At 62.7% G+C, this 57671-nt stretch carries 51 protein-coding genes and 4 pseudogenes (1 of these 55 running past the window's edge); 24 read left to right on the top strand and 31 right to left on the bottom strand.

From position 1 onward, the window contains the following. A pseudogene (locus tag ACFWAY_RS18135) lies at positions 1–390 on the top strand (TIGR03086 family protein); the annotation flags it as partial. 530 nt (positions 391–920) lie between these two features. On the opposite strand, the pseudogene ACFWAY_RS18140 reads toward ACFWAY_RS18135, so the two are convergent. Next, positions 921–1214, bottom strand: a pseudogene (locus tag ACFWAY_RS18140) (hypothetical protein); the annotation flags it as partial. Positions 1215–1528: 314 nt separating this feature from the next. After that, on the bottom strand, positions 1529–1687 hold the full coding sequence (locus ACFWAY_RS18145; RefSeq protein ID WP_378511627.1) for a hypothetical protein: 159 nt from the start codon (positions 1685–1687) through the stop codon (positions 1529–1531). On the opposite strand from ACFWAY_RS18145, the pseudogene ACFWAY_RS18150 reads away from it, so the two are divergent. Beyond that, a pseudogene (locus tag ACFWAY_RS18150) lies at positions 1625–2049 on the top strand (N-formylglutamate amidohydrolase). The gene ACFWAY_RS18145 and the pseudogene ACFWAY_RS18150 sit on opposite strands and share 63 nt — an antisense overlap. A 575-nt stretch (positions 2050–2624) precedes the next feature. Here ACFWAY_RS18150 and ACFWAY_RS18155 read toward each other — a convergent pair. Beyond that, a complete protein-coding gene (locus ACFWAY_RS18155) occupies positions 2625–3326 on the bottom strand; it encodes an RES family NAD+ phosphorylase (RefSeq protein WP_378511525.1) in 702 nt (233 codons plus the stop codon). Then, entirely contained in the window at positions 3320–3934 is a 615-nt protein-coding gene (locus ACFWAY_RS18160) for a helix-turn-helix domain-containing protein (RefSeq protein WP_378511526.1), read from the bottom strand. Before ACFWAY_RS18160 ends, ACFWAY_RS18155 begins: the two co-directional genes overlap by 7 nt. A 221-nt stretch (positions 3935–4155) precedes the next feature. On the opposite strand from ACFWAY_RS18160, the gene ACFWAY_RS18165 reads away from it, so the two are divergent. From ACFWAY_RS18165 to ACFWAY_RS18175, 3 genes are all read left to right on the top strand, one after another. Next, a complete protein-coding gene (locus tag ACFWAY_RS18165; RefSeq protein WP_378511527.1) occupies positions 4156–4383 on the top strand; it encodes a hypothetical protein in 228 nt (75 codons plus the stop codon). A 38-nt stretch (positions 4384–4421) separates the two neighbouring features. Beyond that, the gene (locus ACFWAY_RS18170; protein WP_378511528.1) at positions 4422–5225 is read left to right on the top strand and encodes a hypothetical protein; all 804 of its coding nucleotides are present in this window, start codon (positions 4422–4424) and stop codon (positions 5223–5225) included. 74 nt (positions 5226–5299) lie between these two features. Next, a complete protein-coding gene (locus ACFWAY_RS18175; RefSeq protein WP_378511619.1) occupies positions 5300–5590 on the top strand; it encodes a DUF4193 domain-containing protein in 291 nt (96 codons plus the stop codon). 227 nt (positions 5591–5817) lie between these two features. Here ACFWAY_RS18175 and ACFWAY_RS18180 read toward each other — a convergent pair whose 3' ends face one another. Continuing rightward, positions 5818–6045: a hypothetical protein gene (locus ACFWAY_RS18180; RefSeq protein ID WP_378511529.1), complete on the bottom strand. Its 228-nt coding sequence runs from the start codon at positions 6043–6045 to the stop codon at positions 5818–5820. A 339-nt stretch (positions 6046–6384) separates the two neighbouring features. On the opposite strand from ACFWAY_RS18180, the gene ACFWAY_RS18185 reads away from it, so the two are divergent. Beyond that, positions 6385–6573, top strand: coding sequence for a hypothetical protein (locus tag ACFWAY_RS18185; protein WP_378511628.1), 189 nt, complete (start codon positions 6385–6387; stop codon positions 6571–6573). Between the two features lie 75 nt (positions 6574–6648). On the opposite strand, the gene ACFWAY_RS18190 is transcribed toward ACFWAY_RS18185, so the two are convergent. From ACFWAY_RS18190 to ACFWAY_RS18200, 3 genes are all read right to left on the bottom strand, one after another. Continuing rightward, on the bottom strand, positions 6649–7347 hold the full coding sequence (locus ACFWAY_RS18190) for a response regulator transcription factor (protein ID WP_378511530.1): 699 nt from the start codon (positions 7345–7347) through the stop codon (positions 6649–6651). 283 nt (positions 7348–7630) lie between these two features. Beyond that, the gene (locus ACFWAY_RS18195; RefSeq protein ID WP_378511531.1) at positions 7631–8485 is read right to left on the bottom strand and encodes a patatin-like phospholipase family protein; all 855 of its coding nucleotides are present in this window, start codon (positions 8483–8485) and stop codon (positions 7631–7633) included. 74 nt (positions 8486–8559) lie between these two features. Continuing rightward, positions 8560–9777 (bottom strand): MmgE/PrpD family protein, encoded by a 1218-nt coding sequence (locus ACFWAY_RS18200; protein WP_378511532.1) that lies wholly within the window; start codon positions 9775–9777, stop codon positions 8560–8562. Positions 9778–10119: 342 nt separating this feature from the next. On the opposite strand from ACFWAY_RS18200, the gene ACFWAY_RS18205 reads away from it, so the two are divergent. Beyond that, positions 10120–10413: a hypothetical protein gene (locus ACFWAY_RS18205; RefSeq protein WP_378511533.1), complete on the top strand. Its 294-nt coding sequence runs from the start codon at positions 10120–10122 to the stop codon at positions 10411–10413. Positions 10414–10951: 538 nt separating this feature from the next. Here ACFWAY_RS18205 and ACFWAY_RS18210 read toward each other — a convergent pair. From ACFWAY_RS18210 to ACFWAY_RS18220, 3 genes are all read right to left on the bottom strand, one after another. Then, positions 10952–11992: a GntR family transcriptional regulator gene (locus ACFWAY_RS18210; RefSeq protein WP_378511534.1), complete on the bottom strand. Its 1041-nt coding sequence runs from the start codon at positions 11990–11992 to the stop codon at positions 10952–10954. A gap of 64 nt (positions 11993–12056) precedes the next feature. After that, on the bottom strand, positions 12057–13196 hold the full coding sequence (locus ACFWAY_RS18215) for a CaiB/BaiF CoA transferase family protein (protein ID WP_378511535.1): 1140 nt from the start codon (positions 13194–13196) through the stop codon (positions 12057–12059). Positions 13197–13968: 772 nt separating this feature from the next. Then, positions 13969–15966 (bottom strand): flavin-containing monooxygenase, encoded by a 1998-nt coding sequence (locus tag ACFWAY_RS18220; protein WP_378511536.1) that lies wholly within the window; start codon positions 15964–15966, stop codon positions 13969–13971. A 757-nt stretch (positions 15967–16723) separates the two neighbouring features. Here ACFWAY_RS18220 and ACFWAY_RS18225 point away from each other — a divergent pair. Then, on the top strand, positions 16724–18058 hold the full coding sequence (locus ACFWAY_RS18225; RefSeq protein ID WP_378511537.1) for an MFS transporter: 1335 nt from the start codon (positions 16724–16726) through the stop codon (positions 18056–18058). 1016 nt (positions 18059–19074) lie between these two features. On the opposite strand, the gene ACFWAY_RS18230 is transcribed toward ACFWAY_RS18225, so the two are convergent. Beyond that, positions 19075–19296 (bottom strand): hypothetical protein, encoded by a 222-nt coding sequence (locus tag ACFWAY_RS18230; protein WP_378511538.1) that lies wholly within the window; start codon positions 19294–19296, stop codon positions 19075–19077. A gap of 60 nt (positions 19297–19356) precedes the next feature. On the opposite strand from ACFWAY_RS18230, the gene ACFWAY_RS18235 reads away from it, so the two are divergent. Then, positions 19357–19524 (top strand): hypothetical protein, encoded by a 168-nt coding sequence (locus ACFWAY_RS18235; protein ID WP_378511539.1) that lies wholly within the window; start codon positions 19357–19359, stop codon positions 19522–19524. Positions 19525–19748: 224 nt separating this feature from the next. Here ACFWAY_RS18235 and ACFWAY_RS18240 read toward each other — a convergent pair whose 3' ends face one another. From ACFWAY_RS18240 to ACFWAY_RS18275, 8 genes are all read right to left on the bottom strand, one after another. Further along, complete coding sequence (locus tag ACFWAY_RS18240) at positions 19749–20534, bottom strand: enoyl-CoA hydratase-related protein (RefSeq protein ID WP_378511540.1); 786 nt, start codon at positions 20532–20534, stop codon at positions 19749–19751. Positions 20535–20772: 238 nt separating this feature from the next. Beyond that, positions 20773–22803 (bottom strand): hydantoinase B/oxoprolinase family protein, encoded by a 2031-nt coding sequence (locus tag ACFWAY_RS18245; protein WP_378511541.1) that lies wholly within the window; start codon positions 22801–22803, stop codon positions 20773–20775. Continuing rightward, positions 22800–24893, bottom strand: a complete 2094-nt coding sequence (locus ACFWAY_RS18250; RefSeq protein WP_378511542.1) for a hydantoinase/oxoprolinase family protein — start codon at positions 24891–24893, stop codon at positions 22800–22802. The genes ACFWAY_RS18245 and ACFWAY_RS18250 overlap by 4 nt, the downstream gene beginning before the upstream one ends. A 254-nt stretch (positions 24894–25147) precedes the next feature. Next, on the bottom strand, positions 25148–25906 hold the full coding sequence (locus ACFWAY_RS18255; RefSeq protein ID WP_378511543.1) for an SDR family NAD(P)-dependent oxidoreductase: 759 nt from the start codon (positions 25904–25906) through the stop codon (positions 25148–25150). 96 nt (positions 25907–26002) lie between these two features. Continuing rightward, positions 26003–26740, bottom strand: coding sequence for an SDR family oxidoreductase (locus tag ACFWAY_RS18260; protein ID WP_156046606.1), 738 nt, complete (start codon positions 26738–26740; stop codon positions 26003–26005). Positions 26741–26816: 76 nt separating this feature from the next. Continuing rightward, the gene (locus ACFWAY_RS18265; RefSeq protein ID WP_378511544.1) at positions 26817–27710 is read right to left on the bottom strand and encodes an SMP-30/gluconolactonase/LRE family protein; all 894 of its coding nucleotides are present in this window, start codon (positions 27708–27710) and stop codon (positions 26817–26819) included. 1627 nt (positions 27711–29337) lie between these two features. Continuing rightward, positions 29338–29769, bottom strand: coding sequence for a VOC family protein (locus tag ACFWAY_RS18270; RefSeq protein WP_052033151.1), 432 nt, complete (start codon positions 29767–29769; stop codon positions 29338–29340). Between the two features lie 239 nt (positions 29770–30008). Beyond that, positions 30009–30668, bottom strand: coding sequence for a FadR/GntR family transcriptional regulator (locus ACFWAY_RS18275; RefSeq protein WP_378511545.1), 660 nt, complete (start codon positions 30666–30668; stop codon positions 30009–30011). Between the two features lie 81 nt (positions 30669–30749). On the opposite strand from ACFWAY_RS18275, the gene ACFWAY_RS18280 reads away from it, so the two are divergent. Together ACFWAY_RS18280 and ACFWAY_RS18285 are read left to right on the top strand one after the other, a co-directional pair. Next, on the top strand, positions 30750–31619 hold the full coding sequence (locus ACFWAY_RS18280) for an SMP-30/gluconolactonase/LRE family protein (RefSeq protein WP_378511546.1): 870 nt from the start codon (positions 30750–30752) through the stop codon (positions 31617–31619). A 647-nt stretch (positions 31620–32266) separates the two neighbouring features. Beyond that, positions 32267–33826, top strand: coding sequence for an acyl-CoA synthetase (locus tag ACFWAY_RS18285; RefSeq protein ID WP_378511547.1), 1560 nt, complete (start codon positions 32267–32269; stop codon positions 33824–33826). 1451 nt (positions 33827–35277) lie between these two features. On the opposite strand, the gene ACFWAY_RS18290 is transcribed toward ACFWAY_RS18285, so the two are convergent. The 3 genes from ACFWAY_RS18290 to ACFWAY_RS18300 all read right to left on the bottom strand — a co-directional run bounded on the left by ACFWAY_RS18290 (position 35278) and on the right by ACFWAY_RS18300 (position 39032). Then, entirely contained in the window at positions 35278–36039 is a 762-nt protein-coding gene (locus ACFWAY_RS18290) for an SDR family NAD(P)-dependent oxidoreductase (protein WP_378511548.1), read from the bottom strand. 96 nt (positions 36040–36135) lie between these two features. After that, positions 36136–37455 carry an acyl-CoA dehydrogenase family protein gene (locus tag ACFWAY_RS18295; RefSeq protein WP_378511620.1) on the bottom strand — a complete coding sequence of 440 codons (1320 nt, stop codon included), beginning with the start codon at positions 37453–37455 and terminating at the stop codon, positions 36136–36138. 362 nt (positions 37456–37817) lie between these two features. After that, positions 37818–39032: a cytochrome P450 gene (locus ACFWAY_RS18300; protein WP_378511549.1), complete on the bottom strand. Its 1215-nt coding sequence runs from the start codon at positions 39030–39032 to the stop codon at positions 37818–37820. Positions 39033–39164: 132 nt separating this feature from the next. On the opposite strand from ACFWAY_RS18300, the gene ACFWAY_RS18305 reads away from it, so the two are divergent. The 10 genes and pseudogenes from ACFWAY_RS18305 to ACFWAY_RS18350 all read left to right on the top strand — a co-directional run bounded on the left by ACFWAY_RS18305 (position 39165) and on the right by ACFWAY_RS18350 (position 46196). Next, the gene (locus ACFWAY_RS18305) at positions 39165–39854 is read left to right on the top strand and encodes a TetR/AcrR family transcriptional regulator (RefSeq protein WP_378511550.1); all 690 of its coding nucleotides are present in this window, start codon (positions 39165–39167) and stop codon (positions 39852–39854) included. Between the two features lie 52 nt (positions 39855–39906). Beyond that, the gene (locus tag ACFWAY_RS18310) at positions 39907–40416 is read left to right on the top strand and encodes a Zn-ribbon domain-containing OB-fold protein (RefSeq protein WP_378511551.1); all 510 of its coding nucleotides are present in this window, start codon (positions 39907–39909) and stop codon (positions 40414–40416) included. Between the two features lie 104 nt (positions 40417–40520). After that, a complete protein-coding gene (locus ACFWAY_RS18315) occupies positions 40521–41570 on the top strand; it encodes a thiolase (RefSeq protein WP_378511552.1) in 1050 nt (349 codons plus the stop codon). A gap of 9 nt (positions 41571–41579) precedes the next feature. Further along, a complete protein-coding gene (locus ACFWAY_RS18320; RefSeq protein ID WP_378511553.1) occupies positions 41580–42461 on the top strand; it encodes a MaoC/PaaZ C-terminal domain-containing protein in 882 nt (293 codons plus the stop codon). Positions 42462–42475: 14 nt separating this feature from the next. Beyond that, positions 42476–43396 carry an SDR family NAD(P)-dependent oxidoreductase gene (locus tag ACFWAY_RS18325; RefSeq protein WP_378511554.1) on the top strand — a complete coding sequence of 307 codons (921 nt, stop codon included), beginning with the start codon at positions 42476–42478 and terminating at the stop codon, positions 43394–43396. A gap of 38 nt (positions 43397–43434) precedes the next feature. Next, positions 43435–44430, top strand: coding sequence for a phosphotransferase family protein (locus ACFWAY_RS18330; protein ID WP_378511621.1), 996 nt, complete (start codon positions 43435–43437; stop codon positions 44428–44430). Positions 44431–44518: 88 nt separating this feature from the next. Further along, positions 44519–44989 carry a helix-turn-helix domain-containing protein gene (locus ACFWAY_RS18335; protein ID WP_378511555.1) on the top strand — a complete coding sequence of 157 codons (471 nt, stop codon included), beginning with the start codon at positions 44519–44521 and terminating at the stop codon, positions 44987–44989. A gap of 110 nt (positions 44990–45099) precedes the next feature. Next, positions 45100–45351 (top strand): annotated as a pseudogene (locus tag ACFWAY_RS18340) (IS630 family transposase); the annotation flags it as partial. A gap of 22 nt (positions 45352–45373) precedes the next feature. Continuing rightward, the gene (locus tag ACFWAY_RS18345) at positions 45374–45661 is read left to right on the top strand and encodes a transposase (protein WP_378511622.1); all 288 of its coding nucleotides are present in this window, start codon (positions 45374–45376) and stop codon (positions 45659–45661) included. A 307-nt stretch (positions 45662–45968) separates the two neighbouring features. Beyond that, positions 45969–46196, top strand: coding sequence for a hypothetical protein (locus tag ACFWAY_RS18350; RefSeq protein WP_378511556.1), 228 nt, complete (start codon positions 45969–45971; stop codon positions 46194–46196). Between the two features lie 183 nt (positions 46197–46379). On the opposite strand, the gene ACFWAY_RS18355 is transcribed toward ACFWAY_RS18350, so the two are convergent. Then, positions 46380–46973, bottom strand: a complete 594-nt coding sequence (locus ACFWAY_RS18355) for a TetR/AcrR family transcriptional regulator (protein WP_378511557.1) — start codon at positions 46971–46973, stop codon at positions 46380–46382. Positions 46974–47098: 125 nt separating this feature from the next. Between ACFWAY_RS18355 and ACFWAY_RS18360 the strand changes: the two genes are divergently transcribed. Beyond that, complete coding sequence (locus ACFWAY_RS18360) at positions 47099–47998, top strand: alpha/beta hydrolase family esterase (RefSeq protein WP_378511558.1); 900 nt, start codon at positions 47099–47101, stop codon at positions 47996–47998. A gap of 164 nt (positions 47999–48162) precedes the next feature. Beyond that, on the top strand, positions 48163–48456 hold the full coding sequence (locus tag ACFWAY_RS18365) for a nitroreductase/quinone reductase family protein (RefSeq protein WP_378511559.1): 294 nt from the start codon (positions 48163–48165) through the stop codon (positions 48454–48456). A 191-nt stretch (positions 48457–48647) separates the two neighbouring features. On the opposite strand, the gene ACFWAY_RS18370 is transcribed toward ACFWAY_RS18365, so the two are convergent. Beyond that, on the bottom strand, positions 48648–50228 hold the full coding sequence (locus ACFWAY_RS18370) for a class I adenylate-forming enzyme family protein (RefSeq protein WP_378511560.1): 1581 nt from the start codon (positions 50226–50228) through the stop codon (positions 48648–48650). Between the two features lie 142 nt (positions 50229–50370). Between ACFWAY_RS18370 and ACFWAY_RS18375 the strand changes: the two genes are divergently transcribed. Beyond that, a complete protein-coding gene (locus tag ACFWAY_RS18375) occupies positions 50371–51573 on the top strand; it encodes an acyl-CoA dehydrogenase family protein (protein ID WP_378511561.1) in 1203 nt (400 codons plus the stop codon). 295 nt (positions 51574–51868) lie between these two features. On the opposite strand, the gene ACFWAY_RS18380 is transcribed toward ACFWAY_RS18375, so the two are convergent. The 6 genes from ACFWAY_RS18380 to ACFWAY_RS18405 all read right to left on the bottom strand — a co-directional run. After that, entirely contained in the window at positions 51869–52045 is a 177-nt protein-coding gene (locus ACFWAY_RS18380; RefSeq protein ID WP_378511562.1) for a hypothetical protein, read from the bottom strand. A gap of 288 nt (positions 52046–52333) precedes the next feature. Next, a complete protein-coding gene (locus tag ACFWAY_RS18385) occupies positions 52334–53902 on the bottom strand; it encodes a GMC family oxidoreductase (RefSeq protein ID WP_378511623.1) in 1569 nt (522 codons plus the stop codon). A 57-nt stretch (positions 53903–53959) separates the two neighbouring features. After that, positions 53960–54799 (bottom strand): glucose 1-dehydrogenase, encoded by an 840-nt coding sequence (locus tag ACFWAY_RS18390; RefSeq protein WP_378511563.1) that lies wholly within the window; start codon positions 54797–54799, stop codon positions 53960–53962. Between the two features lie 10 nt (positions 54800–54809). Further along, complete coding sequence (locus ACFWAY_RS18395; RefSeq protein ID WP_378511564.1) at positions 54810–55418, bottom strand: carboxymuconolactone decarboxylase family protein; 609 nt, start codon at positions 55416–55418, stop codon at positions 54810–54812. Between the two features lie 105 nt (positions 55419–55523). Further along, positions 55524–56999 carry a 3-oxoacid CoA-transferase subunit B gene (locus tag ACFWAY_RS18400; protein WP_378511565.1) on the bottom strand — a complete coding sequence of 492 codons (1476 nt, stop codon included), beginning with the start codon at positions 56997–56999 and terminating at the stop codon, positions 55524–55526. A gap of 480 nt (positions 57000–57479) precedes the next feature. Beyond that, a protein-coding gene (locus ACFWAY_RS18405; RefSeq protein WP_378511566.1) for a flavin-containing monooxygenase crosses the window boundary here: on the bottom strand, positions 57480–57671 show its end. The gene runs 1149 nt beyond the window's last position; the window shows 192 of its 1341 coding nt (coding positions 1150–1341); its start codon lies beyond the right edge, outside the window; its stop codon occupies positions 57480–57482.

Genomic DNA, 57671 nt, shown 5'->3' on the forward strand with positions numbered 1-57671 from the left:
GCAGGGCTCAGGGGAAATGACTACCGGGTGCCCACCGCTGGGGAGGACGTGGTGGCCGCATGGCTGGATGCGACGGCCGGGGTACAGGCTGCCCTGAAGTCGGAGGCGACCGCCCAGCAGGTATTGGGTGCCGAGTTCGGCAACCTGCCTTTCGAGCAATTCGTCCGGCGGATGGCGTGCGCCGACACGCTGATTCACACCTGGGATTTCGCGCGCGCCACCGGGCAGGACGAACACCTCGATCCCGAGGCCGTCGAGCTGGCCCGAACCTTGCTGGTCGCAGAAGACGACCGGATCCGGCTCCCCCACGCCTTCGGGGCCAAGGTGGCGCCCACAGACAACGCCGACGCCCAGACCCAGCTGTTGAACTTCTTGGGCCGCACCACCTAACAGAACGAACTGCGTGACGCACAGAGTCCGCCGCACGGCTCTATTGCCGGTGACCAGAATCCGGCAGCCGTCGCACCTTCATCGCCGCGCGGCGAGATCGGCTGCGCTGAGAGAGAACACCGAACCCTCAATCCACGACGAGGAACCGGCGGGCGAGGGGATCGGATGCCGATCACTGCCGCTGCGGGCGATCACCACCGGATCGGTGATCACCACCTCCCCGAGCCCGGTACCCGGCGATCGCACCGTCCCCGGCAGCCCACTCCCGCCCGAACACCGCCACCTGCACCTCCCACACACGCAGGGTGCCATACGAGAACAACTGTCCCCGGCGAACTTCTCGTGCGAGAACTCCCCGACCAGATGACCAGCAATCGGAGATCGAAGAACCGAACTCGAACCCCGCCTCACCAGCCAGTTCGACCATCAGCGCCACACAATTGCGCACCCATGATGTCCGGGTGCGCATGAACACAATCGCGACCGCGCTGCCACACCGGCTCCACAGCGTCGCGCAGCGCGATCTTCGCGCCGCAGACCTGCTCTGCGGCATCGAGTTCGAACGTTCCCACGAAGACCGCCAGACGACCCCACACCAGTTGTTCTCCAGCGGTGCACAACTCGTAGCTCCAGTCGATACACAACCGCAGGGTCTGTTGCCGCGTCGGAGCACCTCGGCTGCCACGGGTCAGCAGAGTGAAGCGATCGGTCAGCCGCCCCAGGATCTGCTCGGGCGACATCGCCCGCAACCTCGCCGCCGCCAACTCGATCGGCAGCGGCAACCCGTCGAGTCGATGGCAGATCTCCGCCACCGCAGGCGTGTTGTCCTGGCGTTTGACCCGTCCGGTGAAGATCGCCCGTTGGGTGCCTCGGCCGACGAGAATCGGAATCCGCTAGCAACTCGCGGATTGCACTCGTAACTCATGAAATCCATCAGCTACGAGGGCAATCATGCGCGAGCCCCAAAGTCCGGCGCCCAACGTTATGACCAGCTGAGATCGGCCGATGCCTCGGGCGGCGCCCCGAATGAACCTGCGCACACTCCGGTACCGGTCCAGTCCTTCCGTTAGGGGACCTGCCGTCTCTGCAGGTCAACGCTTCATTCTGCCGGATCAATAGCCGGTCGGACGAATCGTCATCACTCCGCCGGCCAGGTATCGGTGGCCCGTACCCTTGCCCCATGTCCGCTGATCCCGGCAGCATCCGCGCCGACGGCCACCAGGCGCTGCCGAACCTGGCCGTACAGGATGCATCGGCGGCGGCCCGCACCGGAACGGACATCGAGCTGCGGATCCACACGACCATCGTGCCGTTCGACATCGCGGCAGAGCTGTGGTTCCGGCCGTGGCCGGGTTCGCGGTCACGGCCATCGTGCACACCGTCGACGAACAGACGGGTCGGCCACTGTGTCTGCCGCCCGCGGAGCCTACCGAGTGGGCGCACGCGATCCTCTCGACCGTCGATACTCCGCAGGGGTACTTCCTCGGCGCCGTCGACCCGGACACCGGCACCCATCGACGCGGGCAGCTCGCCTACCGCCTATACCTCGACACCGACCGGCAGGCGATCCCGGTGCCTCCTCGGGTGCTCACCTGCCCGCACTATCTGCTGCCTGCCATCGCCGGCAACGAGCAGATCACCATTCCCACGACGGCCTGACGCTCACCGACGGAGCGGCGCAACCAAATCTGATCTTGACCTGCGTCCCCCAGTAACCAATACACGCGGCCCCAACCGGGTCGGCTGGTACGACGCGGCGATGGCGCACCGCGCGGCCACAACATCCTGGACGTGGTCGTCACAGCCTCCGGAGACCGCGACCCGGTAAGCGCGGGTACCGATTGTTTCGGTGAGGTCGGTGACCGTGGTCGCGATGGCCGCCGCGACGAGGTGGGCGTGGGCCAGACGATCGACGCGAGCTGAGGACTCCACGAGGCCGGCCACGGTCGTCCTCGGCGGCAGCGAGTTCGGCGGACCGGGTCGGCCACAGTCCCCGCTGCCTCACGCAGCGCCCGCACCGCGTCTTCGATCTGGGTTCACGCTCGCCCCGCCGCCCACCGGAGGTCCCAACCCCGAACCCAGCTGCCACCCGACAACGAGATGAGAGGAACCGCCCCTCATCTCGAGTGTCGGTACAACTGGAAACCTCGCCCCGCCACGGCCAGCCCACCGGCGAACGATCAACCAGTCCGGCGGCCCGACGCCCGAACAACAGGCCCCCCTTACGCTCCGAGCTACGGGCAGATGTGACAGCCGGGCACCAGATCCGCGCGCATACCCATGCCGACCGCGGCATCGACGATCCGCGGCCACATCCTCGGATCCGCCAGCGCGAAGTCCTGGACCTCCCCGCGCGCACTGCGGACCACCTCGACCCGAGACTCGGTGTTCCACAACGCCAAAGCGGGACCGTTCGAATGCGCAGCATTGTAATAAACCCCGCGGATCCGCTGCCGAGCCACCGGCTGATCCTCATAGATCGCCCGCGCCCATGCCTGGGTACGCGGACGTGGATAGTCGCCGGTGGCCAACGACGGCAACGCACCGATCCGCATCGCCGCTCCCTGACCCCGCAGATCGAGCACAGCCAGCGGCGCCGTCGGTCGCAGCAACGCCACCCGGTAGCGCGGGCACACCGCGGCAGCCGGGTAGTCGCCGAACACCTCACCGACTGCCGTGGCCACGTTGCCGGCGACATACAGCACCGAGCGGCCTTCCGGGCACTCACGCGGAACGCCACCCGGGCCCGGCAGGTGCGGATCCAGCCGGTGCAACGGCCCGAAGCTGCGGTGCGTGATCCCGTCCGGGGTGTGCGGGGACGGGTGATAGATGCGGCACCACCGCCATGGGTGCCCGGCGCTGGGGTCGCGCCACCGCCACATCCAGCCCTGTCCGCCGTGCAGCGGCCGTGCCGGTGCGGCGAGTGCGGCTACCACGCGGCCGCGGTACCCACCTGGGCCACCCGCACCACGTCGTCGACGTGCCCGGCTGCCAGGGCCTCGGCCGGAGTTGCCTCGTCGAGGTCCCGGTTCGGGGAGAGTGCCCATTCGGTCAACGACACCGCTCCTCCGGCGAACACCGCACTCACCTGCGCGAGTCCGGGCACAAATCCCAGCTCCGAGTCCGCGTGGAATTGCCAGGACGGCAACCTCCACTCCCGCCCCTTCTTCAACCCGACCAGATCCCCCGTCTTGAGGCGGTCGAGGACCGCCTGCTCGGAGACGTCGAGCAGTTCCGCTACCTCCGGGCGGGTCAGCGACGACTCCACCACCGTCCGACGCGCTTGGTACTGCCGGCGCAGGTTCGCCAGAGCGGCCCGTTTACGCTCGGCCGACGACGGTCCCGGACCCCACAATGCGGGATCCAGTCCGTCGCCGTCGTCGCCGACCACCCCGAGCACGAAACCCTCCCGCTCGCTCTCCGGCACACTGGCGAGCGCATCCTCGAGGACTGTCGGAAACCCCGCCGCCCGGCCCGCGCGGCCCTTCCGCCCGGCCGCCGCCGTACGAGGGTTGGTGCGTCCAGCGTGCGCCTTGGTACTCATACCTCAATGCTACGGCACTAACCAAGATAAACAAGTTACGCAACCTGCGGCCTCCGGAGCGATATGAGTCTCCAACACGTCGACCGCGTCCATCCCACTGGCCGAGTTTGCCGGGCACGCCGCTGGGGGGCCGTGAGGACGACCCCGTAGTCGGATCACGCGAGAGGCATGTCGATGAACACTGTCACCACCGGCATCGTCGCCGGTGCAGCGGGACCACAATGCTCAGTGCCTTCACCTACCTGGACATGGCGATCCGGGGCCGCTGCGCGAGCACCGTCCCGGAAAAGACGGTCGAGTCCGTCGCATCCACGCTGAGCGTCGCGATACCGGGACGCGGTGACGCGCTCGCGGCGAGGCGGTCGGCGTTCGGGGCGCTCGGCGGGATCGCCGTCGGCACCGGACTCGGCGTGGCCGCGGCCCTCATCCACAGGCCGGCGCCCGGCTGACCCCGACCGCGGGAACGGTCGGGATCGGTCTCGCCGCGATGGCGGCCACCGACATCCCGATCGCCCTGCGCGGCATCAGCGACCCGCGGCAGTGGACCGCCGAGGACTGGCTCAGCGACCTCGTGCCGCACCTGGTCTGCGGCGCCACCGTCACCACCGTGCTACGGCAACAGGAGAAGGTCGCGGGGCGCCGGGCCGACCCGGCGGCGGAACGGTCGAGCACCGTCCGCTCGGCCGTGATCGGGGTGGCCAGCGGCCTGCGCAGTTCCACCGGCATCGCGGCAGCACTCCTCTCGAGCCGACAGGGCCCGGCACACCGAACCCGGCTCCTCGGCGCGACCGCGCTCGTCGGCGGCGAACTCGTCGCCGACAAACATCCGAACGTGCCGTCGCGCCTCGCCCCACCCGCGCTCGCCGGACGAGTCGCCGCAGGCGGCGCAGGAGCGGCGGCACTGGCCCACCGCGACCGGGCCGACACGGCCTCGGCCCTGATCCTCGGAAACCATCGGCGCTCTCGCCGGCTCCTACGGCGGCGCGCGGTGGCGGCAGTGTGCCAGCCGGCGGATGCCGGACTGGCAAGCCGCGCTCGCAGAAGACGCCGTCGCGCTCACGATGGCCGCGGCCGCACTCCGACATCCCACCCGGTCCTCGCCGGTCGGCGCGTCGAGCTGACGCCGAACCATCGACGCTGCACGATCCGTCCGGCTGGGCCGCCGAGACCGGTGCACCACCCGATGCACCGAAGCGACCCTTACGTGGCCGCCATCGTGCTGGTCGCCCGCGGTACCGGTACTGCTACTGATGCCCTTCGACTGGCGCACACCGACCACAGAACCCCGTGACCCCGGGCGGCGGTCGCGCCGCCGGACCCTCTAATCTGGCGGGTCCGAACACGCAGAGCATGAGGTACACAGCCATGGCCACCGACTACGACGCACCGAGAGTCACCGAATCCGACGAGACGGATACCTCCCTCGAACAGCTGACTGCCAGTAGGAAAGACACCCAGTCCCCCGTCGTGGACGTCGAGGACACCGACACCGCCGAATCCTTCGAGCTGCCCGGCGCCGACCTGTCCGGAGAAGAATTCACCGTCCGCGTCATCCCGAAACAATCGGACGAATTCACCTGCACCAGTTGCTTTCTGGTCCATCACCGCAGTCGACTCGCCAGCGGCGTACAGCTGATCTGCCGGGACTGCGCCTGAGAACAGGCGATACATCCGAGGGACGCATCTGCTGACCCTCGAAACATGGTGCACCCCTCCTGAGGTCACCTACCTGACCGGAATCATCGCCGCCGTAGTGTCACCGCACCGCACACACCCCAAGCACCCGAACACCCATCCGAGGGCACGGGGGCTGAGCACGTTCTTCACCGGGCCGTAGACGGCCCACACCACGGGCCAGTACCATCGGGCTCCGCCCGCCCCGGTCAGCTCCAGGGCCGCCGCGACACCGGCGTGCCGCTCCCGGGGTCGTCGCGGCAGTACTGCTCGGCGATCTCGTCAGCTTCCCGAGCCAGCCAGGTCAGCTCCCCCACCGCCTCATCCCCGAGCAAGATCAGATCCGCCCACCGGCACTGCGGCCCACGTACGCACACCAACTCCAGCCCCGAATCCGACAACGTCTGCCACGGCTGCTCACCCGCGGACGACCCCATGCCACCCATTCAACCGCAGCACAGGACGCCTGCGCGAGAGCCAGACCCGCCCTGTCCGACCGCAGGCACCCACACCACCTTTCGCCGCTGCCGGGCTGAACCTGCACCGCATCCCTACCGACTCATCACTTCTCGATGCGCTCCCGGGGGTGCGTGCTCCTGGGGCAATTTCCTCCTCCAACACGAGCACTCAGGGGCAGCGCAGTCTGCTCTGTGCTGGTTCAGATGCGAGGGCCACACAAAGTTTCGTACGGCGATGTCGAGAATGCGGGACCGCCTCCGTCCCTGCAGTGAACGCGACCACAACGGGGTCGCAAACCTGCACCGAGGAGAAACCCCATGGCCAAGTACCCGCTGCTCAAGCACTACCGCGGCGCCCCGGCCGCCGTCACCGACATCCCCATGGACCAATGTGCCCCGCAGGAGATCGCCGCCCACATCCACTACATACAGGACTTCGCGGCCCGGCTCGAAGGCACCGGCGAGTTCGTCGACGGTCAAGCCGCCAGATTATCTCCTTCGACCTGACCACTCCCCTGGAGGTGTTCGACTGGGGACGGCTCCCTGAGGACGGCCCGGCGATCGCGTTCGTGTCTGCGTGGATCACCCGGTGGGCGCCGGACTGTTCCTCATCGACGCGCCCTGAACGCTCGAGACCTGTAGCGAGAAACCTACTCCTCGGGTCGTGTGGACTGCGTGTGGCGCACCGATCGTCGCCAACTTCCGGCGTAGCGAGAAGATGTACGTATTGAGGACCTTCTTCGTCCTCGATTCAGTAGCGACCCCCCACACGATCAGTAGGAGATGCTGACTGAGTACAACGCGGCCAGCATTCATGGCAAGCACGACCATGAGGTTGAATTCCGTCTGAGTGAGGGTCCTGCGCAATCCATTGCGTTCGACAGTTCTGCACACCCAGTTCAAGGACAGACTCGGCACATTCGGCGGCGAGGTCGGTTGCGGTATGAATTTTGTACGGCGAAGTATCGCGCGAATCCTCGCCACGAGTTCCGCCTCGCCCACCTGCACGTCGAGGACATCATCCGCGCCTGCCTCTAGAGCGGCGATCCGCTGATGACTGGAACGACACTGACTGATCACGACGACTGCGCCCTCGAATCGTGTAGCCCTCAGAGTCCGTACCGCGTTTTGGGCTTGACCTCTCGATCTTAGGTCGAGGACCGCCACATCGACGGTCGCGACACCGGCAGTTCGAACATGGTCGATGAGGAGTTGTTCCACATCCGCATGTATGAGCAACACACACAGCGGGACTGCCGCCGGGATGCTGAATGAGTTCACACGCATTCCTCGGATTGCCTCTTAAGAGCTCCTCGGACCGAGGATCGGCCCACAGAGGGGGCGTCGGCAGCGCGTCGCATGATTTCCCCTCCGCGGAGCCGCCGTCTGCGGGTGATGCGTGACGGGGTGAACCGACAAGCCGCGCGCGCCCAGCGTCTGGAGGACCCGGCCTGCCACGACGATGGCGGCGTAGTGCTGCGGCCCGGTGGTTTCAAGACCAAATCGAATTGGACGAATGAGCCTGGGGCTCAGCGTCGCCGCGCCGATTCTTAAGATCGACGAGCTAGGCAACCCATCGCGCGAGGATCTCGGCGGAAGCCTCGTGGGCCTGGATCAGGCCGGCATACGCGCAAGCTCCCCGTCGGCTGGGGTCAAAGACGTTCGGTCCGATCGCCTCGACAGCTGCCCTGTTGGGTGTGATCACGGTGACTTCCGCAGTTTCGCGCAACTTGGCCGCGACAGCATCGACGGAGTCGAAGCCAGCCGTCGACTCCGGCACCGGCGCGATTACCAAAACGCGGTCGAATCCCGTGCCGAGTTCGGCATTGGCGGCGGAGATCATTCCTCCATCGATCCAGTTTCGTCCGCAAGCACGGACCATAGGCCAGATGCCGGGTACCGCACCGCTGGCGTTGGCCGCTTCGACGAGGCTTAAGCCGGATGAACTATCAAGCACTACAAGCTTTCCGGTGTCGGCATCGATGGCGGTTAGTCGAAGCCTGTCATTTGGCCAGCGGTCCGCGCCGAGGCGGTGTCGGACGACTCTGAGCCGCACATCTGGACTTACGGGGTCCGACGTGCGGGCGATGTGGCCGTATGCCTTTGCCAACGGGATCGCGTTGCCATAGTTGGCTTGGACTGCCTCGCTGTATCGCTGCGCGAGGTCGTCCGGCATCGCGACCGCGATCTCGAAATCGTCAGGTTCGAATTGATCACGATAGCGCTGCGCGATGTCGGCGCCGCTAGCGATCAGGGTCGCAGCGAATGCTCCTGCGGACGTGCCGTATAGCGCGTCGGCGTGATCGGCGAGACTGATCCCGGACTCGCTCAGACCGGCTAGCACGCCAATTTCCCAGGCGATGCCGGTGACTCCGCCGCCGCCCAGGACTACCGCGCGGCGGATTTCACTGTGGCTCATGTTCTTCCTTGTCGTTACGTGCGATACCGCAGGGAGGTCGGAGGCGTCAGTCGACTGTCTCTCATGTGGATACCTCAGGCCGATGCCGTCTCGCGCATCAAAACCGGGAGTTGATCGCGAAGTAGGTGGGCGGCATTCTCCCAAGTCAGGGATGCGGTCAGGTCCGGAACATCGATTCCGCAGCTCGCGACTTTTGCCGCCATCTCCGAGGGGGTCGGTGGCAAGTCGGGTGATCCTGGTGGGAGCGCAAGAGTCGCTTCCGCGCAACTTCCGTCGTGTCGTTGGACGGAGATTCTGACGTCTCCTGCAAGCAGGTTGTCGTCGCTTGTTTCTGGGAGCTCGACTGTTACCAGGCGTACCAAGGAGTCGGCGTCTGGCCGCTGAACCGCGGCGTCGGTGAAGCTGGCAAATCCGGGAAAGTCATCGAGAAGGGCGGTGGCGAGAGCGTACTCGAGGCTGAACTTGCCTTCGAGCCCGGTCGTCGGGTTGTGGTGGATGAGGGGCCGCACGGTGTCGGCGGGCGTACACACTCGAATTGCCGCAATATCCCGGATCTCGAGTTCCGAGCGGATCGAGCGCATCGCACCGATCGGCCGTTGCATCGCGTAGCAGCACGGGAAGAGTTTGATGGCGAGCCCGTTAGGGATCGCCGACCCGGAAGTGTCGATGGCGATGTGACGAGCTCCGACCAACGCCAACCAATCGTCGACGACGCGCAGATCGGACCGGGCCCCCGCCCGAGCAAGAAGCGCAGCGCGTAGGCCCGCCTCCGCCGCAAATCCCACCTGTAAAGGCTTGCCGGGCGTTCCGAAGGCCCGTTGGGCTCCGCCGGCTGCGGGTATGGCGAGTGAGATGGCATGGGCTGTTTGCTCGATATTGAGTCCAAGCGAGAGGGAGGCTGCCACCGCGGCGGCCGGCGCCCCTGCTGTGCACGTCGCATGCCATCCTCTCGCGTAGTGCGACCATCCAAGCGCGTTGCCGAGGCGCGCCATCACGCCTGCACCTGCGAGGTATGCCTCCGCGGTCCCGCCAGCGGCGAGCACCGTGGGGACGATCACGACGCTGATGTGTGTCGTCGATTCCATGTGGAGGTCGTCGAAGTCGAGAACATGTCCGGTCGACGCCCAATGCGCTAGTTCGCTCAATGTGGACGTGGTCTTGACGAGGGGGTGATCGCGCGCCGCGAGGGTGACAGCGATGGTATCGACCAGTGAACGTTGCGCTAGCGAGAGGTCGGTGTCAGTCGGGTGCAGGGAGTGTGCCCATTCAGCTAAGGCAAGTGCGATGGTCATATCTATATCTCCATGGTGCAAGCCGGCTCAAACTAACCGGCAGATTCGAATCGCAGGTGTGGTGTCCGTATGTCATGAGGGGACGCTGTGGATCTGCGCGACAGCGCGAGGAGACGTACAGCTCCTCGCGCATCTGGCCTCAACGCGGCGAGAGTACATTTTCGATATAAAGTAGCATATCGAGAATAGAATGACACCGATTCCTGCTGCACTCAGCAGTCGAAGCGCCCAACCGTCCTCATTGTGAGCGGCTTTCCGGGTGACCTGGTGATCGTGCGACCGGCGCCGCCGGCACCCGCTTGTTGCTTTTGTTACGCACGACCCGCAAGTCGATCTAATGTGGTGGCGAAGCCGGTTTCGCAACTGTCCACGATCAACACCCGATTCCGCAGCAATTTCGCCTACGTCGACGGCGTACTGACCGACGGGACAGTGATTCCGTTGATGCGACTGCTGTACGGCGGATCCGCCAGGGTGTGGGGATTCGCGATCTACCTCGGCAGCAGCGGCAAGTACCAGGACTCGGTGCTGCCCAACGGAAACTTCGCCGGCAGTCCCGAGGACGCACTCGACTGCGCCTGTGGCCTGTACCTCGGCGACCCGACCGCCTGGCAACATCCCACGCCGAAATTATGAATCAGCCCATTTAGTTAGCAAATAGGGACGAGCTGCAACGGTTTCAGCCACCAGCCGATGGTCGCCGTTGATATCCCACCAGCTTCGCCGCAATCGTCGACCACGGCGTCCGCAGCGGCGCCCTCACCTTCTACCGGCAACCCGGAAGGCGCAGTGTCTAATCTGCGCCGCAGGGTTTTAGGCTCCTATGCGGGCATGGGCATGGCTTTACATGCATGATCGCGGTGTCATCGCACACCGGGCTGTCCCTCTTCGACGCCGACCGCTATCGCGGCGCCCTCGCCACTTTGTTCCCGAGGGCGCAGACCTACATGTCGACTCGCTCGCGATCTGATGCGAGCGGCCGGGCAGATCGACGCCGGGAAGGCTGCGGCGCATGAGGCGCCCATGGCGATGCGCTTATGTGCGGAGCCAGATGCCTCCGCCAAGCTTGTCGTGAGCTTTCGGCGGGCACCGTTTGTGACTGAGCATCACGTCGCGGAGAAGTCCCACAAAACTCGCATGTACGTACCGTGCCCCGCTGATAGCAACAGCCTCGTCAAAGTGCTTGTGGCGACGAAAGTAAGCGGGCTTCCCCGCTCGTACCAGTTGTGTCTTCGGCTTGCCGCTGGGCATCATTTTCAGCAGCAGCCAGGCGTTCATCAATGTGTCGTGCGAGTTGCTCGCCAGATCGATGAACGTGGTCGAACATCTCAGAGCGGGCCGCCTGCGCGTCGTGCCGACGGATGGCTTCGAGTAGACCTGCGTGGTCATCGATGGTCGTTTGTGACCAGCCTTTGATGTCGGCGTAGAAACTCTGCGGGGAGTATCGAGAGACAAGCGTGAGGACCCAGGCCAGTCGCGGGGATCCCGAAGCGAGGTCCACTTCTTTGTGGAACTGTTGATTCCAATATCCGAGTGCCTCGATGTCGCCTTCGTTCGCGGCTGATGTCAAACGTTCATGGACGTTCTCTATCCGCATGATGCCTTCGGGCGTGATCCGGTCTGCTGCGCGTGCAGCGAGTTCGCCGGCGATGAACGATTGGGCAACGAACATGTCGCGAATGTCATCACCAGTTATCCGTGCAACCGCGAAGCCGCGCCGTGGGGCCAACTCCAGGAAACCTTCCGATCGAAGAGCGTGGAGTGCCTCCCGTACCGGGGTGGCGGATATCCCCAGATCCGAGGCAATCAGTTCCGGCTTGACGCGGGTGCCGTGCGTCCACGTTCCCGACGTGATCTGGTTGCGAATGTAGGACGCGACTTCATCACCGATCCGAACGTCCTCCGGCCGCCCGGCGCGCTCTGCCGCGCTTTCCCCAGAATCGCCAGGGACCACCGCTTTGCCTGCAAGTTTGCTGGCGGCATCGGCGACGGTAAATCCACGCCGGGGGGCGAGCACGACCAGCCCTTCCGATCGCAGAGCCTGAAGAGCCTCGCGCACGGGCGTGGAGGATATGCCGAGGTGGGTGGCAATCAGTTCCGGCTTGACGCGCGTACCAGGGCCCCACCCTCCGGAAATGATCTGGTCTCGCACATATGCTGCCGCTACATCCCCCAGTTGGCGCCGTTCACCTGGAGTGTTCGCTCCCTCAGCCATGTACCACCTTCCGCGCACCAGACCCTCAACCGGAACCTCAAAAGGATATAATATCGGAAATCTGCTACAGGTCCTTGCAGAACTCCGCCAGCACACGAATAGTGTCGTCGCCCAGCGCGGGAACGCCGTCCATTCGCGGTTCCCAATCTCCGTTGACTGGTGGGACCAGGCTGCGCAGCGGGCCGACCGGAGAATCGATCTGACGCCACCGCCCCCGCGCCTCGAGTTGTGGGTGTGCCGAGAAGTCCTCCATCGTTCGCAGCGTTGCGTTGGCGATCGATGCCGAATCCAGCCGATCGGTGACCTCTCGTCTGAGGAGAGATCTAAGAACAGGACGAATAGTGGCCTCGAGTTCCGATCGATTCTGCACGCGGCGGGCGTTGTCGGCGTAGCGCACGTCCTCGGTAAGTTCGGGACGTTCGACAACCTCCGCGCAGAATCTGGTCCACTCGCGATCATTTTGAATGGCGATAAACACGACGCCATCAGAACAGTCGAACGGTCCATAAGGTGCGATCGTGGCGTGCGAGGCTCCCGTCCGCGCCGGAGACTGGCCACCATATTCGGCGTAAAAGTAGGGGTGCCCCATCCATTCACCCAATGCTTCCAACATGGACACTTCGATGTGCTGACCAACGCCGGTGCGGGATCGCTTGAGAAGGGCGGACAGAATGCCGCTGTATGCGTACATGCCGGCGGCGATGTCTGCGATGGAAATCCCCACCTTGGACGGGAAATCTGGTGTGCCGGTGACGGAAAGCAACCCGGCCTCGCATTGGATCAGGAGGTCATAGGCCTTCTTGTCCTGGTAGGGTCCGCCTGCGCCGTATCCGGAGATGGACGAATAGACGAGCGCCGGGTTGACCCGAAGCGATTCCTTGGCGCCCACCCCTAGACGATCCACGGCTCCCGGAGCGAGATTTTGCACGACAACATCGGCGCCCGCGATGAGCTGCCGGAGGGCCGCAAGGCCGTGGGCGGACTTCAGGTCGAGGACCACGCTTTCTTTCGAGCGGTTGAGCCAGACGAAGTAGCTCGCCATCCCGTGCACTTGTGTGTCGTACTCGCGGGCGAAATCTCCGGTGTTCCTCTCGACCTTGATCACGCGTGCGCCGAGATCGGCGAGTTGCCGCGTGGCGAATGGAGCCGCGACCGCCTGCTCGAGAGATACGACGGTGATGCCGTCCAAAGGTCTGTCGGTCACTGGTTCTCCTCGCTCTCTTCCACGGTCCGACAGCTGCATCCCACGACGGGGCGATTGCTCATCTCTTCCTCAGCGGCGGTGAGGATTCCGACGTCGCCGCGGGAGCGGGAGGTGCGTGGATCGCGAGTAGATCGTGTTGCCGGCGAAGCCTGGCGCATGGAGACGGGTATCGTCCCACTCGCGTTCCGCCGTAGCGTTGGTGGGGGGTCGACTACCGATTGCCCAGCGACGAGAGCGGAAGGCGAGTTAAGCAGTGGCCGGACGAATCCGGCTCCGGATGCGCAGTGAGCGTCGAAGGGAACTTTCGCTGTGTCCTGTATGAGCAGAGCGAACCACCCGTTGTCCGTGTCGGTGACTGGCTTCCCGAGCGGGTGATAGGAGGTGTCTCCGAATTCGAAGTCCCTGACCAGCCGGCCTGTCCAGCCATCCATGGTGCCGGATGTGCGGGTTTCGCCGGGTGCGCTTGTCGTGGGTATGTTTGTCATCTTTTCCCTTTGTTCAGAGAGGAGCGAACTCTCTCCATGGCTGATGTCTCTATCCGTTCGGTACTTGCGGCGGTCAGTCGGCCCGTGCGGATAGACAATGGCGCCGACCTCGTCCATCTCTTTTCACTACGCCGACCTGCCAAGGCCCGGCTGGACTCCCCAACCGGCTACTGCGCGGCTCCCTTCGCGTGACTTCTTCGAGCGCACGGCATCCCGGCCGGGCCCCGTCGTGCGCAGCCGACCTCCACTCGGTTGCGGGTTCGGCTGCGCACAACGTGCGGAGGATCTCAGCGGACGATGAGGGCACCTTCTTCAGGCGTGCGGGACATTTCCCAGTACTCCACGTGCATAAACGGGGTCGGGAGGATCGGCCGGCCTTTCTGGTTGGTGTAGTAGGTGTGTGCACCGCGCTCGTGAGCCCAAATCGAGCCGGCCATCCGCTCATCCAGTGCGCGGTTGTACTCCTCGAATGCTTCCTGAGTCACCTCCACCGAGCGTCCGCTCTCGTTGACGAGCAGCTGAAGGGCTTCCATCGCGAAGTGGTCGACCACTTCGGCCATGAAGTTGTGCCCCCCGGCGTGCGACGCGCCGGTGTTCGGGCCGGAGTTGACGAACAGATTCGGGAAACCCGGAACCATCCCGCCGAGATACGAGGAAGGGTTGTTGTCCCGCCACACGTCGCCGAGTTTCACCCCGTCCCGGCCTACGACCTCGATCGGTGAGATCCAGTCCAGCGTCAGGCCGGTTGAGTAGATGATGACGTCCAACTCGATCAGTTTTCCGTCGACCGTGAAGATTCCGTCGGGGACGACCCGCCCGAGCTTCGCAGTCTCGACGTCCACGTGAGGGAGGCTTAGTGCGTAGTAGTAGCCGCCCGGCTCGAATCCGCTTGGATCGCGCACGAGGCGTTTGCCAACGGGCGCATAGGTGGGCGTGACCTTTTTCGCGAGCTCGGGGTCCGAGCCGAAGCAGTCGTCGATGTACTGCAGGAACGACTGCATCACCGCGTCGTTCGCGGGAGAGATCGAAAGATGGTCCTTGGCCCATTCCGGATCAACCCGGACCATCGGATAGCCGTTGTAGTCGCTGGTGCCCCAATACGCCTTCAACCGACTCCAATGGATGTAGTAGGGCAGGTTCTCCTTGGTCCAGATTTCGTCGTCAGCGATGATTCCGGCGCCCATAGCGTTTGGGCTGATCCAGTGCGGTTGCCGCTGGAAGACGGTCAGGTGGCCGACTTCCGAGGCGATCTTGGAGATGATCTGGACCGCCGTTGCGCCGGCACCGATGATTCCGACGCGCTTGCCGCTGAGGTCCACCGAGTGGTCCCACCGGTTTGCGTGCCAGGAGGCGCCCTTGAAGCTCTCCCGACCGTTGAGATCCGGGTACAGCGGACGGTTGAGGTGACCAGCTGCGGTCATCACGGCGGTGGCTCGGATAGTCCGGGACTCACGGCCGTTTTCGACGGTGGTGATTTCCCATTCAGCGTCTTCTTCGATCCACTTCAGGCGCAGAACCTCGGTGCGGAACTTGATGTGTTCCCGCAGCCCGAACCGGTCGGCTAGATCGTTTAGGTACTGGAAATATTCCGATTGGATCGGGTAGTAGCGACTCCAGCTGGGATTCAAGTCGAACGACAGGGAGTAGTACACCGAGGGCGTGTCCACCCCCGCGCCGGGATAGTCGTTCACTGCCCATACCCCACCGACTTCACTACCGGACTCGAAAATTGTGTAGTCGAACCCGCGGTCGGCGGCCGACACCGCCGCGGCAAGGCCGGTCATGCCCGCCCCGATGATCGCGAGGTGGACCCGCGTCGCCGCGTCGCGGTTGATGGGCTGGATGGGGCGTGCCTCGTTGAAGCCACCCTGCTCGCGCAGCATTGCAACCCAACGCTTGTCGAGTTCGACGCCAGTAGCCAACGACATCATCCGTCGAAACGTCTCGTCGTCCAGATCGTCGCCCTTCAGATAGGGAAGTTGCTCGGCGGGATCGCGGTCGAGAGCCTTCACTGTCATCTCGATGAGCTCGTCCCGCGCGGCTCCCTGCGAATCCGCAGACGTAGTGAATGCGAATGGTCGGTTGTCATACGTCGCCAACACGCGGGGTCCGAAAGTGTCCAAGAGCTCCAGGTCGCCTGTCACATGTACCAGGGACAGCAGAAGCAATCCAGAATCCTGTGTTGCCAGGTGAGCGCGGAGATCGTCCTCCGACAAGCGACGACGCTCCACCGTCGTAGTGAAACGGTCCGCGATTGCGCTGCCCGTCGCCAGTTCCATCGTCATACGTACTCCTTGCTAAACAGATCGATTGATTCGATATAATATCGAATCTGAACATATCAGCATCGCGGCCAGGGTCAATCCCCAACCTGGAAGACACCGTGCGCAGTCTGGACATGACTCCCGTCGGCGATCTCACGCCAGTAGCATCAGTCCGCTTCCAGGGAGGTGCTCCGGCTGGCATATACGCTGGCCATTGGTGGTAACTGAGGCGATTGACGGGCACCTACGCGGCCGCGGCCGTCACTCCTGCGCCCCTGGAGGTGACGGAACCGCAATCGCGCAGTCTTGGAACGAACCGGCACCCAAAAGTCAAGTCTAGACACAATACATTCGGTCTAGTTTGATAGTGGACAGCGCCGACATCTTATTTTCGATAGAAAATCGTGCACTGCAGCGTCGGCAGGAAGCTGTGGGGTATGACCACCCGCGTCGTGGACGAAGCCAGATGTCCACGTTTCTCGGCACGGTGAGCGCGCACCGACCAATGCCCGCACCCGGCTGACCCTTCGATCTTCGAACAGCCACCGATCCGACAGACACTTTCATGACCCCTCGCCAACCACACGCGCGAATCTCGAGGTGTGGCGGTGTCTTTGGGCACGCCCAGCCGGTTCACCGCACTGTCAAACACAGTTGACACATCTCAACCCAGGGCATACCGAACCGATGGCCGCGAGGCTTCGAACCACATCGCTTTTCGGTTGCTAATGCGATCCACCCCTCTAGTGATCAGAGCACCGAAAGGGAACAGCAGAAAATGAGTACCAGAACCGTCAAGGGAGCGGTGATCAGGGCGATCGAGCCCGGAACCGAATCCAGCCGCACTGCGTGGGGCCTGACCTCCCTCCTCGTTCTCCTCTACATCGTCAACTACGCCGACAAGGCCGTTTTGGGCATCATCGCCCAACCGTTGGCGGAGGAGTTGGGTCTCAAGGCGTCACAGATTGGCCTTGTCAGCAGTCTCTTTTTCCTCACCTTCACCATCGGTGGGTTCTTCGCCGGTACGCTCAACCGTTGGATGACCCTGCGGTGGGCACTGGTCCTTCTCGCGCTGGGATGGTCGGTGTCGATGCTGCCGATGGTCGTCACCGCAACGTTTGCAGTTCTGATCGTGAGTCGGTTGCTGCTCGGTATCGCTGAGGGGCCCACTTCAGCTCTTCTGCACACTGCTGCCTATTCGTGGCACGCTCCCGCTCGGCGCGCTCTCCCAGGTGCGTTGCTGGCCGGCGCCGCGTCAGTTGCGAAGATCGCCGTGGCTCCGCTGCTGGCCTACCTCACCGTCACGATGGGGTGGCGAACAGCGCTGGTGGCCCTGTCGATCGCAGGTGTCATTTGGTGCATCGTGTGGCTGGCGGTGTGGAGGCAAGGCCCCTACGTCGGGAGCGGCAAGAAAAAGGAGACCGTCGATGGGACGCAGGCCGACTTGGTTGAGCCGTCCATCCCGTGGATCCGGATCTTCACCACCCGTACCTTCATCTGCGGCGTATTTCTGGTGATGAGTGTGTACGCCATGTCCTCGGTCGTCCTCACTTGGTTACCGTCCTACTTCGAGGTCGGCCTCGGCTACAGTCGCCTACAGTCGGGGTCCATGTTCGCATTCCCCAGCATTACGGGGTTGATACTGATGCTCCTGACTTCGACGATCGGCGACCGACTCATCACCCGCGGCGTGTCCAGTCGCGTCATCCGCATCGTGATTCCAGCCACCGGCGTGTTGATCTGCGGTGCCTTCCTTCTCATCCTGCCGGCCATCAGTGTCCCGGCAATGGCGGTGCTCGTAGTCTCGCTCGGCTACGGCTTCGCGTCTTCGGTATTCCCAATGCTCAACGCCGCGATCTCAGAAATCTGTCCGCCGCACCAGACCGCCGGAACGCTGGGGGTGTTCCTTGCGATCATGGCGACTGGTGGTCTCATCGCACCCTACGGGACCGGACTCATCGTCGACGCCGCGAGCACACCGGCCGCCGGCTACGCGACCTCCTTCCAGGTCCTCGGTCTCATCGCTGCGGTGTGCGCCCTGTTCGCGATTCTGCTGGCGAACCCCGAGCGGGACCGCGCGATCGTGCGTGCCGCCCAACGGCTTCAGTCGTAGATTGCTACGTGGCGGGTGGAGGAATGCTTCCAGGAGGCCATGAATGAGGCGATCTCGACCACGACCAGGTACACCCCCTCACCACACGGATGTGAATGCTGAGCCGTCTGCGACTTCGAACAGGATTACAGGCTGCAGTCGAAGATACCGGCGGCGAGCATCGAGATCAGGACGTGGGAGAGAGATGATCTCGCATGTGCAGCGTCGACAGGCAATCTCTGGTCGGAGTCGGTTGCCGAGAAGTCGACCGACTCGAGTGATGTAAACAACAGCACTGGGCCCGACATTGACTGAACCAGTCAATGTCGGGCCCGCAAACCATCCCAGCACACGCGTTTCCGCGAACGCCATCGACGTGCACTGGACGACCCCGTCCACCCTCCCCTGACTACCTGCATCACGGTGATGGATCAGGTGCGAACCGGCCACTCGGCCAGCGTGATCACGCCTCAACAACGCCATCGTCAGCGCCGCGGTGACCATTGCCGTGTTCTTCACAGTCGAAGGATGTCCACCCGCGTTCACCCCCGCCAAGCCATCAAGCAACAGGGTGCTGTCGCGGAGCTCCTGAACAGACCACCGGGCGGATTGAACGATGCCGGCGATGTCCTCGACCAGCAACGACGCCTAAGGACTCCGGGGCCGGTCACCGTTCGGACGTAGTCGCAGCGAATCCCGACAACGTGGAGCTGGCCAGCGTTCGGCGCGCTCGCCGGACGTTGATCGTGCCCCGATCACCGATGTCCACCGATTCACGTGGACCTCGAGTACGACTGCTCCACCCTCCAACAGCGCCGAATGCCCACACAGGCGTCGCACCAGGTGCGGAAGCGGAGCCAGTCCGAGGCGTCGACCCGGCGGGTGCCCGCTGCCCGCGACGAGCTCACGGCACCCACGATCCGGGCGGCCGCCGCGGTCCGGTGCCAGACCCCACTCACCGATCGGCACCACACAAACTGCAACGCTGCCGGTTCCGTCCACCCTGTTCGATCGTCACGCCAGAAACCTACCGGCGGTCACCGACAGGTTGGCTGCAGCGGGAACCATGTCATGGGCTGGGCGTTCGCGGGAGATGGTGCGAAATCAATGTCTAAATGGTTGGATTCGTCAATTCGTCGGGGGTTGTTGCCAAGCGGTCGGGTCGGAGAAGCAAAGGCCGCAGGCGCAGTCGAGCGCTTCTTCGTCGCGCCTGCGAAGTCGCCGCTGGGCAGGAAATCAGAAACGAAGTCAATGTTCATACCCGGTGCACGCCTCGTGGCCCACCCAGGCGAAAGCTACTTTCGACCATTCAACGCAAAGTGCTCTCGTCCAACGATCTCGAGGACCTCGATGCCGTCGAACGGCGCTTGCTCGCATTGGGGGAACGGTACAACGCCACCGCTCGTCGTTTCACGCAGCACTACATGACCACCGACCAACACCTCGAACGACTCGCCCACCACGACCGAATCCTACAAGTGGCTTGACCCCGACAACCTAACGAACCCAACCATTGCAGCATCTCGCGCGGTGGAATGCTCTGTCGGTGAGGGCCGGCAGCTTCGACGTCTCGAACGCAGCACGTCGGCGACGTAGCCCGCTTAGAAAGTCTGATCACCCGTCGCGTAAGGAGTTGGATCCGCGGCAGCGGGCATTTCCAAAGGAGCCTATGGGCAGACATAATCGATGAGGACCGGGTGGATCGACACCATTACTTTCCTTCGTATGTCGGGGTGCGCTTATCGAGGAAGGCGGCAATGCCTTCGCTGTGATCAGCGGTGTCAAACAAGAGTTGAAAACTGGTGCGTTCCAGCTCGATTGCCGTTGCAAGCGGCGCGTTCTCCGCATGTCGGGCCACGGCGCGGATCGACCGAATACTCAGTGGCGGCTGCTTCACGATCGTCGCGGCGATCGCGATGGCGGCTTCCGTCGTGGCGCCATCGGCCACGACATCGGACACAATGCCGAGCTGTTGCGCAGTCATCGCGTCCACGGGCTCACCGGTCAGCACCATGCGCAGGGCCCGCGCTCTTCCGGCACGCTGCACCAAACGGCTCAGCCCGCCGGCGCCGGGGATCAACCCAACCCTAATCTCCGGCTGTCCGAATTTCGCCGAAGCACCGGCGACCACCAGGTCGCAGGCCATCGCCAGCTCGCAGCCTCCACCCAGGGCGTAGCCCTCGACCGCGGCGATCACTGGAGTGCCCAGCGTATCGAGGACGGAGAACACGCGGCCCGGCTCGTACGTAAGGTGGTCGGTAGGCCGAAAGGTGAACATCTCCTTTAGGTCCGTACCCGCCACGAACACGCCGGCATCTCCCGTGAGGACGATCGCTCGCACATTCGCATCCGCGTCTGCATCCGAAAGCTCCTGGACAAGCAACGCTTTCGTGGTCAGGTTCAATGCATTGCGCACGGCCGGCCTGGTGATACGGACGATGCGAATTCCTGCATTTTCGCCGGAGAGATCTTCGTGGACAACGGATTCGTGATTCATCGCAGATACTCTCGGGTCGGATCCATAGTTGAACTCATCTGATAAATCGAGGAAGCATCACTGATACCATGGCGAACGTCATCATCGTTGGAGCGGTTTTCTTCAAAGGACCACGATCGATCACCGTCTTAGTCGACTCTATTTGCGGCGCACTTTCCCCACGCTCACCATCGTGGACGGTCTTGTCGTCATTGACGCGACTTCCCTCGCCATCGAGTGCGTGCGGTGTCCGCTGAGCTCAGCGGACCAGATCATCACCAGTGACCCGAACCTCCACCCGAAGTAGCTCGCCAGTTTCGGCGTCTGCGACCTCGATCAGCTCGACGGTGTCCAGCGGCTGACACCATTGGTCAAGCTCGGAAAGTCTGTCCGCAGCCGGTCCACGCCGCACCCGAACAGCCTCGGAGTCCGACCCGACCAGTTCCCAGTCCAGCCGCTCGGCCCTCAGTCGCGCCCGCTCCGCTTCTGTTGCCGTCTCGTCCAGCGCGCCACCGGAAGTCAGTACAACGCCATATGCCGCGCGCGCGGCTGCCACAGAGATGATCCCGGCTGAGATGTCGTCGGCTACCCGAGTAGGTTCGCGACGCAGCGGGTCACCGTAGCCACCGCCACCGCCAGCGTGCATGTGCAACACATCTCCGATGTCGGCAACCATGCCGAAGTGCTTTGCATCCAGCGCTCTGACCTGACCATCCAGCTCGGCAAGTGTGGTGGGGACCCTTCCCGAGGCCAACACAGCATCGGCATGAGCTCCGTTGACGAGGTCGAATCCGCTGCTTGAACCCGGGTATCCTCCGACCATTCCAGGAGGTGGAACCTGCCAACAACTGACGAAAACGTGTACGGGCCCACCCTCTGATAACCAGGGAGTCCAGGCGAGGTCGAGCCCATCGCCACCTCGGTATCGGCCCGGCCCGCCAGAGTTGGCGTTCAGCCGCCTCCAGAGGTACAGGACGGGGTAGCTCAGCTCGTTGATCTCGATATCCGGCACGCTGTTCTGGGGCTGTCCCAACGCGCCGCCCACGTCCATGCCGTCCGCGACGGCCTGCCCGCCGCCGCCGCTGCCGCCGCCATGCATATCCAGGAAGGGGGCGAGCTGGCCGCCCTCGTCCGGGGCGTAGAAGACGCTGCCGTTCCACGAATCCTGCCAAGGGGCCATCACGTGCTCCCGGACGAACGGATCGTCACTCTGCGCCTGAATCTGGCCCATCAGCGCGGTGACTACTTTCATGACGCGCATCCCGGTTTCCATATGGCCGGCGGACACCGGGGCGGGCATCCGGACGTCACAGACGGTCTCCGGTTTGGTGACCAATTCGATCGGTCGCAGCGTGCCTTCGTTGATCGGCAGGTCGCAGAGTAGTGACATCAGGAGCGGGGTGGTGACTGCGCCGAAAGTCGTTGGTGCACTGCAGTTGACAAACCCGTCGGTCTGCGGAGCCGAGCCGGAGAAGTCGAAGTTCATTCGATCGGCGTCGACGGTGAGCTTGCAATGCACCTTGTACAGGTCGTTGGTGTGCCCGTTGTGCTCGACAAAATCTTCGGTCTCGTAGACGCCGTCCGGCAGGCTACGGATGCGCTTCCGGACAGCCTCCTCTGCCAGGTCCTGACTTATGCCGACATATCGTTTGAAGTCGGACAGTCCATAGCGTTCCAGTAGTGCCTGCATTCGGTCATCACAGCGGTTGCAGGCGGCGATGAAGCACCGGATATCTGACAGGACCATATGGGGTACTCGGATATTGGTCTCGATGATCCGCCAGATGTCGTCGATCAGCTCGCCTTGGTCGACGATCTTGATGCCAGGAAGTCGAAGCGCCTCCCCGTAGGTCTCGGTGGCCATTGGAGCAAATCCGCCGGGGGCGATCCCACCGAAGTCAGCCACGTGCGCCTCAGCCCAGCACCAGGCGATGAGTTCGTCGCCCGCGAAGATTGGCCGGACGACTCCGATGTCCATCTGATGTGAGCTACCCGTGGTGAACGGATCGTTGCAAATGAACATGTCACCTGGACGGATCTGTTCCGGAGGGACAGTCTGGACAATGTGTCGCACTGCCTGCCGCGCGGGTCCCAAGTAGAAGGGGATGTAGCCCGAATAGCAAATGATGTCGCCCTTGGGATCCGCGATGAAGGTGGAGAAGTCAACCGCCTCGGCGATTGCAGGACTTCCGGATGAACGCATCATCACCACGCCCATCTCGCTAGCGATGTTTTCCAAAGCCTTAGCGAAGATGTCAACGGTAACCAGGTCATATTCGTTTGTGGTCACTGGACAACCTCCTTGTCTACATTGATGTCCGTGAGTACGCAGTTACCCCATTGGTCCATCTCGAGCTGCCAGCCCTGCGGTACTTGAATGGTGGTCAGTGGGTGTTCCACCATCGCCGGGCCGACCAGCCGCGCACCGGGTGCTAGTTGATCGGCGTGGTACACGTCGAGCTCGACTTGCTCTCCAGCGAGCGGTAGGTATACCGAGCGCCGCCCGGAGGACTGCGCGGATGCCTTTCGCACCACGGCCGGTGCCGGCTCGTAGCTCTTGGCGTGTCCAGTCGCAATCACGCGTACCGACATGAGTACGACAGGGTTGCCGACCCATGCCGTGCCCTTGCCGTATTCGGCCTCGTAGCGTTCAGGGAACGCTTCCTGCACCTTGACCAGGTCGGCCTCTGTCAGTTCGTCCTTGCGTGGGATGGGCACCTTCAATTCCCATTGCTGGCCGGCGAACTTGAGGTCGCCTTGCCACTGGACGTCGATCTGATCATCGGAATAGCCAGCGTCCCGCAGCGACTGCGTGAGCTGGGCATCCAGCTCACGCAGGCTGGCCGCGACATCGGTGGCATCTCCACCACTCCACATCGCTGACCGGGCGTGAGTGCGTACGTCGTCGCTGGCCAACAGGCCGTGGGCGGAGAACACCGCCGCATCCGAGGGCAGTACGATCCGCCGGATGCCGAGGCTGCGAGCGATGTCGGCAGCAAAGATGCCAACGGCGCCGCCGAAGGCGAACAGGGAGAAGGTGCGAGGGTCGTGCCCGCGTTCCACAGTCACCGAGCGCACTGCGTTGCTCATGTTCGCGGTCACCATCCGATAGACGGCAGCGGCCGATTGCACCGCATCCAATCCAAGCGGCTTACCCAGCTCACGAGCTAGTGCTTCCTCGGCCTGACTTACAGTCAGTTCCCGGCGCCCACCAAGGAACGCCGCAGGGTCGAGCAGGCCGAGTACCGCGACCGCGTCGGTCACCGTTGGTGCGGTGCCACCCTTGCCATAGCAGATCGGGCCGGGTTCAGCTCCCGCACTGCGTGGCCCGACCTGCGGGACGCCCCGCGAGTCCAGCCATGCGATTGAGCCGCCACCTGCGCCGATCGGGAAGACGTCAATCTTGGACAATGCCGTAAGGAACTGCTCACGAAGCATCACCCGTTGAGTGACCAAGGGTTCGGCGCCCTGCAGCACCGACACATCGAACGACGTACCACCCATGTCGGCGGTCACTAAGTCGGTGACACCCAGCCGGCGAGCGAGCGCGCGTGCACCGATAACCCCACCGGCAGGTCCGGAGTCGATCAGTGTGATCGGCCGTTTCCGTGCCTCTTCAGCAGACAGGGTTCCGCCGAACCCTTGCATGAAGACCACTGGTACACGAAGCCCGCGCTGGGATAGCTCGCTTTCGACGCGCCCGATGTATTCGGCAACCCGCTGGCCGGTGAAGGCGTTGAGCACCGTGGTCATGGTCCGCTCGTATTCCCGGATGACGGGATGCAGCCTGGCCGAGACACTCAGGAAGATGTCCGGATGTTCTTCTTCGACGATGCGGGCGATCAGTTCTTCATGCTCTGGGTTGAGGAAGCTCCACAGTAGTGATACTGCGATCGCCTCAACTCCCTCACCGACCAGTGTTTTCACCGCGTGACGCGCATTTGCTTCTGTCAGGGCCACCACGGCTGTGCCCTTGCGGTCCACCCGTTCGGTGACCTCCACCACCCGATTGCGAGGCACAATCTGTGGCAGGTTCAGCTGCTGATGCGGGTCGCGGTGTGCATTGCGGGCCGAGCGGGCGACCAAAAGGTTGTCCCCGAAACCCTCGGTTGTGATCAGCCCTACGCGAGCCCCCCGCAGCTCGGCGATCGAGTTGGTGACCACGGTGGTGCCGTTGACGAATCGGCTCGTGGCACCCAGTAGCTCAGTCAGCGGAACCTCGACCCTTTTTGCTAGGTTCTCCAGCGCATCAACCAACCCGTAGGTCAGGTTGTCGGGGGTGGTGAATGCCTTATCGATAAATACACTGCCGTCGCTGGCTACAGCTGCGACATCGGTGAAGGTGCCGCCGATATCGCAGCCGATTTGGTATTCGATCACCGTTCAAACCCCTTACATCCTTGACTCGGAACAGTCTGCGAGTCAGGGATACCGACCCGCGTCGAACGGATGGCGGTGCCGTAGATGAGCACCGCCATCGCGACCTCTACTTTTGCCTTCATCGAACTGCCTCTCTGCAGTCGTGGCTTACGAGAATTTGGGGCCGTCGCTGAGGTCGGCCGTCGAGCGGGGTGATTCGCTGAAGCGTCGGGTTGTCAGCCGATTGGCTGGTTCCGGCCAATCGGCAACGTGGCTTAAACCTGGGCTAGGCCACCATCCGCGAACAGTTCTACGCCGGTGATAAAGCTTGACTCGTCACTGGAAAGGAAAGCGACGGCTCGGGCAATTTCAAGGGGGTCCGCGATCCGTCCGACTGGGTTGTCTTCTCCCATGGACTTGACCGCGGCGGCGACCTTGTCCTCCCCGAGAGCCTGGCCGAGTGCTGACCTGAGTGATTCGGTGTCCACAGCACCGGGGCTGACGACGTTGATGCGAATACCGGAGCCTTTGAGGTCCTGGATCCAGGTCCGAGCGAAATTACGCACAGCAGCCTTCGCGCCGCCATAAAGGCTCATTCCGCGGGGCGGCTGGATAGACGCCGTAGACCCGATAAGGACAACTGTGCTGCCCTCAGTGAGGAACGGGAGCGCAGACTGGACCGTGAATAGGACTCCCTTTACGTTGGTGTTGAACGTTCGATCGAACTGTTCCTCGGTAATTGTGCCGAGAGCACCGTGATCGCCAATGCCGGCGTTAGCCACGACAGCGTCCAGCCGCCCGTGCCGCGCCATCACCTCTTTGTACAGCGAGTCCATGTCCGCGGAACTTGAAACGTCGGCAGCGAAACCCGAACACTTCGAGCCGATTTCGGCAACCGCCTTGTCCACCGACTCCTGGTTGAGGTCGGCGATGACAACGCTAGCGCCGCGATCTACGAACTCCGTGGCGATCGCGAAGCCGATTCCTGATGCGCCGCCGGTGACAACCGCGACTTTTCCTTCGATTCCAGACATTGTTTGTTTCCTCTCAGCGGAGTTGTAATACGTCGATTTGACGGCCCGCTCAGCCAAGGTGACATGAAGACAACCTCAGCTGACCGGTGCGATGAGTCAGCTCTGGGCGGTAGGTCGAACGACGATCTCACCGACGTCGACATTGGAAGGCTGCTCGATCGCAAAGGCGATCGCGCGAGCGATCGCGTCAGCGGGAACAGCGAACTTGTCCCGCGCTTCGATCAGTTGGGCTCTGACATCGGGATTGTTAATAGCCTCGACGAAAGCCGTGTTGACGAAGCCAGGCGATACTATGGTTACGCGCAGATCTTCGCCGGCTTCCTGCCGCAAACCTTCGGACAATGCTCGCACTGCGAACTTCGTGGCGGCGTATACCGCTTGGTTCGGTACAACCTTGTGTCCCGCGGTGGACGCGGTATTGACGACGTGTCCGAATCCCTGGGCCCGGAAAATGGGTAGGGCCGCGGCGATTCCGTACAGGACACCCTTGAGGTTGATATCAATCATCGCCTCCCAATCGTCGACGCACAGGTCGTCCAAAGGAGCGATAGGACCGATGCCGGCGTTGTTGACAATGACGTCGAGCTTCCCGAAACGCTCAGACGCTAGAGCGACGAGTTTGGCTACATCAGCACGTTGACGGACATCGGTCCGCGCGTAGGCCACCTCACCGCCTGCGGCCGTGACGCGGTCCGCCAACTCTTTGAGGCGATCTTCCTGCAGGTCCCCAGCGACGACCTTGGCGCCACTTGCAGCCAGTCGTAGCGCTGTCGCCTCCCCGATACCACCGCCCGCTCCAGTAATCACGACAACTTTGTCTTGGATTTCTGACATGACTTCCTCTTCCTGTTCCATTCCTAAGGACTCCAGGCCCGTTTGAGTCGGCAGATCGACTAGGTCTTGAACGCCGTCAGGGGCGTCCGGCGCGCGGGACGTCGACTGTGGTGGCAAGCAACTGTGCGTCACGCGCGGCAGAGCGGGCTTCCTCGTCAGAGTCCGGCGCCGCACACATAAACAGTGTTCGACCGTCCGCACCGCCGAGCATGCATGCGAACACACCCGCCCCAGGCTCGATCGTGTCCACGATCTCGCCGCCACGGACGACGCGAAGGACCCGGCCGTTCACGGCATCAGCTACCCATAAGGCTCCGTCGGCATCGAGACAGCATCCGTCGGGAGTGACGCTTAGCCCAGGCAAAAAGTCAGCGATTGCGCGCCCAGTGGGTAACGGGCCAAATCGCGCAAAGTCACGACGACCAGTCAGGCCACCGTCAGGCTGGATGTCGAACTCTGTGACTCGGTTACCGAAGGACTCGCCGACTATCAACGACCCGTCGTCGCTGATGACCATCCCATTCGGGAACCATAGATCGTCCGCGACCTCGGTTACTGCGCCGTCAGGATCGACACATAGCAGGACGGCCGTCTCCATAGGCGCACCAGACTGAAGGTCGAATCCGAAATTGCCGACATAGGCACGGCCGTCAGCGGCGACAACCATGTCATTCGGATATCCGCATGCGCGGTCGCCCAAATAGGCATGCGTCACAAGCGCACCAGAGACTTCACGCCGTAACAACCGGTGATCGCGCATCGAGACGACGACCAACCGGCCATCTGGCAGCCAGCCGATCCCGGACGGCTGCTGCGGAACCACAGCCTCCACGCGCAGGTCAGCGCCGGTTTCGGTCGCGGAGAGAATCTGATTCGTGAAAAAGTCGGTGACCCAGATCCGCCCCTCATGCCAACGTGGGGATTCAAGGAAGGTGTGGCCGGTAAGGACGACTCTCAAATCGCGACTCATGAGTACGCCGCTGCCCTGGCACCAGCGAATCGCAGCTCGCCATTGACGCCCGAATGACCTGCGGTCCCCCCGTCCCGTTCGCCGCGCGAGCGGTGGAACGGAGATCCAGGGTGAGATCGTGACGAATCAACGAAACGTTGAAGAGGACGGTGCGTAGCAATATCCGGTGGGTTCACATCTGTCCTCTCCGGCGACAGCGGCGGTAGAGATCGACTCGCTATCTGAATGAATTAGATATCTGAATGCGTAGTATTACCCAATCGTATCTGCTGCGCAATACCCCTGACACGGATGTTGCAGCCATACGGCCCGTAGCTGTCGACGGAATTCCTGATGACAAATGGACCGAATATGCAAGTGCCACAGACACTTTGATGAACTGTGGCCGCTAGCGCAGCCCTGCGACGGCTAGCCGTAAATGTCAGGAGCGGCGATGCGGCCGAGATTGTCCACGTGCGTGGTCCTGGGCGCTGCGATAGCAGCGCGAGCAGCTGTATGGGCCCCGTCCTACGAGTAAGCGCCGGACTACAGCGGGGCGATGCCAACATCAGATTCGCCGCCAAGGCATCGACCGCATTGGATGCGTTCAACATCGGTGGGGGCGGTGCGAGCCATCTCAATCGCGAGGAGAGTGGTTCACCAGAGGCCCGGTGGATGGGGCGTTGTCAGTGTTCGGATCGGCAACTTCGTGGGCGGCTTTGTAACGGTCAACTCGGCGGACATGATCGCGCTACTGGCTGCAGCAGCACCCCGGAATGTGCATGTTTGGGCACCTGTGTCATCGGCGTCGGCCAGTCCAGTCGAAGCGAAACCAACACTGGAACAATCGAGTAAGTCCTCACGGACGGTACAGACAACGTCAACAACTACATCTGACGACGAGGGTGCCGGGAAGCAGGCGCGCATGACTGCCTGACGATGCTTTCTCGACGTGCCACTACGCGAAGATAGTGATGATCCGGGTCAGTAGTCAGAGTTCGATATCGTGCCCGATGGCACCTCGTGCTCGCCGCGGCTCGTTCCGGCATCGCGGCCCTGAGCCATTCGCCGACCGGCCCGACCAGTCCCCAGCTGATCACCGCAAAGGCACCCCGCACGGATCGTCACGGCCGGCCGCTGGAAACAGTCCGATTCCCGAAACAGGTCCGCACAGACCGGGTCGTCGCGGTCCGGGAACGCACACGATCGCGTCCGACTCTTGACCAAGGCACCGGAATAGCACCCGAGGATGCCGTGGCTGGCAGTACGAGCGGAGTTGGGCCACTTGTGCGCGCCCTTGCGACGCCACGTTGCAATATTCCGTTTCACCCGCGGCACGGATGGCTGACGGCGCGTTCGTCTTCAAAGGTGGCCGCTCTACGCGACGGCGCGGGCAGCGACGCGCCCCGAACATCGCGATTGGCCCGTCTCCCCGCGGCATCAGCCCTGACCATCTGCATGGTGGGCCAAAGTTGTTTCTTGTGTTCAGAATTCGTCTTGATCGCCACGGACCGTGCCGCTGTTGAACTTGAGAGTAGCCGCTTCATGGAAGAAGACACAGACCATCGTCAAGTCGTCCGCGTCCCGAGACAAGGCAGTGTCGCCGCCCCGGCATTTCGATACATCTTCCGATATGACCGGCGCGGCGTCAGTCCACCTCCCGGGAGCGCTCCGGGAAGTCGTCGCTCTCAGCGGGCACTACGCAAAACGGCAATCCCGCCGGATCACGCAATACAACGTAATAGTCAGTCCGCTTCTTCGCGTGCCGACGACCGACAGGCCAGGGGTGACGAAACTCGTGGCGCTCGACCTCCACCGCACCGCACGCCCGAAGTCGCGTCAGTTCGGCTTCGACGTCGTCCGTCTCGATGTCGATGTGGAACCGAGCCGAATCGGTGCCGACATCCTGGACGAGAACGCGATCCCGAGCCGCGGCGTCGTCCAGAACATGGTACTCCGGGTGCTCCGTACCGCGCCGGGAGCGTGCATCCAGTGCGGTAGCCCAGAACGCCTGGGTGCGGTCGTAGTCGCTGGACGGTACGTCGATCAAGATGCTCCGCACCAGTATCCGGTGAGTCATGACCCACCCTCCGATTTAGCTAGTGGTTGGAAACCTATTAACAGGTATCTGAATGTACAGTATTTCCTCGGATAGGCACACAGTTCGATGCCGCGAGACCACTGAGGATTCCCGCTTGCGATCCGGGCTCACGTTCCCGGCGGCCGGTGAAGGGGACTCGTGACGAGTTGTAGGCACCGGCTGGGTCGGCGAACGGACGTCGGGCCAGTCTGGTTGGACCACACGTTTCGTGCCCCAAACTAGAGTCCAAGGTCGGCGGCCTGCGCCGCCACTACGTCCTTCGCCGCCTCGATGTGTCGCCTCATGCGAGCGGCCGCAGCGTCGGCGTCACCGTCCAGGATGGCCTTCCTGATACGGGCATGCGCTCTGTCAGTCTCTGGACTGCTGTGATGACCGTTCGAGGCAGAGCCACCGCGCAACGACTCTGCCACGTTGATCAACACGTCCACGAACATGACGTTGACAGTGTTGTTCGACAGCCGGGCAACGGCCAAATGGAAGTCGTGTCCTTCCACAGTGCGCATCGCCTCCTCACGCTCGGCGCGCGGCGCCTTCGCCGCCAGGGCGGCACATTCGACCTCGACGAGAAGGCGCGTGTCGAAGACTTCCTGCACAGAGGCATGGCGAGACCGCAAGAAGACTGCCGTGGCATGTGTGACCGCACTCGCGTCCGGCCGTCGGCAAAACAGGCCACCATTCACGCCACGACGGACGACCAGCAGGTTCTCCTGCTCGAGGATCCGCGCGGCTTGCCGCAACGTCGGCCGACTCACGCCGAGCCGCTCGATCAGATCATCCTCAGAGCCGAGGTAGCTGTTTTCCCCGTCGCGGAGCAAGATCTCCTCACGAAGCACCTCCGCGGTTGCCTGTGGCGCGGCCGTCAGTACCACTTTGCGCATAGAATCCGTCACCTCAGGGTCTCCATTGGAAAGAAGTAGTAGAAATGCTTCTTAAGGATACCCATAGTGTACGTTCGATGTATGCATGAGGTTGAGTGGCGAACTCTGGCTTCTGGTTTCGCGATGCCGGAGGCACCTCTATGGGATCACAAAAGCCAGTCGTTGCTCATCACTGACGTTCAGGCAGGCGGTGTGTGGCACGTCACTGAAGATCGCAAAGACCTCCTTGTCCCGCACCGACGAGGCATCGGCGGGCTGGCCCGCGAGGCTAACGGTGGTTTGATCGTCTCTGGCAAGAACCTGTCAGTGAAGTCGGATGCCGGCAACCTTGTACTCGCCACACCCGCAGGTGGTTCACCCACCGCACGCTTCAACGATCTGACCGTGTCCGAAGCCGGCCGGATCTATGTCGGCTCCATAGACTCGGAACCTGGCGGCCGCGTCAATCAGCCAGGCGAACTCGTCATGATCGACACAGATGGCGCCCAGACCGTTGTGGCGACCGGCCTGCAGAAGACGAATGGCCTTGGGTTCTCCCCCGATGGCAAATGGTTGTATCACGTCGATACCGGCGTCGGAATTGTGTGGCGGCATGAGGTGCACGCTACGGGAACCCTTGTGGATAGTCGGCCACTTACGCAGTGGAACAACGGCATTCCCGACGGACTCGCGGTAGCCTCGGACGGAACCGTATGGGTCGCGGTCGCCGACCTCGACGACTGGAGCTACATCTGCATCCTCTCACCGAGCGGCGAGGAGCTACGCAGGATTCCGACCAGAGAGCGATCGGTGACGAGCCTCTGCTTCGGCGGGCCAGATCTGCGCACCGTCTTCGTCACAGTCGGTGGCGCTTACGACCGGAATGCACAGAACGGCAGGGTCGACACCTTCTATTCCGACGTAGCGGGTCTCCCACGGCCGTTCGCACGGATCGAAGTCGCCCCCGACTGACAGACGGTCAGATCGATTACACCGCTCCCCCGCGGACGATGCCTGCCTCACCCTGCCCTAGAACCGCGACCGTAGTCACGATGACAGCACCCCTGCGTCATGTCGCCCTTCCACTGTTGGCTGTCGAATGCCTCTTGGTGCGCTCGGGACACAGGTGGGTCCGTACCAGCGCGCGGAGCGTAACCGATCGCGCAGGTGTAAGACACGAATGCACGAGGCTCTGTCGCTCGCGGATGCGTGAAGACCTCAGCAAGCGCGAGATCCTTCGCTGTCTCACACACGTCATCGTCCGAAAAGTGCTTGCGGCTCCGACAAGGGCTGTCACAGCCGAAGAACTCGCGCCGACCGCTTGACGCATTCGACACTTAAACCGGACCCTTGCCACCGAGTGGCCGCGCCGAGATCCATGTCCAGCGAAGCCCCGCTCGGCGGCCTATCCGGGCCACGATCCAATCACCACTCCCCACACCGGAACTCGACGTAGAGTCACCCGTCGACCCTTGTCGGCGTCCACCACGCCCCACGAAATTCAGCTAGCCACCACCGCGGTATCGAACACACATGATCGCCTTCAAGCGCCTCGACAAAACAGGTATTGGAATATAGCATTTACCACACTGTAATGGTGTCATCTCAAGGAGTTGCACATGGTCGACAGTCCCACGCGTCAACAACCCGACACGAACATGAGGCAGCCCGGAGCGCATGCCACGGACAGCGACCGGCCGGCCGTGGTCATGGTCAACAGCGGCGCCACCGTGAGCTATCGGGAATTAGATGAGAGATCGAAGCGGTTGGCCCAGCTACTCAAAGCCGCGGGCCTCAAGCGAGGCGATCGGGTCGCAATCTTGCTTGAGAACCATCCGAGATACTTCGAAGTCTTTTGGGCTGCACAACGTTCAGGAATGCACACAGTACCGATCAACTGGCACCTCAAGGCGGAGGAGGCCGGCTACATCGTCGCGGACAGCGGCGCGTCCGCGCTTATCGTCTCCGCTGCCTTGAGCGAAACCGCGTCAGAGCTCGAACCGTATCTGGCGAACGTTTCCGTTCGCCTGATGATCGACGGCGCCATGCCCGGTTACCAGAGCTACGAGGAATCAGTTGGGGCGTACCCGGCGACTGAACTCGATGACGAAGTCGAAGGCGCCTTCATGTTCTACTCCTCCGGGACCACGGGCCGGCCGAAAGGCATCAAGCCCTCGATCTCCAGCGAGCCGTTCGGAACCGGCGGCGGCGCACACCTGACCCTCCTGCAAACCATGTACGGGTTCTCACCCGAGACGGTCTACCTCTGCCCGGCGCCGCTTTATCATGCCGCCGGTGTGGGTTGGGTGGCAGCGGCACACCGCCTCGGCGCCACCGTGCTGGTGATGGAGAAGTTCGACCCCCTGCGCGTTCTACAACTGATCGAGCAATACCGCGTCACGCACGCTCACTTCGTCCCCACTCATTTCGTGCGCATGCTCAAGCTTCCGGACGGCGACCGCCTCAAATACGATCACTCCAGCCTCCGCGTAGTGGTCCACGCCGCTGCCCCCTGCCCGGTGGACGTCAAGCTGGCCATGATCGACTGGTGGGGGCCGATCATCTGCGAGTTCTATGCCGGTAGCGAGGGCAACGGATTCTGCGCCATCAACTCCGAGCAGTGGCTGCAGCACCGGGGATCGGTCGGGGTACCGATGATCGGCATCGTGCACGTTCTGGATGAGGACGGCAAAGAAGTACCGACCGGAGAGGTCGGCCAAATCTGGTTCGAGGGCGGCCCAGCTTTCGAGTACCACAATGATCCAACCAAAACTGCCGCTGCGATCAATGATCGTGGATGGAGCACACTCGGCGACGTCGGTCGGCTCGACGAGGACGGATTCTTGTACCTGACCGATCGTGTCAGCCACATGATCATCTCTGGGGGCGTGAACATCTACCCCCAGGAGATCGAGGATGCCCTCGCGCTACACCCCGCGGTGCAGGATGTGGCCGTGGTCGGGGTTCCGCATCCGGACATGGGCGAAGCGGTCAAAGCAGTGGTAGTTCCCTCCCCCGGAACCACTCCAGGCCCCGAACTCGAGAAAGAACTCATCGCCCATTGCCGGTCACGTCTGGCTCATTACAAAAGCCCCACCTCCGTGGACTTCACCGACGAGCTTCCACGCCTGCCCACGGGAAAACTTCTCAAGCGCGAGATCCGGGCCAGGTATTGGTAGCCAGAGGGTCGACCACAACGGCGACAAATTCCAGCCGCGTCCCACGGCACGTGCTCGACAAGGGCATCTGTCACGCCTACATCAAGACCCGCAGACCCCGCCTGAATGGCAAAGTCGAGTGATCACACCACGTCGACGCCGAAGGTTTCTACCGTCTGCTCGACGTCAATCGACGATAGGAGCATCCTTCAAGCCCAACTCAAGGATTGTTCAGCCTCTTCTACAACTACCACCCACCCGCATCTACCACCCGCATCGCGGGCCGGTGCGGTCTTGAACCGCCCCGACATGTCCGAGAAGTTTGATGTGCCCTGACTCCAGGCGAGACGAGGGAGTGGGTTTCTACGATCTCATCCCGACGGAGGCGGATCTGTGCCGAAGCCGTATCTCGAAGAGTTCCGATGCAATGCACTCGTCCTGACGGCCGGTCGGCAGACCGGTCGCAGCGGTCACCGCATCAGCGATCAGACGATCTACGCGGGGCGCAAGCAGAAGCTCACCTGGGGAAACAGTCGAAGCTGGCGGCCGCGCGCAAAACGCCCAGCGAACTTGCAACCCAGGTTCGCGGCCACAGCGACGATGGCTTGGAGGACTCCCCGGAAGCCGGCGGCGGCTGCTCAGGAGTCCGAAGCCGGAGCATGCGGTCCGGCATGCTCCGGCTGATCGAGCAGCTCCGCGGTGTCCATGCCACTTCGGCGGCACCTACGGGGCGCGCGCCACGTGCACACCGAGTTCACCTCGGCCTCAGCATTGTGGCCGGCCATGGCCGGATCGAGCTCGTTTACGGTGCGTGCAGGCATCAGAGGTCTGTTGGAGAGGAAGCGGCCTCATCCTAGACCTCAGACCCTGGCTGCCGATGATCTGGCGGGCCGATTGTTCACCCGTCAATATCCAAATACTCTGTCGATCAATGACATTAACTAAAGACATAGCTATGAGGGAGGCCTAGGTGCGCGGTCGTCCTGGACACCATCTCCCGATGCCACTGCGAGTCCGCCTGGCGTGCTCAGCGACACGGGCCACACGTGCTTGGTGTGTCTTTCGACAGCAGCCAGACCGCCGCCCTGGCGAGGGACACCCTGTCAATTGCGTTCTCGAACCGCGCCCCGTCAGGTAGCCCCACGATCCACTCCGATCGTGGGGCTACCGTTCGCCTCGTGGACAATCACCGATCGAGCGAAGCGTTCGGACCAGATTCTGTTCATGGTCCAATCGACGGGGCGAGTTGCGCAATGTCCTCGGAGTGCGATTGCCTACGACAACGCTATGATCGAATCATTCTGGGGAAGAAGACAAACCGACTTCTCGGCAGAGAGCGGTGGCGGATCGGGCTCGCGAACTCGACCGCTACCACCTGAGATCTTCCACAACCGCTGCAGTAAGAGACGTCGTCAGACAAGCTCAAAGCCGAGAACCAGCGAAGCCGATCACCGTCAACCGCACACTCACTGTCAGACCTTCCGAGTCACGCCGCCGTCCACCCGCACGATGGCACCTGTCGTGAAGCTGGCAGCGGGGCTGGCCAGGTATAGCGCCATTGCTGCGATGTCATCGGGTTCGCCCAAGCGGCCGAGGGGCACGCCTCTACCTTCTCGCTGTTCAGTGGTCCATGCCCTTGTCACGTCGGTGCGAACTGGGCCGGGAAGGATGCCGTTGACGCGCACGTCCGGAGCAAAGGCATCGGCCAAGCCGACTGTCAGGGCGTTCAGTCCCGCCTTGGCACAGGCGTATGGCAGTTCCGTCGGGGACGCGAGCAGCGAACCGATGGTTCCGACGTTGATGATTGCGCCGCCGCTGTTGGCCGCCATGTGGGTAGCTGCGCGCACGCCCAGGCGGAAGGGTCCTTTCAGGTTGACGTTCAAGGTCTTGTCGTACAGTTCCTCGCTGACCGCCATCAGGTTTGGATAGAGCGGAGACATCCCGGCGTTGTTCACGAGGATGTCGAGCTTTCCGAAGGTATCCAGAACGTTGTCGATCAGCCTGTCACAGTCGTCCCAGTGCCCGACGTGGCAGTCCATCGGTACTGCCCGGCGACCGGTTGAGGCGGAGATCTCCTTCGCCGCCTGCTGGCAGGCCTCGATCTTCCGAGACACGATCACCACGTCAGCGCCGGCGGCCGCGTAGCACTCTGCAATAGCTCGACCGATACCGCGACTTGCTCCCGTCACCACGGCCACACGCCCCGTCAACGTGAATTTCTCGAGTACGCTCATGACCTCGATTCCTTTCGGTGTTGAACGTCGACACCAAGCCAGGGTCGGTGACGGGTCACGCTTCGGTTGCTGCACACGATGCAGGTTTGCAATCTGTCACGCATTCACTGCGCTCTCTCCCAGGCGCCGCTGCTCGAGGGCGTCGGCAAATTTGGTTCGGGCAGCTTCCATACGCGCCGGTATCCACTCGGACGGCCACAGGTCGGCCGAAGGCACATGGTCCTTCAGGATGAGCCGGGCTGCGGTGGTGATGTGCGTTTCTGTGGGGCCATCCCAGATCCCGTAGGCCGGCACCAGCTGCCACAACCGGGCAAGCGGCGTTTCGCCCGAGGTGCCGAGGGCACCATGGATGTGTACCGCCTTATCGATGACGCTGCGCATGACGTTGAACGACAGCACCTTTGCGATGGCGATGTCCTTACGGACCTCCGGCGAGTACCCATGACCTTGATCGATCTTCCAAGCGGCCCTCAGCACAAAAAGGCGGAACTGTTCGATCTCAGCGTAGGCCGTCGCGATGGCCTCCTGAACCATCTGCTTGGCAGCGATGACATCATTCCCGGACCGGCGGCTGAGGGCCCGCTCACACATCATGTCAAACGCGTATTGCGCCTGGCCGACAGCGCGCATGGCGTGGTGGATCCGGCCACCCGACAACCGGGTTTGAGCGATGACGAACGCATCGCCCTCCTTACCGAGCATGCTGTCGAGCGGAAGTCGCACGTCCTCGTAGCGGACGTGCGGGTGCCCCATCGCGTCGTCACTCTCCCCCATGTATTGCGTCGGACGGACAATCTCGACGCCGGGCGCATTTCGAGGTACCAGGAACATGGACATGCCCTTGTAGCGGCTCACTTCTGGATTGGTGACCGCCATAACGATGAAGAACGCAGAGTGATCGGCGTTGGAGGTGAAGAACTTCTCACCGGTCAGCACCCATTCGTCACCGTCTCGTTCAGCACGGCACTCCAACAGCGTCGGATCGGCGCCGGCCTGCGGCTCGGTCATCGAGAAGGCAGAGAAGAGCTCTCCATCAAGAAGCGGCTGGAGGTATTGCTCCTTCTGCTCGGCCGTTCCGTAATGGGCCAGAATCTCAGCGTTGCCGGTATCGGGACCTTGGACGCCGAAGATAGTTGGACCCCACTGGTAGGGCGCTAAGATCTCGTTCATCAGACTCAACTTCACCTGACCGAAGCCCTTGCCACCGAGATCGGCGCCGAGGTGGCACGCCCACAACCCGCGGTCTTTGACCGCCTGCTTGAGTGGGTCCACTACGGACTTCAACCACGGCGGCGGTACCCGATGGTCCATGTGTGGGAAGACCAGATCAAGGGGTGCGATCTCTTGTTTGACGAAGTCGCGCATCCACGCAAGCTGCTCTTCGAAGTCGGGTTCGGTGGAGAAATCCCATGCCATGGCAGCCGTCTTTCTATGCGGTGAATTCTTGTCGATGTTGTCGAACCAGCGAAGCATCGGCTGCCAGCTCGACGGTCTCTGTCGTCGCGGGTCGGCAAGTCTCAGACAAGGCCGACATCGCGGTTCAAGCACCGTAACAAAAACAGGCAAACAATGCTATTGAGATATCTCTTTATCCCCAGCGCGCGATCGCTTGTCGGAGCGGTCCCTTGACGTGGCCTCGGAGCATTCCAGCCGTAGTCCGCGATGGGTCGAACGGGAACAAAAACCATCAGCGCGCTGGTCCACACTTGGCGATCAGCACTCACTCGTGTGAGTCCGTTTCTTTCGGCGTCACGGCCGTCACGACAGCGCTGTCATGCTCACCAGGTAACTGGCAGTGAATCCAGTCCGTAGATCTGAGCGTCGAACTGAAACTTCACGTCCTCGAAGGGTATTGCGAGCTTCACAGTCGACGGCATCCTCTTCGCGAAGGTGCTGTACACAATCTGGAGTTCGACGCGCGCGAGGGGCTGGCCCAAGCACTGGTGCGCACCGAAGCCGAAGGCGACGTTGTGGCGTGCATCGCGATGGATGTCGAGCTCGTTCGGATCGCCGGCGAATGCAGTCTTGTCCCGGTTGGCCATATCAGATAACACAATGATGCCGTCGCCGGCGCGGATGGTCTGGCCGCCCAATTCGATGTCTTCCATGGCGAGACGCCGACGGCCCATGTGAAGCACGGTCAAGTATCGAAGCAGTTCTTCGACCGTGTTCGCAGTCAGCGCCGGATCGTCGGACTCTCTTAGGTCGGCCAGCTGATCGGGGTTCTGCAGCAACGCGAGGATGCCCAGCGAAATCATATTCGAGCTCGTGTCGTACCCAGCCATCAGCAAAAGCAGCGACATGTCGACGATTTGAGTTCGGGTGAGCTCGCCACTTGCCATCTGGTTCGACACCAGGCGACCGATGAGTCCGTCGGTCGGCTCTTTCTCGCTGGCCCGGACAAGGTTCTCCAAGTAGTCATGGAGCTCCTTGCTCGCGTCCATGACGACCTCTGGTGACAACTTGGTGTTCAGCATCCTACTCACGCATCGCTGGAACAGCACAGTGTCTGCGAAGGGGACGCCCAGTAGTTCACAGATGACGAGACCGGGAAGGGGCAGCGCCAGCGCAGGCACGAGGTCCACCGGGTTGGGCCCGGCAAGAATCGCGTCCATCAGTTCGTCGACATAGTGTTGCAGCTTCGGACGCATCTGCTCGATGTGCTTGACCATGAAGTCCTTGGTAAGCATCCGCCGCTGTCTTTCATGCTCCGGCGAGTCCATCCGGTCGAAGGTTACGACGCCCTTGGTGCGAAGCGCTTTGAATGGCTCCGAAGTGTGTGGGTAGCCCTCCCTGCGCACGTCGTTGCTGACGCGAGGGTCGCTGAGGATCCGGCGACTATCGTCGTATCCCTTGACCAGCCACGGCATCGACCCGTCCCAGATGCGCACTCGCTGGACTGATTCCAATTCGGTGAGGCCTGGCGGCGGATCGAACGGACACGCCCTTGCCCGCGGCATCGGGTAGGCGGGGGCCTGATTGCTGTCGGTCATTTCAACTCCCTCGAATCTCACTCTTCGGAATCCTATATTCCTATGCCTCTTTTGGCTACATCGCTACCCCTCGCCCCGCGCCCGTGGGAGATGCGGGTCGTTCGCCGTCGCGATATCTGCTTGAATCCCGATATGACCGAAGATCCGAGCGGTTCAGGCAGTCTCGACGCACGGCAAGCAGGGGTCGCGGCCGTCCCGTCGACGTCAGCACAGCGTGCGCGCTACAACCGCGTGCTCGAGACAGCAACCAGGTTTCTTTCCGCGGGAGGCGAGGACAACCTCCAAATGAAGGAGTTGGCCAAGAGTGCAGAAATCTCGCTGACTGCGCTCTATCGCTACTTCCCGTCGAAGGATCATGTGCTGCTGGCAGTCTCGCTCGCCAGATACGAGCGCGCTCTGCAACTGATACAGCAAGAGGCGCATCGAGAGGGCACCGCACGCGAACTGGTGACCGACCATTTACTGCGCGAATTCCACGCCCAACAGCGGGATCGCAATCTCACTGCTGCGTTGACGAGGGCCCTGGCAGGCGTGAACGGAAGCCAAGGCCCGATCATCCAGCAGATTGCCGATTTGCATCTGCGTATCTTGAGCCACGTGGCCGAGGCCGATCCAGGACTCAGCGAAGACCAGTTGCACGTGCTTCCTATGATCGTCGACATCTTCTCCGCAGCGCTCCGACGCTGGCTAGCGGACTCCTCCACCGACGCAGAGGTGCGGTACCGCATCCGGGTCGGCTGTCATCTACTCGATCTCAATAGCTCCGTTCTAGCTGCAGAAATGGTGGCCGCCACCGAGCCCAGCCAGGTTGGCAGTCCCTAACTTGTCGGTCAAGAGCTCGGCGACACCCCTTCGGACGCCCAACCCCTGAACATTGACCACCACGAAAATCACTGATAAAACGGAACCAGTTCCGTATTTTGGCCTCTTTCAGATGGCCGCCGAACATCCAGCCACACGTAGGGAGATGTCGATGGGCGGTGGCGCCGTTCCCGGGCCGACACCCGAAACCGCGGAGTACTGGCAAGGCACTCGCGAAGGCCAGTTACGTATCCAGAAGTGCAACGCCTGCGAGCGCTTCTACTTTTATCCACGGCCGTTCTGCCGATTCTGTTCGTCGCGAGAGGTCACGTGGCATGTAGCCAGCGGTCGAGGCCAACTAATCTCGTACGTCATCAATTACCGTCCGCTCCCACCAGCGTCGTCGACCGAACCGCAAATTATTGCGCTCGTAGAACTCGACGAAGGTCCGCGACTCATGACCAATCTGATCGGCGTCGATCCTGATCCGGCGCTGCTACCACTGGATGCACGCGTCGAGGTCGACTTCGAGCCGCGCGGCGACCAGATGGTGCCCGTCTTCCGAATGGATACAGCAGCATGAGCAGCATGCACGGCGGACAGGTTGCGATCGTCGGAGCAGCGGAGACCGACGACGTTGGTGTCGTTCCCGACCGATCGATGCTCCAGCTCCATGCTGAGGCCGCCTTGAATGCTCTCGCCGACGCCGGGCTGACGGTGCACGACGTGGACGGGATTGCGACCGCCGGACCCATGCCAGTGACGGTTGCCCACCACCTTGGCATCACGCCCCGTTGGTTGGATGGAACGATGGTGGGAGGCTGCAGCTTCATGCTGCATGTGCGGCATGCCGCCGCAGCGATCGCCGCCGGCGCGGCTGACGTCGTCCTGATAACACATGGCGAGTCCGGCCGTTCGCGTGTAGGAATGGACCCTTATGAGATCTACCCGCACTGGATCGCCGGCCAATTCGAGGCGCCATATGGGGCAGTCGGTCCATACTCCGCGTTCACAGTTCCAGCGATGCGGTTCCTCCACGACCGCGGCATGGATCGCACAGAGCTAGCCGAAGTAGTTGTCGCTCAACGTGAGTGGGCGACCGACAATCCCCGCGCTTTCCGACGCAAGCCGACGACGGTCCAGCAAGTTCTCGACGGACCAATGATCGCCTATCCCTTCAGCCGCGACATGTGCTGCGTGGTCACCGACGGCGGAGGGGCACTCGTGCTCACGGCCGCGGACCGAGCCAAAGATCTCCCGTCAGCGGGGCGATCGGTCTATCTGCTGGGCTCAGGTGAGTCGAGTGAGGGCTCCATGGTGTCGCAGATGGACGACATCGGCTCCTCCGGAGCGTTCCGGCGCTCCAGCGCCGAAGCGTTCACCACGGCGGGTCTTGGTCCCACGGATATAGATCACCTAATGGGATACGACGCATTCGCCCACCTCCCGCTATACATCCTCGAGGACCTCGGCTTCGTTCCACGAGGTGAGTCCGGCGCATTCATCGCCGAGGGACATACCCGCACGGGCGGCAGCTTGCCGATGAACACCAACGGTGGCGGACTGTCGTATACACATTCCGGCATGTACGGCATGTTTGCCATTCAAGAGGCCGTCCGCCAGCTACGGCACGAAGCTGTGGTGCAGGTGCAGGGCATCAGCACCAGTTTCGTCCAGGGCGTCGGCATGTATTTCGCCGCTTCCGGGAGCCTCGTGCTCGCCAATCGCCAGCCATGAAAGGTAACGATGACTCTTGATCTCGAGATCGTCGGCGTCCAGAGTGAGCCAGCCGAGCGCTCATGGACCGAGTCCGACGTCGCGCTCTACGCCCTTGCAGTCGGGGCGGGGCATAACGACCCGCTGCTCGAACTCGACTTCACCACCGAGAACAGCACCGGAGTCGAGACCCACGTCCTGCCAACTTTTGCCAACCTCATCATCGCGGGTGGCGTGCCCGCGATCGGTACTTACGACCCGGCGGGCGTCGTCCACGCCGAACAGTCGTTCCACCTGAACCACCCCCTGCCGCCTAGCGGCTGCGCACGGTCGACCACAACCGTCACCGGTATCTACGACAAGGGCCGCGCTGCCCTTGTCACCTGGGAGAGCACAGCTATCGACGTGGCCACCGATGCCGAGCTGGCAACTGTCCAGACGTCCATCTTCATCCGTGGAGCGGGCGGCTTCGGCGGTGACCGCGGGCCTTCGCCGACGTCGTCGATGCCCGAACGCGAACCGGACGTGCAAGTGGTGACCGAGACCCGCCCTGAACAAGCGCTGCTCTATCGCCTGACCGGGGACCGCAACCCGCTCCACTCCGACCCGGAGTTCGCAAAACGGGGCGGATTCTCGCAGCCGATCCTGCACGGAATGTGCACCTACGGCTACACAGGCCGGCTACTGCTGCACGCGCTGTGCGCCTCCGATGTGAGGCGCTTCCACTCCATGACCGGGCGGTTCACTGAACCGGTTCTACCCGGGCAAGACCTGACCGTCCACATCTGGGAGACCGCGACGGGCCATGGCGCGAACGGGTTTACCGACAGCCCTATCAGGACGGCACACTTCCGCACCACCAGCAACGGCGTGACGGTCCTCGACCGCGGCCGACTGACGTACACCGCATAGACAAGGAAAATCACATGGGAATCCTCGACGGGCGGGTCGCCATCATCACTGGTGGCGCCCGCGGCATCGGCGCCGCAATAACGTCAGCGTTCGCCGCGGAAGGTGCGGCGGTCGTCGTGAACGATTTCGGAGGGCCCGCCGACGGCACCGGCAGCGACGAAGGGCCGGCCAAAGATGTCGTCGACCAGGTGGTCGCGGCTGGCGGCTCGGCGGTCGCCGACACCGGAGACGTCGCGGATGTCGCCACAGGCGAGCGGTTGGTCGACACCGCCGTCTCGCAATTCGGCCATCTCGACATTGTCGTCAATGTGGCTGGCATCTTGCGTGATCGAATGATCTTCAGTTTGCCCGAGAAGGACTGGGATGAGGTCATCCGAGTCCATCTCAAAGGGCACTACTCGACGGTTCGTCCAGCGGCAGCGTACTGGCGTAACCAGCGCAACACAGACGGTCACTACCGTCTCATCAATTTCACGTCCATCTCGGGACTGGAGGGATCCCCGGGTCAGGCCAACTACGCGGCCGCCAAAATGGGGATCGTCGGCCTGACTTACTCACTCGCCCAAGGACTTGCTCGATATGGGGTTACCGCGAACGCGATCGCACCGGGCGCGGCGACCCGCCTTACTGCGACGGTACCGAAGGACAAACAAGTCAGCTCCGGTTTCGGCGATACGGAAGTTGACCCCGTCATGTCGCCCGCGAATATCGCGCCGCTGGCTCTCTACTTGGCCAGCAAACGTTCCGACTGGCTGAGTGGACGAGTGCTGTCGGCCATGGGCTACGAGATAGGGCTCTACCAGAATCCGGAGATCATCCGGCAGGTCAGCGCGACCGGGCCCTGGGATCAGGAACACCTTGCCACCACAATCGAAACGGCCTTCCGTCCCGCTGCGGACGGCCTGCCTCGAAGCATCTTCGCGAGCCAGCCGTGAGCCAGCCGACACTCGAATGCGACACGCTCGCCGCATGGATGGACAGCCGGAACCTTCCCGGTCAGGGCGAAGCCATTCAGTTACGCTTCATCTCCGGCGGCACCCAGAACGAGATCTACGAGCTCCGGCGCGGCAGCCTGCGGTGCGCTCTTCGTAAGCCTCCAACGAACGCGCCGGCATCGCGTGACGAGGGCATCCTTCGGGAGTGGCGCATCATCAACTCCCTCGAAGGAACCGATGTGCCGCACCCGGCGGCGATCGCGGTGTGCCACGATCCGAGCGTGCTCGACCGTTGCTTCTACCTCATGGGATTTGTGGACGGGTGGAGCCCGATCTCCTCGCCCCGATGGCCCGAGCCTTTCAATTCGGACATCGAAGCACGCAAGGGACTCGCGTACGAGCTGGTCGAAGGTGTGGTGCGCATGGGCAGGTTCGACTGGCGAGCTCACGGTCTGCACGATCTGGGGCGTCCCGACGGCTTCCACGATCGCCAGGTCGAGCGCTGGACCGCCTTCCACAACCGGAGCAAGGGAAGACCGGTGCCCGGAATCGACGAAGCAACGCGTTGGCTCGCGGCGCACCGGCCGCTCGACTTCTCTCCCGGCCTGATGCACGGTGACTATCAGTTCGGCAACGTCATGTTCCAGCACGGCGCCCCGGCCCGCCTGACAGCGATCGTCGATTGGGAGATGGCAACGATCGGCGATCCCAAGCTCGACCTGGCATGGGCGCTGCAGCGGTGGCCGGACGACACCACTGCACCCGAGCCCGGCGGCGACCATCTCGACCTGACCGGGATGCCGACGTACTCGGACCTCCTCGAGTACTACGCCCGAAACTCCGGCCGTCAAGTCGACGATTTCGACTACTATCTCATTCTCGCTCGTTGGAAGCTGGCGATCGTCCTCGAACAAGGTTTCCAACGAGCCGGTGAAGACGAAAAGCTCCTGAGTTTCGAGCCTCTCGTCCTCGACCTGATGCGCAGGGCAGCCGACCTCGCAGAGAGCACCGACTATTCAGGCTCAGCACACTAGTAGCGTGTCGCTGCTTAGTTCTGGCCTGTTTCGGTGCGAGGGTGGGGTGGCAGACTTCCCCTTCCCTCTGCCGGTCAGGACTGTTGTCATGCCTTCGCAGAAGAAGCGTCCGGTGACGTTGAGCTCGGCTGATCGTGAGTTCTTGGAACGGTTGACCACGACCGGGGTGCATCCGGCCTCGATGATCCGGCGGGCCCGGGTGTTGCTGGCGCTGGACACCTCGGTCGGGGTGGTTGAGGAGAAGAAGGTGATCGCGGCACGGTTGGGGGTCTCGGGTGAGACGGTGCGGCTGGTGGCCAAGCGGTTCGCTGAGACCGGTCGGGACGTGGAGGCCACGATCGGTCGTAAGCAGCGTGACCTCCCACCGGTGCCGTCGCAGATCACGGGGGAGGTCGAGGCCAGGTTGATCGCGTTGGCGTGCACACAGCCCCCGGCGGGACATGCCCGGTGGTCGCTGCGACTGCTGGAGAAGCACGTCGCCCTGGTCGACGACATCCCCGACCTGGACCACTCGACCATCGGCCGTATTTTAAAAAAACGAAACTTCGTCCTCACCTGAAGAAGTGCTGGACCATCCCACCAAAGGCGAACGCGGAGTTCGCAGCCCGGATGGAAAATGTCCTGTCGGTCTACGCCCGCCCCCACGATCCCTCACGCCCGGTGGTGTGCATGGACGAGAAGCCCTACCAGTTGCTGGCCCATGCTCGTGACCCGATCGCTGCAGCCCCGGGCCGCGACCGGCGAGAGGATTCGGAGTACGTGCGGCACGGGACCTGCTCGATCTTCTGCTGGGTCGAACCTCTGGCCGGCTGGCGGCGTGTCGATGCCCAGCCCCGGCGCACCAAGGTCGACTGGGCTCGGCAGGTCAAAGACCTACTGTGCGTGGACTACCCCGACGCAGAGACGGTGGTGCTGGTGATGGACAACCTCGGGCACCCACGGCATCGGATCGCTCTACGAGGCCTTCGAGCCGGCCGAGGCGTTCGCGCTCGCGCAGCGGCTCGAGATCCACCACACCCCCAAACACGGCTCGTGGCTCAACGTCGCCGAGATCGAACTCTCTGTGCTGACCCGCCAGTGCCTGGACCGGCGCATCGAGAACCTCGAGACACTCAACGCCGAACTCGCCGCCTGGCAACGAGAGACCAACGCCGATCAACGCCAGGTCCAGTGGCATTTCACCACCGACGACGCCCGCATCAAACTCCGCCACCTATATCCCAACACTTAGCCGCGACGGTCTACTAGGTCCCGCCAAAAATCGCTTGCGAAGCTGGTGCCAACACAAGGATCTTTGCTCCCACCTGCCCTTGATGACCCTCACCGGAAAGAATTGTGTCCAGGGGCGTCAACGTGTGACCTCGAGGATGCCGAGCGCTTGTTTCCCAGTAGCGGGCGGCATCATTGTCGGTGCGCCCCGACTACGACATCAACCAGCGAGACAATCGGGTCTTCGGGAAAATGGTTGTCAGCCTGTAGGCACACCAACCATAACCGGCCAGCCAAGCTGCGACCTCGATCGCCAGAGTCGTTCCAGCGTGAGCGCAAGCTCTTGGGAGGCTGCCTCGTCCAGCACACAGCGATTCGGCGGCAGCGTGCAGCTCGGCGACGTCCTCACGGTCCTCACCCACGAGCGCGCCGAGGTCGGCACCTTCCGCCGCTACGCCGGCCGACTGGGCCACGCCAAGCCGCCGCCGCCATCAGATTCCTCGCGTCCGCCGCAGCTAGCAAAACATCAACGGCGTCGTCCGGACGGTTGGCAATGATTCGGTCGGCGGTTGAATTCTCGATTACGACATACCGTGGGTTCCCAAGGCTGCGCCGGCCATCGCGGGACACCATTGGCACGCTGGAGGACCGGCAGCCTCACCGTGCTGGGGCTGACCTGCATAAGGTCCTGTGGGCACCAACGCGGCAGATGCCGACGCGGTTACGGCGCCGCCGTGCTCTCACCCGCCGTGGCGAGTGAGAGCACCGTCGAGCAAGGCGCTGAGGTAGCGGTCGGGCAGGCCGGGGTCATCGCGGTTAGCGGAATGGCTGATGGCGAAGCCGATTCCGCACAGCAGGAGCATCATGTCCGCGACTGTAAGGGCCGCTGGGTGCAATGCGTTGTCGGCGGCCGTCCGTGCGAGAAGGTCGCGGAGCGCGTCTTGGAGCCGATGGCGTAGGTGCTGAATGTCGACTGTGGCGGGGTTCGGGTTGGTGACCGCTGCGGCGAAGGCGTCGTCCCGCAGGTAGGCAGTCAGGGCGATCTTCAAGAAGTCTCGCAGCGCCTGCTGGGCGTCGGGCGCTGCGACAGCCTGTTCGGCCTGGCGGATCAGGACATTGAACTGGTCTGCGGCCAGGGCTGCGATTAGGGCTTCCGGGGTCGGAAAGTGGCGGTAGACGGTGCCGACGCCGACGTCGGCTACCTCCGCGACGGCGTTGAGCTGGACCGGCTTCCGCTCGTGCGCCAGAGCCCGTGCAGCTTCCATGATGCGGCGACGGTTGCGCGCGGCGTCCTTGCGCAACGCGGGCTGCTCAGTGGTGGCCGTGTCCTTCATGCGCTCACCCTAGCAGGGTCATCGGATAGTAGATCCATTCGGATACATAATCCGATTCCGTCGTACAGTGGATGGACCGCACGACAGATTCACACCTCTGCCACCGTTTCTAGGACAGGAGTTCCATGAATAGGACGCCTGAGATCACCGTGTCGTCCGAGTCGGTGGAAATTGACGGCCGGACCCGCACAATGACCGTCCTGCACCACCGGCTGCCGATCTCGGGCACGGTACCGGTGGTACTGGTCTTCCACGGCTCCATGCAGACCGCGGCGGCGATCCGCTCGTTCACCGCGAACAGCTTCGATCACATCGGGGAACAGTCCGGGGCCATTGTTGCCTACCTTGACGGCTACAAAAGGCACTGGAACGACGCCAGGATCGTCAATTCCTCGGCCGCGCGCACCAACCATGTCGACGACGTCGCGTTTGCCAATGCCGCCATCGATCTCCTAGTGCGCCGTTACTGCGGCGACAGCTCGCAGGTCCACGCGGTCGGCTTCTCCAATGGAGGCCAAATGGTCATGCGCCTGATCCACGAAATACCCTCGGCCCTTGCGGGCGCCGCCATCCTCTCGGCCACCCAGTCCGTCCCGGAGAACTTCGCCCCGGACTCCCCACAGGAGCAGCCCCTGCCTGTCATGTTCGTCCACGGAACCCAGGACCCGATCACCCCTTATGCGGGCGGAATGGCCAAGATGTACCGATTCCGCCCCCGAGGACTCGGCCTTTCCGCACAGGAAACGGCCGAATACTACGCGCGCCGCAACGGCATCACCACCGCCCCCACCACCACACCGCTGGTTGCAGCCGAGGCAGGGCCAACGCGGGTGGACCGCACCGACTACCACCAGCAGGACCACCCGCCGGTGGTCCTGTACACCGTGCACGGAGGTGGCCACACAATTCCCGGACCCAAAAAGAACACCCCCCGCATCATCATGGGCCGAACCGATCACACGTTCGACTCCGCCGAGGCGATCAGTGAGTTCTTCGGCCTCACAACCCGCAAAGGGCGCGCGTGAACAGGGCGGGACGAACAAGGAGGTACGCCCAGCGACTTCGCACTGAAGACCATGAACGCCCTCCACCGTGGACTCCTCAAGGTCAGCGAAAGGGAAGCCGGCTGGCGCGTATCCAGCATCCCGGTTCTGGAACTCACCACGATTCGCCGTGAGTCGGGTCGGCCGTGCTCGGTGATGCTCGCCTCGCCGATCCGGGAGGGGCGCAACGCTTGTGGTCGTGGCATCGGGCGGCGGCGACGGATACCTCGCGTGGTTCCTCAACCGGCGCGACAACCCACAAGGTCGAGGTCGCCCACCAGAGCAAGCCATCGCGGCCGATGCGGGCCCGGGTGACGAGCGCCGAGGAACGCCGCGTCCTGTGGCCGCTGGTCGTCGCCGACCACAAGAACTTCGCCGGCGATCAGACCAAAACAAAGCGGGAAATCCCGCTGGTACTGCTTGAAGAGCCGGCAATCTGACCGTCCACGCCTGCCGTTCGAGTCCTCCGATCATGTGCCGGGGCCTAGGCCGACAGCAGTGACCTTCCGACGTGCACTCGATCGCTGTGACCGCAAGCCGCGCAGAGGATCCTCAACGGTCCCTCCCACAGCATCGTGCGTCACCTCAACTGGAACCGCTAGAGAGGCGGCGCCGTGACATTTCGCGCCGGCTATCTGGCGTGCTCCGTCCCGATCTCGCGGAGCGCGGCCTTTTGGATCTTGCCGATGGAATTGCGGGGCAGTTCTGCTATCCATTCGTAGGCGACGGGTTGCTTGAATCGGCTCAATCGGGCTTCGGCGTACTCGCGGATCTCTTCGGCCGTGACAGCCTCCTGGTGTGGACGCCGTACAACGAAGGCTATGGGCACCTCGGTCATCACGGAGTCCCGGATGCCGACTACGGCGCATTCCAGAACCGCAGGATGCGACATCAGAACGGCCTCGATCTCACCCGGATACAGGTTCTCGCCGCCGCGGATGATGAGTTCCCGTTTGCGGCCGGCGAGGTGGAGGTACCCGTCCTCGTCGACAAAGCCGAGATCGCCGGTGTGCATCCACCCGTTCCGCGGTTCATCGCCCGACTCGCCGGCACCCTCGTATCGGAGCATTACCGACGGACCCTTAATGCAGACTTCACCAATGGTCCCGGCCTCGGTCCTACGATCGAACTCGTCACGAATCTCCAGCCCCTCGACGCAGGACAGCGGTTTGCCGACCGAGGCGATTCTGTCTCGAAACTCTTGTCCGTAAATAGCCGCTCCTCCGCTACAGAGCTCGGTCTGCGCCCAACCCTGCCCCCACTCCGCATTTGGCAGTAGGTCGAATGCGGCGCGCATGACCGAATGGTCTGTCGGCGCTCCACCGACGAGTACGAGTCGCAGAGAGGAGAGGTCGTAGCGTTCCGGCACCGAAGGATCGCGCACCAACAGGTTCGGGAACAGGGCCAACGTGATGAGCAGCGTGGCCTTGTGTCGTTCGATCAGCGACAGGATTGTGGGCACACGGAATTCCGGGATGATTATGATCGAGCCTCCGGCCGCCAGCATTGCGCCCGTATTCGACATGGTGCTGATGTGATAGAAATTCAGCGCAAAACCCCGGTCTCGGGGTGTCAACTTGAGCCGCTCTATCCACGAGACGATGGCATGCACGGGTGCCTGCCGGCTATGAACCACCAACTTCGGATTCCCAGTCGATCCTCCCGTGAACCACAGCGTCCCAGGCGCATCGCTATCAACTCGGATCTCGGCGGTCCGCGGAGCACGATTCGTATCCATCGCAGTCACGGCACAGTTGCCCAAAGTAGTGGGCGCCTGTCCCTGTGCTCCCATATCGTCCAGTAGCCCCACGAACGACAGGTGTTCCCACCCCGACACGGTCGCGAAGCGCGCCAGGTGAGCCGCCGATACGATGAGCGCGTCAGCACCCGATCGAGCGATCTGTTCCTGCAGTTCAACGGGGGTCGACCTTATGTTCAGCGGCAAAGCCGCCAACCCTGCCCGACCGACGGCGAGCAAAGCCGCGAAGTTCCACCAACGGTGATCCATGGCGATCCCGCATCGCATACCCGACCTAAGGCCGGCCTCGATGAGTTCCGAGGCGAGGCGATCGACCATGTCGTCGAGCTGACGGTGGGTCACCACGACATCCCCGTCGATCATGGCTACGTTGTCCGGCCACAGCGTCGCCGCGCGCTTCATCAGGTCGTCCAGGCTGTGGCAAGAGTGGATGTCGGCTGGCGTCGACGACATTAGAACTCCTTCGACTCACACTAGTAATTCAATTTATTTAGATTACTGTATTAGGTGTCGGATCGCTACAACGCGCCGTGCACGACATGACACCCTGCGCGAGAGCACCTCGTGGTAGGCATTGGCGAATGAGGAAACCCTGATGCAGCTGGACGGAACACCAGAGGAAGACAAGTGGCGCGAGGATGCTCGAGCGTTCATCGAACGATGGGCACCGAAAATACGCGTCCGCGGCGGTCAACGTTCTCCCGAACCGCATGAGGTGCCGCTCCTGCGCACCTGGACTGCGAAGATGTTCGAAGGCGGCTACATCGGCAGCGACTGGCCCGAGGAATTTGGTGGCGATCCCGGGGTAGACCGGATGCGCGCCACGGTGTTCTTCGAGGAACTACACCGGATGGGCGCGCCGGCACCAATCGGCGCCGCGTACCTCGTGCCCGGGGCACTCCTGGGCTTCGGCACGAGTGAACAGTGCAAACGTTACCTGCCCAAGATCCGGTCGGGGGAGGAGCTTTGGTGCCAGCTGTTTAGCGAACCGGGGGCAGGCAGCGACCTTGCCGCATTGAGCACGCGTGCTGAGCGGACCGATGGCGGCTACCTGTTAACCGGCCAGAAGGTATGGAACACGAATGCCCACGTCTCGGATTTCGGCTTCCTCCTGGCTCGCACCGATCGCGAGGCGCCCAAGCATGCAGGCATCACAGCATTCCTTCTGAACATGCGCGCTCCTGGGGTTACCGTCCGTCCGCTGCGGGAGATCACGGGCACCGCCGATTTCAACGAGGTCTTTCTCGACTCGGTATTCGTCTCCGATGACCAGGTGGTCGGACAGCCAGGCGAAGGATGGAAGGTTGCGGTGCAGAGCCTTACGCACGAGCGGCAAGCCAACCGCGGTTTGAGCATCCGGTTGCAAGCCAGAATGAACGACCTCTTCGATCTCGCCCAGACCCAGCGTCGTGAGGAGACGCCATTGATCGAGTTCGACGACGTCAGAGACGCACTCACACGTACCCTCATCGACGTCGAGATCGCCATCGCGTTGCAGTATTTGGGCCCCTCCCACGCCATCGAAGGAATCGTCGACGCCGCCGATGCGCCCGTCGCCAAGGTATTTTCCTCAAACCTCAACGTGCGGATGATCGATCTTGCGCTGAGCTTCATGGCGACGGAGGGTGTGTTGACCGAGCACGACTCCGACGTCATCGGAGGCGGCTCCTGGCAGGATGATCTGCTTTACTCCCGCGCCTACACAATCGCCGGAGGCAGCAACGAGATCATGCACAACATCATTGCCGAGCGCTCGATGGGTATGCCTCGCGAGAAGTCTCCCTCAACTGCTCGATAGAGCGGCGGGCCCAGGCAGTCTCCGCGATCCCGGCGGCATGGCAGCCATCGACAGCTATGCCGCGGTCAGTGCGGTGGAGCCTCTGCGAGCTGGGGGGCCAGACGGGCTTGTCGTGCTGAACAACCCCGAGGCCGCGGAGTCTGCTGATGTGGGCTCGATACACTCAGTCCTCATCATGCCTTGTTCGCACCATTCGGCCCATCCGGTCGAAAGTATTTGTACACCAGAATCATTCGTTTGCGCGTGTGCATTAGCTCCGCAGGCCTTGGTCAGCCGGGCGTAGCTTGGTCTTAAACTAACCTAGGCAGGAGCTTGTGTTCGCGTAGGAAAGAGCGATCTGAACGACCGTACCGGCCACGATCGTCGCGGACGTGTCCGTCGTCGCACCGAAGATCATTAGCGCTCCCGCCGCCGGACAGTCCGCCAGCAGCAGAGCAATCTTCCGTTCGATCCGATCGGCGATGACGAACAAGGCTCCCACGGTGCGGTCTCACCCGAGTGCGACGAGCCCTCGAGCCTGTTTCAGCTTTGAAAGATCCCGGAACGAATACTCCGCACAACGGAATCCACATCTTGAAGCGCTCGGGGCGGCCCGCTCGCCACCCCGGCAGCAACTAGGATCTCCAGGCGAACTTCGGCCGTTCGGTATCCGTCAGAATTCATCCAGCAGGCGACGGCGGAGTCAGGCGGCACAGCCGTCCTGGGCGCCTCGGCCAGGCGTTGCGGCATCCAATCGGGCCGACGGATTATCGACGGCCATTCACCTATTGAGCCGTGCGGCGATATGTTCGCCGAGCATGATGGCGGTCAGATTTGGGTTGGCCCGCGTGATCTCAGGCATGATCGACGTGTCGACGACACGTAGGCCGTCGATCCCCAGAACTCGACAGTCGGGGTCGACGACTGACCGCGGGTCGTCCGGCGCGCCCATCCGGGCCGTGCCCGACATGTGCATACCGTCGCGCACGACGTGACGGATATCGTTGGCGGCGGGAATGACAGCCGGTCCACTCGCGACGTCCCGGTATGGCTTACGCGACAGCAAGTCACGGACAACCTCGGTGGCGTCGACGAGCCTGGCGTAGTCGAGCTGGTCCTCGAGCAAGTCCATCTCGATCACAGGAGCGGCCGTCGGGTCGGTGGAGGCAAGTGTCAAACGACCCCGCGAGGAACACTGGTTCAAGATGATCGCTACGCCGGCGTTTGCCTGGTTCAACCAGTAGTTCTGGTTCAATGCCATAACGAGCATGTCGTTTTCGCCGCTGCCCGGCAGACCTGACGAATATCGCAGAATGCAGTTGAATGGGCGATCACCCACTGCGCGGCGCCCGAAGGACTCGACCGTCGGCACCACACAAGTCACTAGCGCGTGATCCTGCAAGCCCATTCCGACCGGCAGAACCGACTTCGGCGCGATGTTCATCGACGACAGTTGGTCCTCCGGCCCAATACCGGAACGGAGCATGATCGAAGGTGAGCCGATCGCGCCGGCGCTCAGGATCACCGTGCCGTCGGTGTGGATGCTGAAAATGCGACCGTCCGTACACCTCACACCGCTGACTCGATTGCCTGAAAACTCGAGTCGATCCACCTCGGCGTTTCCGATGATGCGCAGGTTCGGCCGGTCGTCGCGGATAGGGTCTATGTAGGCGTCGTTGGTCGAGACTCGTTCACCGTCCTTGATGTTCATCGCGAAGGGCGAGACGCCGGTGGTACCAGGCGCGTTATGGTCCTCGCACCACGGGAAACCCGCATCGAGTGCTGCGTCACGGAGTGCGTCATCCATAATGCCCCAGCCGGCTTCGGACTCTCTGTAAATCGGGATCGGGCCGTCGCTGCCGTGGTAGGCAGAGTCGCCGAACTGCGCATCGGCCTCCAGCTGATTGAATGCGGGCATTACGTCCCGCCATGACCACCCCGTCGCGCCGAGTTCAGCCCAGCGATCGAAGTCCTCCGGGATGCCCCGGATCGCGCACAACCCATTGATCGTCGACGTCCCACCGAGACCCTTGCCGCGGACGTAGGCGAATTCCTGCTGGTAGCGATTACGCTGTGCGGTTAGCTCCCGCCAGTAGAAGTCCGGATTGTTGATAGACCGCTCGTTCGACAAGTTCCGTGGCCGGAATTCGGGTGGTGTCTCTTTCGACCGGTAATCACGTCCGGCTTCGAGTAAGAGCACCTCAACGTTTGGGTCCGCGCTTAGTCGACCCGCCAGCACCGCTCCGGCCGACCCGGCTCCGACAATCAGGTAATCAGCATTTGCCATCGCAAGCACTCCGAATCCATATGTATTTTGGCGGCTGTGCATCACGATCTGTATCGCGTACACGTCCAAGGCTTTTCACACATCCAAGGGCCGCGCATTTCTGTGGCGACGAAGGCGCAGTCAGTCGAAGACCAGTCCGCCGTCAACGTTCAAGGACTGGCCGGTGATGGAAGCGCTCTCGTCGCTTGCCAGAAAGGCGGCGAGGCTGCCCATATCTTCGGGCCGGCTCGGCCGTCCGAGCGGGATCGTCTGCACCAGGGCCCGGAACCGCGCCCGACCTTCATCGGTCTCCGCCCCCGACCACGCCTTGGATACCGGCGTCACATCCGTCTCGTTGCCAGACTCGTCGCCCAGCAGGTTGTGAGTGACCGTGATCCCCGGACAGATTGCATTGACTCTGATCCCGTCCGACGCAAGCTGGACTGCCCCAATACGGGTCAAAGCAATGACGGCGGCCTTAGACGCGGCGTACGCGGCGCTCGATGTCGACCCATAGCCCTTTCCCGCGATCGACGCGATGTTGATGATCGCCCCGCCCTGACCCTTCTCTGCCATCACGCGGGCGGCGGCCTGCATGAAGAAGAACACACCGCGAGCGTTGACCGCCTGAATCAGGTCCCAGTCACCCTCCGTGATGTCGAGGAAGTCGAGAAAGCGCGTCACGCCCGCATTGTTGACAAGGATGTCGAGCTGCCCGAACCGCGAGAGCGTGAAACTGATCGCCTCGTCGATCGAATCCCTGTGACGCACATCAGTCTTCGTGAATTCTACTCCTAGTGCGGCCGCCGCCGACTTGCCATACTGCTCGTCTCGTTCGGCGATGACGACGCGCGCTCCTTCTGCGGCCAATCTGGCCGCAATGGCGTAGCCAATGCCCGCGCCGCCGCCTGTCACAATGGCGACCCGACCGGTGAGACGCCCGTTCGCGCCGGCGGTCGTGGACTTATCTGCCGTCATCATCCTGCTTACCTCATTCCTGGTACTGCTCGGGATTTGATTTCTGCACTCGCGTGCCGAACAGCGGCTGACGTGCCTCAATAGCCTGGAAGTACTCGTCCAGCAATCCTTCACGATCGTCGGACTCGATTCCCAGTGCCTGCGCGAACCGCACCCAGGCAATATTGGTGGTGATGAGAAACGTGTACTCCACGACACCGCGGTCACCGATTCGTTCGCGTAGCGCGTCGAGGGACTCGTCAGCCACCGCACCATGCACGACCTCTCGAACGAACTGTGCGTATACGCGCTCCTCGTCCGTCAAGCGGTCGTATCGCTGCGCGCGGACGGCGTCGATCGCCTCCTGCCGGGCCTCAGATTGGTGTACTGCGGTCCTCCCATGGCGATGGAGCAGCGCTGACGAGCCCATCTCGACGGCGATCACGACGTTGGCGAGTTCCCGGAACGAATGCGGCATCGGCAGTCGGGTGGCGAGGTACTTCCGTACTGCACTGTGCGCCTCGACTAACTCAGGGCTGTTCGCCATCCAGAGGTCGAGAATCGCAGGAAGTTCATTGGCCGCCTCGAAACACCGCTCTTCCTCGACGGTCCGTGGACCGAGGACTTTAGGGACACGTGCCACGATGTCGACTCCTATCTGCTGCAGGCGCCGTATGCCGGCTGAAAGGTGGTTTCTCCGCCGACCGGACCGTGATCGGTACCGATGGACCTTTGCACGATGCGCTATTCATTCGGGTCTCGCATCGAGGGCAATGGTGAAGTTCGGCTCGGTCTTCGCCCGTATCTCCTCGACCGTGACTCCGGGCACCAATTCCACCAACTGCAGTCCGTTGTCGGTGACATCCATGACGCACAGGTCCGTGATGATGCGCTGGACGACACCCCGGCCGGTAATCGGCAGGCTGCAGGAATTGACGATCTTGAAGGAGCCGTCCTTGGCGACATGATCCATGACTACGATGACCTTTTTCGCACCGGCTACGAGGTCCATCGCTCCGCCCATCCCCTTGACCATCTTGCCTGGGATCATCCAGTTCGCGATGTCGCCGGACTCCGAGACCTGCATCGCGCCCAGGATTGCGACGTCGATCTTTCCGCCCCGGATCATGCCAAAGCTGGTAGCTGAGTCGAAGACGGAAGATCCGGACCGAAGGGTGACCGTGGCCTTGCCGGCGTTGACGAGGTCCGGGTCCTCCTCGCCTTCGTACGGATAATCGCCTGTGCCCAGCACACCGTTTTCCGAGTGCAGAACCAACTCAACATCGTCGGGTACGTAGCCCGGCACCAGGGTAGGCACCCCGATGCCGAGGTTGACGTAGTCACCGTCGGACAGTTCGGCTGCTGCGCGAGCGGCGATTTGGCCGCGGTCGAGGCCACGCCCAGGCGAGTCCACCGGAGCTGGGCTGTCGTCGACCGTAACCAGCGCCGCCGGGAACCGCGGTCGAACCGTCAGCTTCTCGATCCGCTTGTCTTCTGTTTGCTGCGGTGTCAACGGCAGCACACGATGGACGTAAATGCCTGGAAGGTGAACGTGGTCGGGATCGATCTCACCCGGCTCTACAAGCTCCTCCACCTCAGCGATCGTGAAGTTCGCGGCCATTGCGACCAAGGGATTGAAGTTGCGAGCTGACTTGTGGAACATGAGATTGCCATGACGATCGCCCTTCCATGCGCGTACAAGTCCGAACTGGCAGGTGATAGCTTCCTCGAGCACAAACGGTCGTTTCGAGCCGTTCAATGGCAGCTCGCGAACCTCTTTGGGTGGGCTGCACCGAAGCACGTCACCGCTCTCGGCGTGCAGCCACGGCAACCCTCCCTCAGCAACCTGACTCCCGACCCCAGTGGACGTGTAGAACGCGGGAATTCCTACTCCTCCCGCGCGAAGCTTTTCGGCCAAGGTTCCTTGCGGCACTAGATGCACCTCGAGTCCCCCACGCAAGTATTGCCGCTCGAACTCCTTGTTCTCACCCACGTATGACGCCGTGATGCGAGCAATCCGCTTCGCATTGAGCAATAGGCCGAGTCCCCAGTCGTCGACTCCGCAGTTGTTGGATACGATGTCCAGATCGGTGAGACCGCCATCGAGCACCGCTGCTATGAGCGCACTCGGAATTCCGCATAGCCCGAAGCCGCCTACCGCGAGGCTCGACCCGTCGTCTATGCCGGCGACGGCCTCAGCCGCCGAACGGACCACTTTGTCCATGCTGAGCAACCCTTCAAGTTAGTCACGCGCTTAAGGTCCCAGCGCCCACAGGTTGACGACGAGGTGTGGCAGTACTGCGTTGCGCGACCAGCTGAGCAACATGTCGACTACACGGACGACATCCTGACCGCTGATCATTACCTCGACGGGGATCTACCGCGCTGGAGAGATCAATGCTGCCTTCGATACGCGGTAGGCGGGCAACCCTGACCCCGGATGCTTGTGAGTGCCCCGCGATGGGAGCAGGAAACCCACCCGGTTCCGAGGACAAGTGTGTCACCGCTGCCGGACCCGACCGCCCAGGGCTCTGAACTCGCCCTGGATCTCCTCCAGTTGGATCAGTCACCGGGCCTAAGAGCATCAAGGACCACCCATGGGGGGCGAGATGGCGTGCGATGCCGAGTCCAATCTCGCGCGATGCTCCGGCGATGAGTGCGCTTCGCGTTGTGCTGCACGCCATTCCACCGTCTTCACTAGTCATCATGACCAACTGTGCGTCTTAACCTTGGCGCGCCGCGAAGATTTCCCGTCGGCGTTGCCGAGTTCCTGACTGAGTCGATTCAGGTACCCCTTGACCTCTACCTCGATAGCGTGGCGAGGGCTGTCGATAAATGTCTTTCGGCGCTCTGCGGCATCCGCATTGATCGCCTCGTACATACGTTCCTTGCGCGG

Source organism: Rhodococcus sp. NPDC059968, from assembly GCF_042738615.1.
In the GTDB taxonomy this organism is placed as follows: domain Bacteria; phylum Actinomycetota; class Actinomycetes; order Mycobacteriales; family Mycobacteriaceae; genus Rhodococcus_F.

Coding starts and splice junctions, on each gene's coding strand:
- ACFWAY_RS18160 (WP_378511526.1), bottom strand. CDS start 3,934: ATGAGTACCAAGGCGCACGCTGGACGCACCAACCCTCGTACGGCGGCG.
- ACFWAY_RS18165 (WP_378511527.1), top strand. CDS start 4,156: ATGCTCAGTGCCTTCACCTACCTGGACATGGCGATCCGGGGCCGCTGC.
- ACFWAY_RS18170 (WP_378511528.1), top strand. CDS start 4,422: ATGGCGGCCACCGACATCCCGATCGCCCTGCGCGGCATCAGCGACCCG.
- ACFWAY_RS18175 (WP_378511619.1), top strand. CDS start 5,300: ATGGCCACCGACTACGACGCACCGAGAGTCACCGAATCCGACGAGACG.
- ACFWAY_RS18180 (WP_378511529.1), bottom strand. CDS start 6,045: ATGGGGTCGTCCGCGGGTGAGCAGCCGTGGCAGACGTTGTCGGATTCG.
- ACFWAY_RS18185 (WP_378511628.1), top strand. CDS start 6,385: ATGGCCAAGTACCCGCTGCTCAAGCACTACCGCGGCGCCCCGGCCGCC.
- ACFWAY_RS18195 (WP_378511531.1), bottom strand. CDS start 8,485: ATGAGCCACAGTGAAATCCGCCGCGCGGTAGTCCTGGGCGGCGGCGGA.
- ACFWAY_RS18200 (WP_378511532.1), bottom strand. CDS start 9,777: ATGACCATCGCACTTGCCTTAGCTGAATGGGCACACTCCCTGCACCCG.
- ACFWAY_RS18210 (WP_378511534.1), bottom strand. CDS start 11,992: ATGGCTGAGGGAGCGAACACTCCAGGTGAACGGCGCCAACTGGGGGAT.
- ACFWAY_RS18220 (WP_378511536.1), bottom strand. CDS start 15,966: ATGACGATGGAACTGGCGACGGGCAGCGCAATCGCGGACCGTTTCACT.
- ACFWAY_RS18225 (WP_378511537.1), top strand. CDS start 16,724: ATGAGTACCAGAACCGTCAAGGGAGCGGTGATCAGGGCGATCGAGCCC.
- ACFWAY_RS18230 (WP_378511538.1), bottom strand. CDS start 19,296: ATGAACATTGACTTCGTTTCTGATTTCCTGCCCAGCGGCGACTTCGCA.
- ACFWAY_RS18240 (WP_378511540.1), bottom strand. CDS start 20,534: ATGAATCACGAATCCGTTGTCCACGAAGATCTCTCCGGCGAAAATGCA.
- ACFWAY_RS18255 (WP_378511543.1), bottom strand. CDS start 25,906: ATGTCTGGAATCGAAGGAAAAGTCGCGGTTGTCACCGGCGGCGCATCA.
- ACFWAY_RS18260 (WP_156046606.1), bottom strand. CDS start 26,740: ATGTCAGAAATCCAAGACAAAGTTGTCGTGATTACTGGAGCGGGCGGT.
- ACFWAY_RS18265 (WP_378511544.1), bottom strand. CDS start 27,710: ATGAGTCGCGATTTGAGAGTCGTCCTTACCGGCCACACCTTCCTTGAA.
- ACFWAY_RS18270 (WP_052033151.1), bottom strand. CDS start 29,769: ATGACTCACCGGATACTGGTGCGGAGCATCTTGATCGACGTACCGTCC.
- ACFWAY_RS18275 (WP_378511545.1), bottom strand. CDS start 30,668: ATGCGCAAAGTGGTACTGACGGCCGCGCCACAGGCAACCGCGGAGGTG.
- ACFWAY_RS18280 (WP_378511546.1), top strand. CDS start 30,750: ATGCATGAGGTTGAGTGGCGAACTCTGGCTTCTGGTTTCGCGATGCCG.
- ACFWAY_RS18285 (WP_378511547.1), top strand. CDS start 32,267: ATGGTCGACAGTCCCACGCGTCAACAACCCGACACGAACATGAGGCAG.
- ACFWAY_RS18290 (WP_378511548.1), bottom strand. CDS start 36,039: ATGAGCGTACTCGAGAAATTCACGTTGACGGGGCGTGTGGCCGTGGTG.
- ACFWAY_RS18295 (WP_378511620.1), bottom strand. CDS start 37,455: ATGGCATGGGATTTCTCCACCGAACCCGACTTCGAAGAGCAGCTTGCG.
- ACFWAY_RS18300 (WP_378511549.1), bottom strand. CDS start 39,032: ATGACCGACAGCAATCAGGCCCCCGCCTACCCGATGCCGCGGGCAAGG.
- ACFWAY_RS18305 (WP_378511550.1), top strand. CDS start 39,165: ATGACCGAAGATCCGAGCGGTTCAGGCAGTCTCGACGCACGGCAAGCA.
- ACFWAY_RS18320 (WP_378511553.1), top strand. CDS start 41,580: ATGACTCTTGATCTCGAGATCGTCGGCGTCCAGAGTGAGCCAGCCGAG.
- ACFWAY_RS18325 (WP_378511554.1), top strand. CDS start 42,476: ATGGGAATCCTCGACGGGCGGGTCGCCATCATCACTGGTGGCGCCCGC.
- ACFWAY_RS18330 (WP_378511621.1), top strand. CDS start 43,435: ATGGACAGCCGGAACCTTCCCGGTCAGGGCGAAGCCATTCAGTTACGC.
- ACFWAY_RS18335 (WP_378511555.1), top strand. CDS start 44,519: ATGCCTTCGCAGAAGAAGCGTCCGGTGACGTTGAGCTCGGCTGATCGT.
- ACFWAY_RS18355 (WP_378511557.1), bottom strand. CDS start 46,973: ATGAAGGACACGGCCACCACTGAGCAGCCCGCGTTGCGCAAGGACGCC.
- ACFWAY_RS18360 (WP_378511558.1), top strand. CDS start 47,099: ATGAATAGGACGCCTGAGATCACCGTGTCGTCCGAGTCGGTGGAAATT.
- ACFWAY_RS18370 (WP_378511560.1), bottom strand. CDS start 50,228: ATGTCGTCGACGCCAGCCGACATCCACTCTTGCCACAGCCTGGACGAC.
- ACFWAY_RS18375 (WP_378511561.1), top strand. CDS start 50,371: ATGCAGCTGGACGGAACACCAGAGGAAGACAAGTGGCGCGAGGATGCT.
- ACFWAY_RS18390 (WP_378511563.1), bottom strand. CDS start 54,799: ATGATGACGGCAGATAAGTCCACGACCGCCGGCGCGAACGGGCGTCTC.
- ACFWAY_RS18400 (WP_378511565.1), bottom strand. CDS start 56,999: ATGGACAAAGTGGTCCGTTCGGCGGCTGAGGCCGTCGCCGGCATAGAC.